Here is a 57671-nt window from a genome sequence, read left to right on the forward strand (position 1 = left end):
CAAGATGAACTAGAAATAGTTCATCTTTTTTTTGTTTAAATCTTTTACTAAATTGAACTAATAGAGTCTTCTATGAATATCGAAGTTAGTTTTCACCTACTTCGTTTTTTTATAGTTGGTTATTATAAAATAACGATATAATTGATTTTGATACAATACACGTTTATTTATAAATCAAAAATATAGAGAACAGTATACAAATGTCCGTTCCTATTCTTAAAATGATTCTTATACTTACTTAAATTAGGTATAATTAGTATATGTTTTGTGAGAAATTTAGACTTATAATCAGCAGTGAATGTATAATTAACGTATAGGAGACATGGATGAAATGAAACTAATTGGTATAGATTTAGACGGTACTCTTTTGAATTCTGACCAGAGCATTAGTCAAAAAAATGCAAGAACAATGCAACATTTACCTAAAGACTGTTTTCCATTCATTTGTTCTGGAAGAGAAGTAGAAGACATTAATAATATTCTCAAAAAATCTGGTTTAATGGTTCCAGCAGTAGGATTAAATGGTTCTGTTGGATTTGATGGAGAAAAAAAGATATTTGAGTCTTTTTTCGATAAAAAGGATGTAAAAAAAATTGATTCTGTCATATCGAAATTTCCAACTAAAATATATACGAATCTCGGAAGTTATGAATCGCAGAACTATAAAAATAAAATGAAAAAAATCTTTCACGAGGTAGGTAGTGAATTTTCTGTCAAGGAGTTGAACTATGAGCTTGAGTATGAAAAATCTATTTGTTCTATTCCTTATAATAATATTGAGGAAATTATAGAAAAGGATGATATCAGCATTTACAAATTTTTTATTTTTATTCCCAATCGTCAATTGAAAGCGAATATATTTAACCGTTTGAAAAAGATGCTAAATGTGACTGTTACTGAATCAGCACCTGTAAACATTGAAATCGTGCCTAAAAATGTATCGAAAGGCACGGTGTTTGATCGTTTGGAATCAATCTACAATTTAAAAAAACCTTTGAGAATCGCGATCGGGGATAGTTTAAATGACTTATCTATGTTTGAGAGTGCAGATATTAGTTTTGCAATGGGAAATAGTCATCAAGAGATCATGAAAAAAGCTGATTATATTACCGTTTCAAACGATAAAGACGGAGTATCTCAAGCTTTTGAAAGAATTCTTACCATATAAACTAATTTAGGGAGTATAGAATATAAATATTTAGGATTGTGACAAAAATCATGTCACAATCTTTTTTCGAATAAACTCATTTTTTGAAGCCAGCCATTTATCGTAATTTCTTTGCATAATACGAACAAATTTTCGGTTATTGATGAAAAAAAACATTGAAAATGGTATGATAAAAGAAAAAGAGGAGGGAATTTTTAATGGTGAAATTTATCCATGCGGCAGATTTACATATGGATCGGTCATTTGAAGGACTGACAACTCTAGATAAAACTGTACAGGAAAAACTATTGAAGACGAATCTGACCGTTTTATCAAATATCATTGAACAGGCAATAATAAATAACGTTGATTTTGTTTTACTTGCAGGAGATAATTTTCATCAAAATCGTCCTTCATTAAAAATACAGAAACATTTTTCAGAACAGATGAAACGGTTAGAAAAGAACCATATACCTGTATTTATAATATTCGGAAATCATGATTTCTATCAAAAAGAGCGGTATTGGTTCTCCTTTCCTAAAAATGTCTATTTATTTACATCCGAAACGGTAGAGACAAAAAAAATAACGATAAAAAGTGGCGAAACTGTCTCTCTCAGTGGATTCAGTTATCGACAACCCTGGATTCAAAAAGACAAAGTGATGGAATTTCCTTCTAGAGAACTCACAGATTACCATATTGGTTTGTATCACGGGGAACCTGGTACCTCGCAAAAAGGGAACTATGCCCCATTCCAACCTTCAAAAATGCAAGAAAAAGGATACGATTATTGGGCTTTGGGGCATATCCATGTGCCAACAGTTTTAAATGAAAAGCAAACCATCGTTTATCCAGGTGCGCCTCAAGGACACACTAAAAAAGAACAAACTTCTACGTCCATTCTACTTGTTGAATTAAGTAAAGGAAGTTGTCAAATACATCCGATTAAAGTAGCAGAGGTCTATTGGAAGACAAAGGAAATATCATTGAGGCAAGCGAAAACGACAAAAGAGGTCATTGTTCATATTCGTCAGCAACTTTCAAAAGTAGAAGATGGGTTTAGTTTAATTGAGATAAAATTAAAAGATTATGACCATCTCAATACAGATGTTCTAGAGAGAATACAATCAGGAGAGTTATTAGATTATCTGTTAGAGGAATTTTCAGATAGGATAAGGGATTTATTTATTTGGCGTATTTCTCTCATGGAGGATACTTTTTATGCGAAGATTCCACTTGCTGCTTCTGCTAAATTGATGGAACAGCTATTTCAATACTATCAGACACCTCAAGATTTCCAACAAATTTTAAATGAAGTATATAGTCACCAAGAAGCGGCTAAAATATTGAGCGAACTGCCGGAATATCAAGAAGAAACACTTGAAAAAGCCAAGCAGCTACTTAATCAAGATTTTTTATTTGAGGAGGATCAGGAATGAAGATTTTAAGGATCGAGATTGCTGCTTTTGGAAAATGGCGTCAAAAAAGTTTTGATTTTTATTCAGGTAATCAGCTGATCTATGGGGGAAACGAAGCAGGAAAATCAACGATTTATCAATTTATCCAAGCCATCTTATTTGGATTCCCTTCAAAAGGCCGTAAAAAAAAGGATTATACACCAAAAGACGGCTCAGCCTATGGCGGCAAAATATGGCTTATACATCCTGTATACGGTGAGTTTGCTGTCGAGCGCTATAAACAGCAAAATCGTGGAAAATCGAAGGTATGGCTGGGGAACCAAGTTGGAAGTGATGAATTACTAGAAAAACTGATTGCACCTTTGACGAAAGAGTTATTCCAGCAGGTATTTACTTTCCAGCAAGAACAGTTGATGGAACTAGATCACTTGAGAGAAAAAGAGCTACATGATGCACTGATTTCTTTAGGGATTACGGGCAGTTCTCAAGTATTCCAAAAAAGACAAGAATATTATCAGAAAGCACAACAGTTATTCAAGAAAAAAGGCCAAAAACTGCTGATCAATCAAAAATTAAATGAATGGAAAGAGCTTCAAGAAAAAATCCATCTAAAACAAGAACAGGAAGCTTATTTTGGCAAGTTGATCCAACAAGAACAGGAATACGAGTCGCAACAGCAACAGTTACTGGAACAACTACATGAGGCGAATAAACAATTTGCACTAGCCAGACAGCAAGAACTCAATTTTTCTTTATATGAAGAATGGCAATCCCTCAAAAAAAACATCGCCACAGGTCTTCCTGATGAACAACTTCTTCTTGATCTGGAGTCTTTTTCCAAACGGTATCAGCAAACAAATGAGCGTTTAGAAGAATTAGAAGCAACTCTGGAAAAGCATAGCGGGATGGATCAGCAGTCAGCTAGATATTATTTTTATTTAGAGCAGGAGCAAGAACTAAAAGACCTCCAACAACTCCAGTTTACAACGGAACAATTAAGCGAAGAATGGCAAAGACTTCAAATAGAGACTAGAGAAACAAATTCAGAATTGAAGATCTTGGAACAAAGATGGCAGTGGCAGAAAAATCCGTTACCGGAAGAATTTTTATATGAAGAAGAGTGGAAGAATCTTCTGGCTAAAGAAAGAAGGATTGCTGATCTAGAAAGCCAGATTTCTGTGCGTCTCCAGATAGCTAAAGAACAGCAAAAAATGATCGAAGCAGAAGTGAATGAGTTGGAAGAGACTTATCCAGCATTATTACAAAATCAGTCAGAGATAGCACCAACCCCTTCATCTAAACCCTATATGCTAATTGCTGGCGGAGCAATAATCATTGCAGGTATATTTGTACCAATGCCCTTAAAAGTGATCTTTTTATTGATTGGTGCAGGCATGGTGGGCTATTTCTTCTACAAACAGCATCCAAAGGTCAAACCTAAAAATGATTTCTCAGAAATAAAAGGAATGTGGCAAGAAAAACTAGGTCAGCTTGATTTAGCTTTAGCCCAATTAGCAGAAGCAGAAGAAAAACAAAAGAGAATCGAAGAAGAAAAACAGATTCTTCAGCAAGAAGTATATCGTTTTGCTGATCATCGGCACTTAGGAAAGATGGATACACTCAAACTCATGAAAGAATATGGGCAAGAAGTCATAGATTATCAGAAATTGTATGGCGTATTTGTGCGGAAACATAAAAGAGAGCAGGAAATCCAAGAAAAACTACAACAGATCGATCAGAAATTTGAGTTTGTTAAAGAATGGCTACCCATACAAGATAAGACGATCTCAGAAAAAATGGCTATGCTTTCCCGTTTTATCCAAGAAATGGAACAGATGAAATTTGCCAGAAGCTATCAGCAAAATACTTTATTGAAGCAAGAAATCAATCAATTGAAAAAGAAACAAAAAGTATGGATACAAGAATACAGCGAACAATTGAGCCAAGCTGGATTATCTTATCCTTCGGAAGTACCTGTCTTTTTACAAAAAGCCAAACAAGCCGAACAGCAGATGAAAAGGTACAATGAACTGTCAGAAATGCTTCGTCCACTGTTTCCTGAAGAACTGACGAAAGAGAAATTATCTGTAAGACTGCGGCAACTGAAAGAAAAACAAGGCCAACTACAGCAAGAAGAAAAAGAAGCAAGTGAAAATCGGCAACGACTCCAACTTCAAGTAGAAGAGCTGCAAAGAGACGGCACATTGGACGAACTCTATCAACAAGCTAGCCGACAAAAAGCAAAATTGCAGGAATTGCTGGAGGAATGGGGCGCATTTGAAATCGCAGGGACATTCTTAGGCGATCTTTCAACAGAGATGAGTGAGAGACAATTACCTCAGTTGTTAAAAGCAGCGGGTGATTATTTAGGTATTTTAACAAAAGGAAATTATCAGAAGATATTACTGAAAAACGATACACTGACTTTAACAGACGGATATACAGACTTTCCAATCTATGAGTTGTCTACAGGTACGAAAGATCAGCTGATTATGGCGATGAGGTTTGCTTACCTCTCGTTAGAAGCCAATCGTTCGATATGCCCGATCATCATAGATGATGGCTGGCTTCATTATGATCATCAGCGAAAGTATCAATTAGCTGAACTTTTAGCTAAATTTGGAGAAAAGTATCAAATAATTTGTTTTTCTTCTGATAAAGAAATGGTAAGCTATTACCATGAGATGAACCAAACCGTAAAACAATTAGAAGGAGCAAATAATGAAAAAAATTCGTGATTTAGTAATCGATGAGCAGTTTGAGCAATTTGTCCTGATCAAAAGTGCAGATGTAAGAATCGCTAAAAACGGAAAAAAATTTATTGCTTTTACTTTCCAAGATACTTCAGGTACCATCGATGGCAAGTACTGGGATGCTTCGGAAGAGGAAATCAACAAATTTACAGCCGGCACAGTCGTTTTTCTAAACGGTAAAAGAGAGGTTTATCAAGGGAACCCGCAAGTAAAGATTCTTCACATGCGTTTAACAAGGATGGATGAGCCAGGGGAACCTAGTTTATACATGGAAAGAGCCCCTTTGAAGAAAGAAGAAATGGAAGAAGAAATCAATCAATTATTATTTGAAATCACAAATGCACATTGGAATCGGATCGTTCGCTATCTACTCAATAAATACCAAAAACAATTTTTTGAGTTTCCGGCAGCCAAAAGAAACCATCATGCATTTGCCAGTGGATTAGCTTATCATACTTTGACAATGCTTCACTTAGGAAAATCAATTGCCGATGAATATCCTGAGTTGAATCGACCATTATTATATGCGGGTATCATTTTGCATGATTTAGGAAAGGTGATCGAACTTTCCGGTCCTATGTCGACAGAATATACGCTTGCAGGGAATTTAATCGGTCATTTGGTATTGATTGACGAAGAAATAACTAAAGCCTGTCTTGCGCTGAAAATCAGCGAAGCTGACGAAGACGTTCTCGTATTACGACATATGGTTTTAGCACATCACGGCCTATTAGAATATGGTTCACCTGTACGTCCAAGAATAATGGAAGCAGAAATATTACATCAAATCGACAATATTGATGCTTCCATGCAGATGATGTTGACTTCGATTCGTCAAACAGAACCAGGAAAATACACAGATCGGATTTTCGGTATGGACAACCGAAGTTTCTATGTACCAAAAGATTTATAGCAAAAATTTATTTTTTTCATTCAAAACAAAAAAGCGAGACATAAGTCTTCGCTTTTTTTGTTTTCTTTTATTTTGATGAATCAGTTGTTTCTTCAGTTGAAGATTCTTTTGTTGAATCAGTTGATTTTGTGTCAGAGCTCTTTGTTGAAGATGTGGCTTCACTTGAGTCTTTCGTACTTGATGAAGTTGTTGTGAATGCACTCAACACATTTTCAAAGGCATCATCTTTGATTTTTACATTTGCATCTTTTAATTCTTCACCGATTACTTTAGTCGTGAATGTATTATCACTTAATTTTGTTTCAGTAGCGATTTCTTTTAATTGATCTTTGTATTTATCCATGTCGTTGCCTTTATTTTGGTTTTTCACCATTTTGACAACATAGTATTCTGTTGCATAAGAAGTAGTATTTGTTGCAGTAATAACGTCAGAGACTTCGCCGTCTTTCAATTTGAAAGCTGCTTCTTTTACTTCTGCAGGAATGGTTGTTGTCGTCGAGTCGAATTTGACTTTACCGCCATCTTCTTTTGTCTCTGAATCAGTCGATTTGTCTTTGGCTAATTTAGAGAAATCATCCCCATCGTCCGCTGATTTTTTTACATCTTTGGCTTCATCTTCACTTGATAATTTGATGATTTGTGCTTCTACTTCTGGATGGAAAGATTCCCAAGCAGTTTTCAAATCATCATCTGTAATATCTACATGAGCCTTCAAACCAGCTTCAAAAGCTAGATTATTACGGATATATTCTTTATAAGAATCTTTCGTATACCCAGCAGTTTCTAATTGTGATTCAAAAGTATCACCTAAAGATTTCGCTTGTTTGTCGTATTCTGCATCCACTTGTTTATCTGTTACTTTATCGCCGTATTTGTTATTGAATACTTTATAGATGATCATCCGTTGTACTAATGATTGGTTCGATGATTCGAGCTTTGCTTCATCGTAGAAATCAGATACAGTGATCGTTCCGCCTTTCATCGTTGCGATATCTTTATTGGTATCGCCTGAACAAGCCGCTAGAGTTAAAACAGCCAACGCACTAGTAGCTGCCAAAATAATTGATTTTTTTTTCATTAATGTTTGCACTCCTGTAATTAGTTATTATTTTTTATATATTAACTATACCATATCCCATGCCCTTTAAAAGCGTTCTCGTGATAGTTTCAAACAAAATTCAAAATTTCATCACATTCCTTGGAAATGTGCAATTATTCCTCTATTAGACAGTCGTATCTGTTGAGAAAATGATCATTATTGCATTTGATCAGGATACTCAGGCAGATCAGCTGTTAGTTTTTCTACTTGTTCATTGATTTGGGCGATACGTGGTTCGGCCTGGAATTTAAAATCTTCGATATCTTTGTTGATGGCTTCTTGGAAAGCGGGAATCACAGATTCAGCTGTTTCTTTTGTCTCGATCAATGCGCTTTTAAAATGATCCAAGCTGTTATTTAAATCGTTTGTCAGAGTGGTTGCTTCTTCCAGTTCTTCAATCAGTTTTTTTCTTGTTTCGTTCCCACTCCTAGGTGCAAATAACAGACCTCCGACAGTTCCAGCAGCAGCTCCGAATAACAGTCCTTTGAAAAAGTTTTTAATCATCGCTGTGCACCTGCTTTACGATTGTTTCTTGAATAGCTTTTAGTTCTTCTGGTCCATAACTGTCTTGATGGTTGCCAAAGTGGATAGAAAAATCGTCCTCTTTGCTATAGCGAGGAACTAAATGGATATGTGAATGAAAAACAGATTGATAAGCTAATTCACGGTTGTTATTCAAGATATTAAGACCTTTCATTTCTGGAAAAGCTTTTTCTAATGCTTGAGCAATCTTAGGCACACGTGAAAAAACTTCTCCTGCAAGTTCAGGATCATATTCAAAAATATCTGCTACATGACGTTTAGGGACAACTAACGTGTGTCCTTTCGTTGCTTGAGAAATGTCTAAAAAAGCATAGACTTTGTCGTCTTCATAAATTTTATAGCTTGGGATTTCTTGATTGATGATTTTGCAAAAAATACAGTTTTCCATAAAAAACATCCTTTCCATAAAGAATAAATACTTCAGCTTAACTTTACCATAAGTTAAAGCCATTGTAAGGAAAAAAACAAAATACCGTCATTTTCTTCGTGGTATAATAAATAAAAATAAATGGCGGAGGAAAAAGAATGAGTTTAATTATCGATCATGTCACAGGAGGGTATGGCCATCTCCCTGTGTTAAAAGACATCAGTTTCAACGTACAGCCTGGAGAGATAGTAGGATTGATCGGGCTGAACGGAGCAGGGAAAAGTACAACCATCAAGCACATTATCGGTCTGTTGGAACCTTCAAAGGGAACGATAGAAATCAATCATCTATCTTTAAAGAAAAATACAGAAGAATATCGTAAACAAATTGGGTATATTCCAGAGACGCCTTCTTTATATGAAGAATTGACTTTGAGGGAACATATCGAAGTCACTGCGATGGCCTATGATATACCTATGGATACAGCAATGAAAAGAGCTGAAAAGCTGTTGGAGACTTTCCGTTTGTCTAATCGCCTTGACTGGTTTCCGGCTAATTTTTCAAAAGGGATGAAGCAGAAAGTGATGATCTTATGCGCCTTTTTGATCGAGCCTTCTTTATATATCATTGATGAACCATTCTTAGGATTGGACCCACTAGCTATCAATGCGCTGCTTGAATTGATGGTAGAGATGAAAAAAGAAGGAGCCGGTATTTTGATGTCTACGCATATTTTAGCTACTGCAGAAAAATACTGTGACCGTTTTGTGGTCTTACATAACGGAGAGATACGAGCAGATGGGACCCTTGAGATGTTGAGAAAAGAATTTCATCTGCCGGATTCTTCTTTGGACGAAATCTATATCGCTTTAACAAAGGAGCAGGCACATGAGTAGTTTTTTTCAAAAACGTTTAGCAAGGCATCAAAAGAAAATGATGAAATATATGCGCTATGTGTTGAACGATCATTTTGTTTTAGTTTGTCTTTTCTTAATTGGTGGCGTGGGATTGTACTATTCTAGCTGGTTGAAAACCTTGCATCCGCCTTTTGCACTTGGGGGAATGATAATCTCTGTATTTTGGATGCTCTGTTTATTTGTAGGCAAGATGGCTACTTTTGCGGAGGCAGCAGATATTGTTTTTTTACTTCCGAAAGAAAAAGAAATGCAGACCTATTTGGAACGAGCTTTTCGCTATTCTTGCATTTTTCCGATGATCCTTTTGATATTGGCATGCGGATTTGCTATGCCATTAGTGGTGGTTAGTACTCAGCAAGTCTTTTCGATGTTTTTCGTCTATCTGATCATATTATGGAGTTTGAAATTCAGTCATCTGCAAATCAAGCGAGCAGAATTGTTTCGGCTAGATCAACAGGTCATTCGTTATTGGAAAACAGGTTGGTTACTTTCTTCTATGCTCATTTTGCTTCTTTCATTTTATTGGCTGGTCTGGGCAGGGGTAGCAGGTGCATTGGTACAGGCAAGTCTATATTATTGGTTTTTGTGGAAGCAACAGGAAAAAGGATTGGATTGGGAGAAAATGGTGCACGCAGAAGAACAAAGGTTGCATCAAATCTATCAATTTATTAATTTATTCACCGATGTTCCTGAAATTACGGCAAAGGTAAAAAGAAGACGCTACTTGGATCCTCTATTGACTCATATTAAGAGAGAATCAAAAAACACTTATCTTTACTTGTTTGCAAGAAGATTGGCAAGAGGTTCTGATTTTAGTGGTCTTTATTTCCGGTTAGTAATTATAGGTGGGCTATTGATTTTCGGAGTGATCGACTTTTATTTTAGTCTGATAATCGGTTCTTTATTTTTATATTTGATCGGTTTCCAATTGTTGCCTTTAGCGAGCCAGTTCCGCTATATGGTGCTCGTTCAGCTTTATCCGATCCATGAGAATCAGAAGAAGCAGGCGATCCAGTATCTGCTCACATGGGTATTAGTTATCGCATCGGTTATCTTTGGGTTGATTGCTGCAGTCGTATTGGATGGTCAGCAGCGATGGGTTCCGCTAGCGGCTTATTTGATTGTTACGGGTCTCTTTGTTAAACTATATGTACCAACTCGTTTGAAGAAGATGTCAGACTGAAAACAAAGCTGTGTAGGATAAAAATGAACTGAAAAATAGAGCGTTGACAGTAAGAATGCTGTTCGTTCTATTTTTTTTGAGAAAAGTCGGTTTTTTGAATGGCAAATAAATGAAAAAGAACGTATATGTGCTTGACGTGTAGTGATCAGGCGACTAGAATAATAAGTACTGCAAAACAAAGAGTAAGAGGACGGGAGAATGCATGATGGAGTTTCAGTTAGACCAAGAGTGGCGGTTACGTCCCATCAAAGGCGATACAGGAAAAACATACATAGGCATGCGTGATGAAGACAAAGTCTTTATTAAACGAAACACGACTCCGATGTTGGCTGCTCTTTCAAGGGAAGGAATTACACCAAAACTTGTTTGGACAAAACGAACGGGGAATGGCGATACCTTGACAGCACAAGAATGGCTAGAAGGCCGCTTGCTAACTCCTAATGAGATTGGTCAAAGAAATGACGTAATTGATGTTTTGTACCATTTACATCATTCAAATTCTCTTAAAACCATGCTGACCCGTATCGGCGGACGTGTTATGACGCCGGAGAAGATGTTGCAAAAATATGAAAAAGAATTACCAGAAGAACTCCAGAAAAATCAATTTCTGCAAATCGTCCATCGATTTCTTCGTGAGCAGATCCCGCCGATAGATAAGGAAAATCTATCAGTAGTGCATGGAGATGTAAATCATCGAAACTGGTTAGTATGTAAAAATTATTTATATCTTGTGGATTGGGATTCAATCATGTTTGCAGACCCTGCGGTAGATATTGCAACGATTTTAGGAAATTATGTGCCTCTATCCAGTTGGAATCAATGGCTGATCAGTTATGGCATACGTCCGACTGACGAAATGCTTGAAAAGTTTCACTGGTATGCGGCCATGAATTTGCTCCAAGAAATCACTAGATACTGCAAACGTGAAGATCATCGACGAATGAACGAAGAAATTTTACAATTAAAACGAATTTTCAGTGGCTGAGGTTTGGCCCAAACTCTGCGGAGATTTGGCCAGACCTTTTTAATTAGAGAAAGGAATGGAGATAAATAATGCGTGTCCGAAATCGTCCGGGAGCAGCGGAAATGTTAGCGGCTCACCCGAATTTTGTAATTAGTGATCCAACATTGTGGAAGGGAAAATGGAATGAATTGTTTGGAAACAATCATCCAATCCATATTGAGATTGGAATGGGGAAAGGCCAGTTCATCACTGGAATGGCAAAAGCCCATCCTGAAATCAATTATATTGGAGTAGAAATGCAAGTAAGTGTTGTTTCTATAGCATTAGACAAGTTGATCGAACAACCGCTTCCTAACCTGAAGCTTCTGCATGTGGATGGATCAGCATTGACAGAATATTTCGCTGACAGCGAAGTAGATCAGATCTATCTGAATTTTTCTGATCCATGGCCGAAAAAACGACATGAAAAACGGCGCTTGACATACAAAACTTTTCTTGCTGTAGATGAACAGATCCTCCGCCCAAATGGAGAAATCCACTTCAAAACAGATAATCAAGGATTGTTTGAGTATTCGCTGGCAAGTTTTTCTCAATATGGCATGATCCTCAAACAGGTATGGTTGGATTTGCATCAAAGTCAATTTGAAGGCAATATTATGACGGAGTATGAAGAAAAATTTTCTTCGAAAGGTCAACGTATTTATCGAGTAGAAGCTCGATTTCAAGATAAGACCAAAAAGAAAAGTCTGTGAATGAACTTTTTACTTTCATAAAAATATAAATCAAATCCCAGAAAACACATTACATCTGTCATGTGCATTTTCTGGGACTTTTTTGATTTAAGATATACCTATTTCCTCGGTTTTCAACAAGGTGGAATCAATTGGAATCGAGAGAATGAAAATAATCCTTTGTCGGTGATCTTCAATTCGGGTATGACAGATAAGGTTAAGAAAGAAAGTGTCAAAAAAGGATCAAAGGTTTTAGCTGCCCCTAGTTGATGTGTTTCAGCTATTAATTCATTCAGCTGTTCATTGACGAGCGAAAAAGGTTCCTGTGTCATGATGCCGCCTATCGGTAGAGGAAGACAAGCTATTTCCTTCTGTTTGTTGACAACAGTCATCCCGCCACCTTTTTGAATCAAAAGATTAGCAGCATACAGCATATCCTCATCATTTGTCCCCACGACAACTAGATTATGAGAGTCATGAGCAATCGTTGTCGCTATCGCCCCTTGTTTCAGCTGAAATCCTTTTACGATGCCTAACCCAATATTTCCGGTTTGATGGTGACGCTCGATCACCGCAATCTTTAATTGGTCTTTTTCGATTGAAGGAATGAATCGTTCGCCTTGTCGGTCCACTTTTTCTACCAAATCGTTCGTGACGAGACTATTCGGGATAATTTCGATCACATGGGCTTGCGAAGAAGGGAGAAGCAGCTCTAACGAACGAGGGTGCAATGGTTGAGCATTTAGGTTTGGTAGACAGCATGTATATGGATTTGAATGATCAGCAAATAAATGGTCTTCGAGTTGACCAGATTGGACGACCAATGTTCCCTTATAGAAAACTTCATGAATTGGCAGCTTGGTAAGATCGTCTGTTAAGAAGAAATCAGCTTGATACCCAGGAGCAATCGCACCTAGTGTTTTCAAATCAAAACATTCTGCTGCATTCAATGTTGCCATCTGGATTGCCTGTAACGGATCAATTCCCATTGAAATAGCTTGACGGACGATATGGTCAATTGATCCTTCTTTAACTAAATCATTGATGAGTTTATCATCGGTGACAAAGAAGCATCTTCTTGAATTATCAGGCGTGATCGCCGGTAGTAGCGAGGCCAGATCTTTTGCAACGGTCCCTTCTCGAACCATTAAATACATACCAAGATCCAAACGTTCTTTAGCCTCTTTTGCAGTTGTAGCTTCATGATCCGTCCGAATACCAGCTGCGGGATAAACATTTAATTCTTCCATGCTGATACCAGCTGCATGTCCGTCAATCTTTTTCTTATGCTGGTGCATCAATTGGATCTTTTCTAAGATATCTGCTTCATTATTTGCTACTGCTTGATAGTTCATGACTTCAGCTAAACCTAAAACTTCGGGATTTTGTAAAAAAGGTGCCAGATTTTTGGCATTTAGATTTGCACCATTTGTCTCAAATGGGGTGACAGGTACACAAGAAGGGAGCATAAAGAAAATATTCATAAGCGTTTGTCTTGCGTCTTCTATCATAAATTGAAGACCAGTACTCCCAGCGATGTTTCCTATTTCGTGGGGATCTGTTACTACAGTAGTGACTCCATGAAGCAAGGATACTTTTGAAAATTCACTTGGTGATAAAAGTGAGCTTTCAATATGCACATGGCCATCAATGAATCCTGGTACTAGATATTGCCCATTAGCATTATGTACGCTTTTTCCTTCATATTCACCAATCCCTACGATCATTCCTTCGTAAATCGCTACATCTTTTTCCATGATCTCTTTCGTAAAGACATTGACGATCTTAGCCTGTTTGATCACTAGATCAGCGGGCTTTTTTTTACTTGCTACTTCGATGTATCTCTTTAATGTTGATTCCAATGGAATGCCTCCCAAGATAAATTTTTATAAGTATAACATAAATTCGTTTTTTGCCAATGTTTTTTAATAAATTCATTTTATTTGAAACAAAAAGTTCAAAAAGACGTATATTTTTTGTGGAGGGGAGAATAATGGAAATAAAACGATTATCCGATCGAATGATAAGTGAAAGTTTCGCCAAACATGCCCAAGACGTATATGTCTTGCCAGCTTCAGAAGTATTTTACATCTATTTTCGCTATGGAAAAAAACGAACATTCTGGAAGGAAGTATCTTCGGCAGATGGCCAGCAATTGATTTCAAGATTTAAGTATTTGGGACAAATGGATATCGGAGAAAAAAGAAAAGCTCAATTAGGTGCATTGACCTATTCTTTAGAAAAACAGAAGGTTCGGTTACGACTGTCTTCTGTAGGAGATTACCTTCAACGAGAAAGCTTAGTGATTCGGCTATTATACGGTATTTCTGAAACACCTCATCGTTGCTTTAATTCTCTAGATTTTGAAACTATTTTGCAGAAAACCTTTAGACGTGGATTATATCTATTCAGCGGACCAGTCGGATCAGGCAAGACTTCATTGATGTATCGGTTAGCTTTGAAAGAAAAACGGCAAGTAATCACGATTGAAGATCCTGTAGAGATCGAAGAACCATTCTTTCTGCAATTGCAGATCAATCCCAAAATAGCACAGACTTATGACACACTTTTGAAGCTCGCATTACGGCATCGCCCTGATTTGTTGATCATTGGCGAAATAAGAGATGAATCAACTGCACATGCTGCGGTAAGAGCTGCACTAACGGGACATCGGGTATTCGCAACCGTACATGCACGCAATCTTGAAGGTACATTGATCAGAATCCATGAACTAACAAAGAAAAAAGAAGAGCTATCTGAATGTCTAGCTGGAGTCATTTATCAAGAACTTTTGGAAGATGCCGATCACCATCCTTCTGTCTTGTGGAGTTATCAATTTATGGAGGAAGAACCAGTAAAAAAATCATGGGAGGAAAGCTATGAAGAAGCTCAGAAAAAAACTTGGCAGTCAGAACTATTCTAAAGGACTGACAAGAAGCCAGCAAAACCAGTTTGCACAAACCATGGGAGAACTGCTTTTAACTGGTTTTAGTTTGCAAGAATCCCTTTATTTATTACTCACGATCCGTTCGTTCCAGCCTGCTATTTTGGCAAACATCCAACATCAGCTAAAGGAAGGACAACCGTTTAGTGAAGTACTTTCGCAAACAGGGTATGGAGCAGAACAACTGGTACAGATCGAATTAGCTGAACTTCACGGGAATCTGCCGGCAACTTTGTTGGAAATTGCCAAACAGTTTCGTCTGGTCGAAGGATTTCGCAATGATTTGAAAAAGCTGCTTGCCTATCCGATGCTATTGCTCACCTTTTTGCTAGGTATCTTATTTAGTATGCGTTTGCTCGTTTTACCTCAGCTTATTGGTTCAGGGATGGTTATGGAAGAGCATTGGGGGATTCAGCTGATACAAGTCTTTCACTGGTACGTTCTACTATTTATCCTCGTGGTTGCTTTATTGACTTTTCTAGTAAGGTATCGGCTGATGAAATTGTCTCCTATTGATCGGAGTGAATGGATCAGCAGACAATTGGTGATTGGGCCGATATATTCCTTGTATCAATCTGCTTATTTGTCGCTAGAGATTGGCAAACTTTTTCATGAAGGTTTCGAATTAAGGCAAATCATCGTTTGCTTGAAGGAGACGAAACAAGAAAGTCTCCTTCAACACCTTGCTTCCAAGATGATACAAGGATTGGAGGCCGGTATACCATTAGCTGATCAGTTCCAGAATTACCGTTTTCTATCTGAAGAATTCAGCAAGATTATTTTGCAGGGAGAGGCAAAGGGAAATTTAGGGAAAGAGCTGATATTTTACAGCGAATGGACAAGAAAACAGCTTTTCAAACGACTTCAGCACTGGCTGCATTTTATTCAGCCAATCATTTTTTTGGGCGTAGCGGTTTTGATTTTACTGGTTTATGCTGCTGTTTTATTACCTGTTTATGGAAGTATCGAGGAGGTCTTGCCATGAAAAAGAAAAGAACACCTTATTATAGCGGTTTTACATTAATCGAAATGCTGATCGTTTTACTGATCATCAGTGTACTAGTACTGTTGTTTGTCCCCAATTTGTCACGTTATAGGAATCATGTAGACCAAGAAAGTCGTGAAGCAATCATTCAGTTGGTAGACACACAAAAAGAGCTCTACGCGCTTCAAAACAATGGAAGAATCCCTACCGTGGAGGAATTATTGAATGAAGGCTATATCAAACGAGAACATGCAGACATCTACCAGCGGCCTTGAAGGTAAAACATTAGCATCAGGATATACGTTGGTTGAGTCACTATTACTGATTTTATTGCTTACCACAATCCTTTCTTTTCCAGTTCTCGCATTTTCTGCATGGAAGAATGAATTGGCAGTCTATCAATTTTTCAGCCAGTTTGAAAAACGAATCTATACCACTCAAAAAATCGCTATTGTGAACCAAATCCAAACAGGTTTTTATTGGAACAATGACGAAAATCAGATCATTTTTCGTATGTCCCAACCCGATGAAGCGAGCTGGAAAGTATTAGATATTCCTGATGAGATTACCTTGAAACGCCATGCTTCCATCACTTTTGCTGCTGGAACAGGAAATGAAAGTTCACTAAAAGCGTATCAATTTTATTGGGAAGAAAAAGGGCAAACGATTACGTATCAATTCCAGATGGGGAGTGGACGCTATACAAAAAGAATTGAATAGAAAAGGGTTTATTTTATTAGAGTCCCTTACAGCGCTGATGATTGCTTCCGTCTGTGTGTACTTAGTGAGTTTTGGTCAGCTTTTTTTACTTCAGGCAGAAAAGAACAGCGGGGAGGAAATGCTACTTATTCGAATGGTTTACGAAGATACCAAGACACAGCGGATATATCACAAAAGACCAGAGCGAAGTGAAGAAATGATTATGTACGATATCCAAATTGTCGAAAATAATGGAGTAATCGAAAAAGTGCTTGTCAATATGGAGAAAGAAGCGATCAATATTGAAAAAACAAGAAATCCCGGCATTTACGCTGATTGAATGTCTAATCGGACTAATGATAGTAAGCAGTATATTGCTGTCATTCAATCTTTTGATCCAGCAAACCATCCAAGTAAGTGACTTTCTGCAGCGTAAAGATCAAAAAGAGTGGCTGATATTTTTAGCACAATTAGAAGAGGAACTTAACAGCAGTCACAATGTTTCCGTGAAAAATCAGCAATTGCATTACACTGTAGAGGATAAACAGTACATCATCGAAAGATATCAGACGATGATACGTAAAAGAAGAACTTCCGGCGGACATCAACCTATGTTAACAAGTATCACTGAGCTTCAATTATTGGAAAAAGAACACACAATTTCTTTTTATGTACACTTTGAAAATGGAGAAGATGGATATGCCATATGGACAAAAAATGATCAATAGAAAATGTTGTAAGGGCTCTATTTTATTTTCTGTGTTGCTTTTATTTCTTTTATGTACATTTTTATTGACGGCAGCATTAGAAAGCTATCGTTTGTCAATGGATCTGAATATACGAATAAAAAATTATTATATAGCAAAAATAATGAAACAGATGGCTCTATCGGAACAGTCTATACTTGCTGAGAAGTCGGAAGGGATTTTTTACTACACAACGGGATCTGTAACATATCAATGGGTACAACAGTCTCTATTCTTGGAGGTAGAAGTCTCGCCGTTTATCTTTCGATTCATAGAAGAAGTAAAAAATGATACAGATACTGGTACAGAATGAGGAATTGTTCGTGAAAACGCCCTCTTTTCTGTTATAACACTGTTTTTAATAAAAAAATGTTTGCCGTTTCACAAATAAAAAACAGTGAAAACGATTGAAATTTTGTCAATTGTTCGATAGAATTAAACAGGTGAAAAAATTGTTATAATATATCTAGAAATGAGGTGCACCATGTTACCAGAAAAAATGGAACAAGGGTTCAATCAGAACCTGGAAGCTATTCAGCTTTTACAGAATGCATTGGGAACTTCCTTTTTAGAAGCCTATGTCGAAAATGCAGAAAATCTAATAGATGATTATCAAGTACGTGTGGTGGATGGAGTGCCGACAAAAGAGACAGCACAACGGATCACAGCTCTTTATGAAGAGTTGAAAAAACTTTCTTTCGAGCCAGAAGAATGGCGCAGATTGTCTCAACTGCTTTTATTGAAGGGCAACCAGACAGAACATCTGCAGGCGAACCATCAACTCACTCCTGATAGTATCGGTTTTTTATTTGTTTTTCTTATTGAACAACTATACACAAATAAAAAGGAACCAGTTAAGATTCTGGATATTGCGGCAGGAATGGGCAACTTGTTATTAACAGTTCTTTTAAACCTATCGAATGCGGGGTATCAAACAGAAGGATTTGGTGTGGATATTGATGATACATTGTTGGCTGTGGCAGCTTCTACAAGTGATTTGACACAAGCAAATGTTCAATACTTCCATCAAGACGGGTTGCAGGATTTATTAATCGATCCTGTCGATTTTGCAATCAGCGATTTGCCGATCGGTTATTATCCGAATGACGAAAAAGCAAAAGAATTTTTAACAAGTACCGAAGAAGGCCACAGTTATGCACATCATTTATTGCTGGAGCAATCAATGAAATACGTGAAGCCGGATGGTTTTGGTTTGTTTTTGATGCCAAGCGGTTTTTTAGAAACGGATCAAAGCGAAGAAATCAAAAAATGGTTTAAAGAAGAAGGCTATCTTCAAGGAATGATTCAATTGCCAGATGAGTTGTTCCGCAACAAACAATCACAAAAAAGTATTTTGATCTTACAGAAAAAAGGACCACAAGCAAAACAAGTAAAAGAAGTACTGCTTGTGAAACTTGCTTCACTAAAAGAACCAGAGAAGGTGACGGAATTTTTCAACGAGTTTAAAAACTGGAAATCATCTGCTCTGTAATCATTCAACGAGAAGGAGAGTCATATGTCTAAAACAATTGCAATCAATGCTGGGAGTTCAAGTTTGAAGTGGCAATTATATCAAATGCCAGAAGAAACCGTAGTTGCGAAAGGGATCGTCGAACGTATCGGTTTACAAGATTCTATTTTTACGATCAAGTACGGCGATAGTCAAAAATTCGAACAAATCATGGATATCGAAAACCACGAAGTAGCAGTAAAAATGCTGTTAGATCAGTTGATTGAACTGCAAATTTTAAGTTCTTATGATGAAATCACCGGTGTAGGGCACCGTGTTGTTCACGGAGGAGAAACTTATGGGGATTCAGTAGTGATCGATGAGGGAGTAATGGACCGCATTGCTGAATTAGCAGAATTTGCTCCTTTGCATAACCCTGCTAACCTGATGGGAATCAAAGCCTTTAAAAAGATTTTACCTGACATTTTGAGCGTAGCTGTATTCGATACATCTTTTCACTCAACAATGCCAAAGCAAAATTATTTATACAGCTTGCCAGTGTCTTATTACGAAGATTTCAAAGTAAGAAAATATGGCTTCCATGGCACAAGCCATCGTTATGTATCGGAACGTGCAGCAAAATTATTGAACAAACCGATTGAAGAGCTAAAAATCATTACTTGCCACTTAGGAAACGGAGTATCAATCACAGCTGTAAATGGTGGTAAATCCATGGATACTTCTATGGGATTCACGCCATTAGCTGGTGTGACAATGGGTACGCGTTCAGGCGATATCGATCCAGCTGTTCTTCCATACTTAATGGAAAAATTAGAGATTGATATTGATGAAATGATCAATGTTTTGAATAAAAAATCTGGTTTGCTAGGCCTAACAGGATTGTCTAGCGATATGCGTGATCTTGAAAAAAACTATGAAAAAGAACACATTCGTTTAGCTTATGATATCTTCGTGGATCGCATCCGAAAATATATCGGCGGATACGTGACAACGATGAATGGTGTCGATGCAATCGTCTTTACTGCTGGTATCGGCGAAAATGACGGACATGTACGCAATGAAATCATTAAAGGTATGTCTTGGTTTGGCTGTGAAATCGATCCAGCGTTGAATGAATTGCATGGTGAAGAAGTAGATATCTCTACAAAAGAATCAAAAGTAAGAGTATTAGTGATTCCAACAGATGAAGAACTAATGATTGCCCGTGACGTGGAGCGTTTGCGCGGCTAAAAATACACGCGTGTTCTCTTTAGAAAATGGATAATTTTATATCCGTTTTCTAAGAGGACATGCTTTTTTATTTTTTACACAGAAGGATCTGAATATAAAGAAGTGAGTGAATCTAAGTATTCTTTGAATCGTGAGAGGAAAGACGCTCAATAAGCGAATTTATTTTTTGAAGAACAAAAAAAGCTGTGTCCAGACAAGTGATCTTCAAAAGTTTTACTTTTGAGATCCCCTCTGAAACACAGCTTTTCATCAATTAGTCTTTTTTAGGAGGCAATTGGTTTTCTAAATCAGTTCGAACAACAAGCACATCGCAAGCCGCGTTTCTAATAACGTATTCAGAAACAGAACCAATAAATAAACGTTCTACAGCATTCAATCCTGTAGCTCCTAACATAATCAAGTCTACTTGATTATCTTCTGGGATTTCTTTCGCAATCAGTTGTTTTGGTGAGCCATATTCTACGACAGAGGTTACATTATTCAAGCCAGCTTTCTTTGCGTTGCTTTCATAATCTGCCAATGTTTGCTTTGCCATTTCAGTAGCTTGTTCTGCCAACATTCCATCAAATGATGAAACGGTTTGGAAAGAACGTGTGTCAATGACATGTGCTAATAGAAGTTCTCCGTTATTTCGGATAGCTACATTGACCGCCTTTTTAAAAGCTAATTCAGCTTCATCAGAACCATCCACGGCAACCATGATTTTTTTGTATTGTTGTAACATAAGCATTCACTCCTCAAGTCAATCGTGTTGTACTCTTTTATTGTAGAACACTTTGTGGAAAAAGAGAATTATTTACTGCTTTGGTTCAGCAATTTTTTTTGCAAAGCGGATACTGAAGGTGGCAGAAACGAGAATCACGATCAATAAAAAGATCAAAGCGATGAAGCGTTGATTGAAAAAAGCGGCTAAAATACCCATAACGCCTAAAACAGCATACGCAGCTCCATAAAATTGTAGGAATCCTTGATTTTTGTCATTTTTCTTGATCAATACAAAAAAGATATCCTGTTTATTAAATAAATAATAGCTAACGAATAATAATAGTAAAGTGGCGATAATCATCAAAATCCTAATCATGAACAAATCCTCCAAAATAAGCAACAAATAGAAAAAGCAATTTGCCAAGAGCAAATTGCTTTATTCTTTAAAAGATGGTAATCTCCGTTAATGCCGTTATTTGTCCTGTAGTATTGATCCCGCGAATTCAAGCAGGTGGGTCCCATGGTCGTAGCTTCGAACTACCAAATGATAAGGCATGTTACCAGCAGTGACACAAGACGGGTCCCAAGATATCAATAAAAATGTTCGGTCAACACACAAAGAGGACAATTCGAACATCACAGATTTCCCATCTCTATAGTAGCATATGAATTTAAAAAGAGCAATGAGAGAGCTCGCAGAAATAGAACCGTTTTCTTGTTTAATTTTTTGGGGGATGTTTTTTCCACTCTTTTATGCGGTAATACTGTTGACCTAGCGCCTGTTCATATTTTCCTGTATCCTTTGGCTGGTAATATTGAGCATTTTTTAGCCTATCTGGTAAATATTGCTGATCGACCCAAGCATGATCGAAATGATGAGGATACTGATAACCCACACCGCGGTTGAGGGATTTCGCACCTTTGTAATGGCTATCTCTCAAGTGGTCGGGAACATCTCCAGCTTTACCCTCTCGAATATCAGCAAGTGCTGCATCTAATGCCATATAGGCAGAATTGGATTTGGGCGACAAGCAAAGATCAACGACGACATCTGCTAGCGGGATACGTGCCTCAGGTAACCCTAATCGTTCAGCAGCTAATACAGCGTTTACTGTACGCGCAGCAGCAGCAGGATTGCCTAAACCTATATCTTCATAACCGATAACCATCAGGCGACGACAAATACTTGCCAGATCACCTGCTTCAACTAGACGGGCGAGATAATGAAGGGCAGCATCCACATCACTTCCGCGAATCGATTTTTGAAACGCTGAAATAACGTCATAATGAGCATCTCCATTTTTGTCATGGGTAAGAGCTTTTCTTTGGACACATTCTTCGATAATCGACAGAGTAAGATGAATCTTTCCTTCTTTATCTGGAGGAGTCGATCGTGCAGCCAGTTCCAATCCATTCAATGCACTGCGCAAATCGCCATTCGTTGCACGCGAAAGGTGAAGAAGAGCCTCTTCATCTAACTGAATTGCTTGTTGACCAAGACCGCGTTCCTTATCCTTTAAGGCATGTTCCACTGCCAACTGGATGTCTTGCTCTGTTAATGGCTTGACTTCAAAAATCTGTGTGCGGCTGCGGATCGCTGGATTGATAGTAATATAAGGATTTTCAGTAGTCGCTCCGATCAAGATGATTCGGCCACTTTCTAAATGAGGAAGCAGAAAATCCTGTTTTGTTTTATCTAATCGGTGTACTTCATCCAATAAGAGGATCACAGTACCACTCATTTTAGCTTCTTCCGCTACAACCTGCAGATCTTTTTTTGAATCTGTAGCAGCGTTCAGCATGCGAAATGCATAATTAGTAGAACCGGCAATCGCACTTGCGATACTCGTTTTTCCAGTACCAGGAGGCCCATATAAAATCATGGAAGAGAGCATGCGAGCATCGACCATGCGGCGTATGATTTTTCCTTCACCGACTAGATGCTGCTGACCAACGACTTCATCGATCGTTCGAGGTCGCATGCGATAAGCCAATGGCTGTTGCATAGGATTTTCCTCCTTCTTGTTTTTACGTTCCTTAATTATAACATATTTAGTAATATAGCTAGAAAGAACAGCCTTCTGTTGTTTTGTTTTCATAGCTTATCCAACTAATATTGTGTATGATAAAGTAGGTGAGAAAAATGACGGATAAACAAAAGATAGATGAATTTTTTTGGAATAAAACGACGCCGGAAGTAGCGCGGGATTTATTGGGGATGTATTTGGAGCATGACACACCAGAAGGAAGATTAGCTGGATATATTGTAGACGCGGAAGCATACCTAGGTCCAGAAGACGAGGCCGCCCATAGCTATGGTTTAAGAAGAACACCACGTGTGCGGGCAATGTATGAAAAACCAGGTACGATCTACCTTTACACGATGCATACTCATCGGATTTTGAACATCATCACTCAGCCAGAAGGGATTCCTCAAGGAGTAATGATACGTGCAATCGAACCAGCTGCAATGATTGAACAAATGAGTAAAAATCGTGGTGGAAAAACTGGTCCAGATATCAGCAACGGTCCTGGAAAATTAGTGGAAGCATTAGCAATTCCTCAAGAACTCTACGGTCAGTCTATAGCAGATAGTTCATTACGTTTAGTTTTTGAGAAAAAGAAGATACCAAAAAAAATCGATGCTTTGCCTAGGATCGGTATCCCGAACAAAGGGGAATGGACAGAAAAGCCGTTGCGTTTTGTTGTGTCTGGCAATCCATATATCTCTTTACAAAGAAAAAACCAAATCGAGGAAGATTGGGGTTGGAGGAAAGAAAATGAAAAAGAAGGATCTATTAACATACTTAGATGAAATAATCGAAAAACAAGTGACGGACTATGATGTGGCTTTAGATTGGGATACAAAAAATCATACGATCGAAATCGTTGTTCGTTTGTTTGCGGAAAATAAAGCACAATTTGAGATTGATGATGCAGAAGGGATTGTTTCGCAAGAACCAATTATCGAATTTGAAGATGGCGTACTCCTTTTTAATCCTCAGAAATCTGTTTTTGATGAACAAAATTATCTAGCAGCAATCCCCTATGAAGGAAAAAAAGGGTTGGCAAAATCAGTAGCTGATTCTTTAGTGGAATATTTGAATGAAGTATTAGCACAAGGGCAAAGTGATTTGCTTGATTTTTTAGATGAAGATGATGACGAAGCTGTATTCGAACTCCATTGGGATAATCAGAAACTAGCAGAGTTAGTAGAAGCAAAACAGCAAAATGAAACAGAGACTTATTTACCGTACCCAAGTTATTAAGGAGTGACAGACATGAAATGGAATGAAGTAAAAGTAGAAACCGAAAGTGAAGCAGTCGAAGCGGTCGCTAATATTTTGATGGAGGCAGGAGCGAGTGGTGTTGCGATTGAAGACTCTTTAGATGTTGAACATTTTCAATCGGATCAATATGGTGAAATTTTAGATAAAAATGATTTTACATCGTTGAAAGAAGGCGCGCTAGTCATGGCTTATTTTCCAGAAACGACTTTTTTACCGGAAATCTTGCCTTTTATCAAAGATCGTATCACGCAATTGCCTGAGTTTGGTCTAGCGATTGGAAAAAACAAAGTAACTGTTAGCGAAGTAGAGGAAAGCAATTGGGCAACAGCATGGAAGAAATATTATCATCCGGTGCGTATTACGCGAATGCTGACGGTTGCGCCAAGCTGGGAAAACTATCAGACAGAAGATCCTCTAGAAAAAATCATCACATTAGATCCAGGTATGGCGTTTGGAACAGGCACCCATCCGACGACTTCTTTGACATTGACAGCACTAGAAACAGTATTGCGTGGTGGCGAAACATTGCTAGATGTTGGAACTGGTTCGGGTGTACTAAGTATTGCAGCAAAATATCTTGGTGCGAAAGATGTCTATGCCTTTGATTTAGACGAAGTAGCCGTTCGTTCAGCGAAAGAAAATATGGATATGAATGAAGTAGCCAAAGATGTCCGCGTATCAGCTAATGATCTTTTGAAAGGAATCGAGATTGAAAGTGATGTAATCGTTGCGAACATTTTAGCAGATATCATCTTATTGATGATCCCGGATGCTTGGCGTTTACTAAAACAAACAGGGACATTGATCGTTTCAGGAATCATTGAAGAGAAGAAGCAAATGGTTCTAGATGCTATGATAGAACAAGGATTCATCGTGGATCAAGTTTTCCAACAAAAAGACTGGTATGCAATTATTTTGAAAAAACCAGAGGTGGAATAGATGCAGCGATATTTTTTGAAAGAATCGTATGAACCAAAAGACCATTTTATTTTAAAAGGGGAAACCTATCATCACATTGTACGGGTTATGAGAATGGAACCGAAAGATGAAGTTTTTTTGGCATTCAATGATCAGATAGCCGTTGTTGCAGAAATCACAAAAATCACCGAAGATGCTGTTTATCTGAAAGAAATTAAAAAAGAAGAAAACCAAAAGGAATTGCCAAGTTCGATAACCATAGCGAGCGGCTATCCTAAAGGAGAAAAGTTGGATTGGATTATTCAGAAATCCACTGAATTAGGCGCACAAGCTTTTCTTGGGTTTCCGGCATCAGCCTCTGTGGTTAAATGGGATGCAAAGAAACGCATGAAGCGACAACAAAGGCTTGAAAAGATTGCCCAAGAGGCAGCAGAACAATCCCATCGGCAAATCGTGCCCTCAGTAGAGTTACTGGAAACGAAACGTGACTTATTTGAACGGCTAGATGATTATGACGTGGTCTTGGTTGCTTATGAGGAATCAGCAAAGCAAGGCGAAAAATCAAATGTAGCCAAAATTCTTAGTGAAACAAAACCGGGCAGTCGAATCTTAGCTGTCTTTGGACCAGAAGGCGGCTTATCCCACGAGGAAATCGATTATTTCGTAGAACACAAAGGGATACTATGTGGATTAGGACCAAGAATCCTTCGTACAGAAACAGCGCCTCTTTATTTATTAAGTGCTGCTAGCTATCAATGGGAGTTAATGGATCCCTCTCATAGCTAACGTTTTTCAACAATAAAAGAGTATCGACGGAAAGAATTGAAAAAATAGGGAACAATTTGTATAATAGAAACAATTATTTGTACAATGAATACGAAAAATTGTTTGAAAAAGCTTTTTAAAAGCGAACATTTCCGTAAAAAAATGTATAACTTCACGGATTTTGGGGCAACTATCAAACAGATATTTGTCCCGATTCCTGTTTTACCGAAAAAGAAAGGGGGATCGATTCCTGTGCCAAAAGAAGAAATTTTAACGGGTCCCGGTGTCATAAAGCTCGTTAGTCAATATATGGGGCCCGAACATGTAGCATTTGTTGAGAAAGCATGCGAATATGCGACTGCTGCACATGACGGACAGTTTAGAAAATCAGGAGAACCCTACATTATCCATCCTATCCAAGTCGCAGGTATATTAGCAGATTTAAAAATGGACCCCCACACAGTGGCTACTGGCTTCTTGCATGATGTTGTTGAAGATACAGAAGTCACCTTAGAAGATCTGAGAGAAGAATTTGGCGATGATGTCGCTATGTTAGTAGACGGAGTAACCAAATTAGGGAAAATAAAATACAAATCCCACGAAGAGCAGCTAGCAGAAAACCATCGAAAGATGCTACTGGCAATGGCTCAAGATTTACGCGTTATCATGGTCAAATTAGCTGATAGACTACATAACATGCGTACGTTGAAACATCTGCGGGAAGATAAGCAAAGAAGGATTGCTCAAGAAACTTTAGAAATCTATGCACCTCTTGCACATCGTTTAGGTATCAGCCGAATCAAATGGGAATTAGAAGATACAGCACTTCGTTATCTTAATCCAAAACAGTATTACCGTATCGTTCATTTGATGCAGACGAAGCGAGAAGAACGTGAAAAATACGTGAATGGTACTGTTGAGGATATTCGAGTAGCAACAGAAGAGCTGGGGATTTTTGCAGAGATCTATGGACGGCCAAAACATATTTATTCGATCTATCGTAAAATGAAAGACCAGAAAAAGCAGTTCAACGAAATCTATGACTTGCTAGCTATTCGAGTAATCGTAGACTCAATCAAGGATTGTTATGCTGTATTAGGTGCGATCCACACAAAATGGAAACCAATGCCTGGCAGATTCAAGGACTATATTGCCATGCCAAAAGCTAATATGTACCAATCTTTGCATACTACAGTGATTGGTCCGGCAGGAAATCCAGTAGAAATCCAAATCCGTACACAGGAAATGCATGAAATTGCTGAATTTGGGGTGGCTGCGCACTGGGCGTATAAAGAAGGAAAAAATGAAAAAGTAGAACCAGATGGTATGACGAAACAATTAAGCTGGTTCCATGAGATACTTGAACTCCAAGATGAAAGCTATGATGCCTCTGAATTTATGGAAGGTGTAAAAGGAGATATCTTTAGTGATAAAGTCTATGTCTTCACGCCCAAAGGAGACGTTACTGAGCTGCCAAAAGGATCTGGACCACTAGACTTTGCATACAGTATCCATACAGATATCGGTAATAAAACCACTGGTGCAAAAGTAAATGGCAAAATGGTGCAACTTGATTACAAATTAAAAAACGGGGATATCATAGAAATCATGACTTCTCCAAATTCATTTGGTCCAAGTCGTGACTGGTTGAAATTGGTGGCAACTAGCAAAGCAAGAAATAAGATCAAGCGTTTCTTCAAAGCACAAGATCGGGAAGAAAATGTGATCAAAGGTCACGAGTCTGTGGTCAAGTGTATTACAGATTTAGGGTTTACACCTAAAGATATTTTGACAAAAAACAAACTTCAAGAAGCACTTGATCGTTTTAACTATCAATCAGAAGATGATTTATATGCAGCTGTAGGATATGGGGAAGTCAGTCCTTTGACGATGGCCAATCGTCTGACAGAAAAAGAACGGAAAGAACAAAAAATCGAGCAGCAAAAGCAAGAAGCAGAAGAAATCATGAATCAGCCGAAAAAAGAACCTGAGAAAATGAAAGTACGTCATGAAGGTGGCGTTGTCATTCAAGGGGTAGAAAACTTACTGATTCGTATCAGCCGATGCTGTAATCCGATTCCTGGTGATGATATCGTTGGCTACATCACTAAAGGCAGAGGGATATCCATCCATCGTCGAGATTGTCCGAATGTTCAGCCTGATAAACCAAATGTAGCAGAACGTTTGATTGAAGTCGAATGGGAAGATACATCGAATACACGAAAAGAGTATGATGCAGACTTGGAAATCTACGGCTATAACCGTTCAGGCTTATTGAATGATGTACTTCAAACAGTCAATGCGCTGACGAAAAATCTCAACAGCGTCGAAGCTCGGACGAATAAAGATAAAATGGCGACAATCCATTTGACGGTTGGTATCCAGAATTTGTCCCACCTAAAAAGTATCGTGGATAAAATCAAAGCAGTACCTGATGTCTACAGTGTACGCCGGACGAATGGATAGGAGGGCCAGATATGAGAGCAGTCATTCAACGGGTGAGTCAAGCGGCAGTGTCAGTTGATCAGCAAGAGATTGGAAAAATTGGCTGTGGCCTACTCGTTTTACTAGGTATCCATGAAACAGATACGCCAAAAGATGTGGAATATCTAGTAAAAAAAATCGCACAAATGCGTATTTTTGAAGATGATCAAGGAAAAATGAATATTAGTGTAGAAGACGTAGGAGGACAAATTTTAAGTGTCTCTCAATTCACACTATTTGCGGATACGAAAAAAGGAAATCGACCAAGTTTTGTGGAAGCCGCACGACCAGAAATAGCTATTCCTTTATACGAATCGTTCAATGAAGGAATCAGAAGTCGCGGCATCACAGTCGCTACCGGACAATTCGGAGCAGATATGTCGATTTCTCTCGTCAATGATGGACCTGTAACGATTATTATTGATTCTAAAAACAAATAAAGTCAGTTGGTTTTCATCAATAAGAAATATAAATCAAGTCGTTTAAGTTAGACTGAAAAACTCTAACTTAAGCGACTTTTTTCTCGTCTACAAAAAGCGCTTCTTTTGTCAGCAGTCAGAAAAAAAGTTAAGCTTAAATTATACAAGTTATTTTTAGGAGGTTGCTGAAGATGAAAGAAGTACCAGTAGTAGATGTCAAAATCACGGATCTAAAAAGATTGTATCAAAAGGGATACAACATGTTGGAGGAGTTACGTCATGAAGCAGACGCTCCCGTTGTCAAAGCAAAGATTTTCAATAAAGAAGCTATTGTGATCTACGGATCGTTAGCGGCAAAAATATTTTATGACCCAAGAAATTTCAAACGAAAAGGTGCTATGCCAAAATTAGTGTTGAAGACACTTTTTGGTCAAGGTGGAGTACAGACTTTGGATGGAGCTGCCCATCATCATCGGAAAAATATTTTTATGGATCTGATGACCCCCGAAAGAATGGAAGATTATCATCGTATCTTAGATAAGAACCTGACGCAAGCACTTGAAACACAGCATGGTCAATTTGAATTATTTGATTTAAGCAAGATGGTTTTCTTTACATCGATTTGTGAGTGGGCAGGTATCAATTTATCTTTGCTTTCTAAGGATGAAGTCGAAAAATTAGCAGAATATCAAATCTCCATGATCAGCGGAACGTTTACTTCTCCGATTGATCACATAAAAGGTGTCGAAAATCGCAAGAAATCAGAGAAATGGGCGCAAAGTTTGATTGAGGAAGCTCGGAAAAATCCTGTGGCTGGAAAAGAAAATGTGGCATTGTATGCATTTGCCAATGCCACAGATCTAGACGGACAGCTTTTGCCTCTGGAAGTAGCAGCTGTTGAATTATTGAATATCATCCGTCCGACAGTTGCTTTGACTGTATGGGCGGCGTTGATGGGACACGCGCTTTTCAGCAGACCTGATTTGTACCAACAATTGAAAAACGACTTTTCTACGTTGCAAGATCCGTTCATTCAAGAAATGAGACGCTATTATCCGTTCTTTCCGATGTTACCTGCGATTTCTCTGAAAGAAGTAGAAGTCGATGGTTATCGTATACCAGAAGATAGTTGGGTCATTCTAGATTTATATGGAACAGATCATGATGAACGAACGGTTGAAGCACCAGATTCCTTTATGATCAAACGATATTTAGGAAAAGCAAAAGATATTTCATATAAAGAAGAATATGAGATGATTGCACAAGGTGGAGGAGATTTTCGACAAATGCATCGCTGCGCAGGAGAATGGATCACTCTCCACAGCCTACGTGTGTTTTCCGATCAGTTAGTAAACAAGTTTGAATTCTCTGTACCTGAACAAGACTGGACGATCCCATTCAATCAGTTTCCGACTTATCCAAACAGCCGAGCGCTACTTTATAAGAATTAGATTAGTATAAACTTATCGAAAAAAGGAAGATCAGCACTGTTTGATCTTCCTTTTTTCATACTACTATAAGTGGATAAGGTCAATTGCTCAAAATCCGTGAAATGCTTCATCAATGGTTTGATAATCCTCACTGGATAAATGCAAATCTAAAGATTGGACATTGTCAGAGACTTGCTCTGGACGTTTAGCTCCGGGTATGACTACAGACACTCTCGGATTCTTCATATACCAGGCTAGAACAAGTTGCGCAGGGGTAGCTTGGTATCTTTTAGCAATGGGGCGAAGTATGTCGACAGCGGCTAAAATTTCTTTGAAACGTTCTCCTTGAAAATCCGGATTGCTTTTTCGAGGATCTCCTTCGCTGAATTGTTTTTCCTGACCACGTTCATATTTTCCTGTCAGTAAACCGGAAGCAAGAGGAAAATAGGGGACAAAGCTGATTTTGTTTTTTTCAAGATAAGGAAATAATTCTTTTTCAGCCTGCCGATGGATCAAACTGTATTTATCTTCTACTACATCGACATATCCATCTGTATTCGCTTCTTTCAATTGTTCTAACGTGAAGTTCGATACACCAACTGCTCGGATTTTTCCTGCTTCTTTCAATTCATGCAATGCAGCAACTGCTTCATTTTTTGGGGTGCTTTTATCCGGAAAGTGGATATAAAAAATGTCGATGTAATCAGTTTGCAGACGTTTCAGTGCGTCTTCCACCGATTGTTTGAGAAACTCGGGTGAATTGTCAAATGTTCGTCCTTTATTTGGCACATGAGCAGCTTTTGTAGCAATGACGATACGTGAACGATCATATTCTTTTTCCTTCAATACCTCACCGATCAGTTCTTCAGAACGGCCGTTTCCATAAGCATAGGCGGTATCGATCAAATTGATTCCGCTATTCAAAGCTGTACGAACCACTTGTTTTCCTGTTTCGTCTTCCAAACCGTCAAAAAGATTGTGTCCCCCAACGGCATTTGCTCCTAGTCCAAGCTGTTCTGCGTAGACTTGTGAATGTCCGATTCTTATTTCTGCCATAGCTGATTCCTCCTTTTTTTCTAGTCTAAAACAAAAGAACAAAAAGCTGAACTAAAACGTTTTTGTGAGGGAAAATAGTCAGATAACTCTTGACTTTGAGATTGGTTTTTAGTAGGTTATAAGTAATATCGAAATGTCAATGAAAGAGCGAGTAAGTTTTTGAAACTTTACAAGAGAGGATCATCGAGGCTGAAAATGATCCAAAGTTTCATTAGCCCAAAGACACTCTGGAGATGGACGAGTGAAAAGCCGTCCCGCGTACGAGCGTTATTCGTAAGAGGAAAGAGAAATCTTTCAAAATTAGGTGGTACCGTGTATGAATTTCATTCACCCTTGTTCATGATGAACAAGGGTGATTTTTTTATTTACATAGCTAAGAAAGGGAGAGAAAACTATGAGTTTCCAAAGACCAAAAGGAACAAATGATATTTTGCCAGGCGAATCAGAAAAATGGCAGTTTGTCGAAGAAACAGCACGTTTATTGTTCAGAGATTATCAGTATAATGAAATGCGTACACCGATTTTTGAACATTATGAAGTGATATCCCGCAGTGTAGGTGATACGACGGATATCGTTTCAAAAGAGATGTATGATTTTTATGACAAAGGGGAACGTCATGTGACGCTTCGACCAGAAGGTACAGCGCCAATCGTTCGTTCTTTTGTTGAGCATAAATTATTCGGTCCAGAGTATGCAAAACCGTTCAAAACTTTTTATATGGGACCAATGTTTCGCTACGAACGTCCGCAAAAAGGACGGTTACGTCAATTCCATCAGATCGGAGTAGAAGCATTTGGATCAGAGAATCCTGCAACAGATGTGGAGAGCATGGTGATGGCACTCGATTTCTTCAAACAGTTGGGAATCACGCAAATCCGTCTAGTCATCAATTCATTGGGTGATAAAGACACACGTCAAGCCTATCGTCAAGCATTAATCGATTATCTTTTACCTTTTGAAGCAGAGTTGAGTGAAGACTCTAAACGCCGTCTTCACGAAAATCCATTGCGTGTGTTGGATAGTAAGGACAAACGAGATCAAAAATTTGTAGCAGATGCGCCATCTATCTTAGATTATTTAAGCGAACCTGCTCAAAAACATTTTGATACCGTTGTTTCCATGCTGGATGCATTGGCTGTTCCTTATGAAATCGACAGTAACATGGTTCGCGGATTAGATTACTATACGCATACGATTTTTGAAATCATGAGTGACGCACCGAAAATGGGGGCACAAGCAACGATTTGCGCAGGCGGACGTTATGACAATCTAGTGGAAGAACTGGGTGGTCCTTCAACACCTGGCTTTGGATTTGCAATGGGTATCGAGCGATTACTCTTGACTATGGAGGCAGAGGAAGTAGTTATCCCTGCATTTAATGAGTTAGATGCTTATGTGGTCGCACTCGGAGACGAAACAAATATCGAAGCATTGAAAGTGGTCCAAGCGATTCGAAACTTCGGTTTTTCAGCTGACCGCGACTTCATGAACCGTAAAGCAAAAGCACAATTTAAGACAGCAGATAAAGCGAATGCCAAATTAGTATTGGTGATCGGTGAAGATGAGCTTGCTAGCCAAACGATCAATGTCAAAGCAATGGCAAGCCGAAAAGAAAAAAGTTTTCCATTAGAAGAAATATATGAGCATTTTGATGAAGTCTATGATGAAATGACTTTATTCGAGTAGGAGGAAAAAAGAAATGGCACAAAGAACGATTTATTGCGGATTAGTTTCCGAACAACAATTAGAACAAACAGTTACATTAAAAGGATGGGTACAAAAAAGACGAGACCTTGGGGGAGTAATCTTTATCGATCTACGTGATCGCGAAGGAATCGTTCAAATCGTCTTCAATCCTGAAATCAACAAAGAAGCATGGGAAATCGCAGATAAATGCCGCAGTGAATACGTGATCGAAGTAACTGGGGTAGTCAGAAGACGCGGTGAAAATGCAGTAAATCCTAAAATGGCCACTGGTGAATTTGAAGTGATTGCAAGTGAAATCGTGATTTTGAATCAAGCAAAAACACCGCCATTTCAAATTGAAGATGATCAAGCAATCAGTGACGAAATACGTTTGAAATATCGTTATTTGGATCTGCGACGTCCCAAAATGACTAAAAACATCAAATTGAGAAATGCGACAACAAAAGCGATTCGTCATTATTTAGACGATAATGACTTTCTAGATATTGAAACACCTTACCTAGGAAAATCTACACCAGAAGGCGCAAGAGACTACTTAGTTCCTTCACGTGTCCATGCTGGACATTTCTATGCGTTGCCGCAATCTCCTCAACTGTTCAAACAATTGCTGATGAATGCTGGGTTCGACCGTTATTATCAAATCGTTCGTTGTTTCCGTGACGAAGATTTACGTGGAGATCGTCAGCCTGAATTTACGCAAGTAGATATTGAAACAACGTTCCTAACAGCAGAAGAAATCCAAACCTACACAGAGGGATTGATTGCGAAGGTAATGAAAGAAGTTCGCGGCATCGAAGTCGCATTGCCATTTCCCCGTATGACCTATGATGAAGCAATGGCTCGCTACGGCAGCGACAAACCGGATACACGTTTTGAAATGGAATTGATCGATCTAAGCGAAACAGTCAAAGAAGTAGAATTCAAAGTCTTCCAAATGGCTCTTGAAAACGGCGGAGTCGTGAAAGCATTGAATGCGAAGGGCGCTGCAGATCGCTACTCACGAAAAGATATGGATCAGTTAGGACAATATGTAGGGCAATTCGGAGCTAAGGGACTTGCATGGCTGAAAGTGGAAGAAGACGGTCTGAAAGGCCCGATTGCTAAATTCATGGGAGAAGCAACAGAAGCAATCATCAAAGCAACAGATGCAGAACCAGGTGACTTGCTGATGTTTGGCGCAGATAAAAGTGAAATCGTCGCTGCTGCATTAGGGGCTATCCGAACACGTTTAGGAAAAGAATTAGGACTAATCGATGAATCCAAATTCAATTTTTTATGGGTAACTGATTGGCCTCAATTTGAATTTTCAGAAGAAGAAGGTCGATATGTCTCTGCTCACCATCCATTCACGATGCCAAAAGCAGAAGATATCCCATTACTGGCTGAAGACCCTGCAAAAGTCTATGCAGAAGCTTATGATATCGTCTTGAACGGTTATGAACTAGGTGGAGGTTCTATCCGGATCCATACTCGGGAACTTCAAGAAAAAGTGTTGAAAACTTTAGGCTTTACAAAAGAACAAATGGAAGAACAATTTGGTTTCTTGCTAACAGCTTTAGATTACGGATTCCCTCCACATGGCGGCATTGCATTAGGATTGGATCGTTTTGCAATGTTATTAGCAGGGGAAGACAATATTCGTGAAGTCATTGCCTTTCCTAAAAACGGAAAAGCAGCCGATGTGATGAGTGATGCACCAAGTATGGTTTCACCTTTACAATTGTTCGAATTGAATATTGATGTAACCAATATAGAAGAATAGCCGATAAAAAGGCAAAAAGGATTTGTCGAATCTGCTTCTTTTGGCAACCTTGATTTAATTGAAAAACACTTTATAATGAAGCCATAACATATAAAGCGGGGCTTTTCCATGAAAAAAACATTCGAAAATTGGGCTTACCATGATTACACGACCAAACTTTCGGTATCAATCGTTTATGCGTTGATCGCATCTGTCGCATTGAATTTCTTTTATCAACCAGGACATATTTATTCAAGTGGTATTACTGGCCTGGCTCAGATTTTGACGACTTTGTCAAAATCACTCATAGGGTTCGAGGTGCCGGTATCAACCACTTTGTATTTACTGAATATACCTTTGTTCGTCTTGGCGTGGTTCAAAATCGGGAAGAAGTTTACAATTTTCACTTTTATCACAGTCACTTTGACCTCCCTTTGTATCCATATTTTACCGGAAACAGTCTTATCTACCGATCCAATCATTTGTGCGTTGTTTGGTGGGGCTGTGATGGGACTAGGGATTGGGCTAGCGTTGAGAAATGGCCTATCATCGGGTGGTCTAGATATCGTGAGTATCACGATTCGTAAAAAAACAGGAAAGTCGATTGGTTCTATCTCGATCTACTTCAATGCATTGATCGTTTTTGTTGCTGGGATTCTATTTGGCTGGCAATATATGTTTTACAGTACGTTGTCTATTTTCGTCAGTGGAAAAGTAACTGATGTCGTTTATACTAAACAAAAGAAAATGCAGGTAATGATCGTAACGAAACATCCAGAAAAAGTAGTGAATGAAATCCAAAACTGTATGCGTAGAGGAATCACGATCATCAATGAAGCAGAAGGTGCTTATAAACATGATAAGCAGACAGTATTGATGACGATCGTTACACGTTACGAACTGCCTCTACTCAGAGAAGCGATGAAAGCTTCTGATCCGCAAGCTTTTGTAAGTATCGCGGAAAATGTCCAGATACTTGGGCGTTTCTACGAGGATGGCATTTAGATCGAGTTTGACAAAAATTCATGAAATACTACTGTAGACAGACATTCGTTTGTCTGCAGTTTTTTTTCTACCAAAGGACGGATCAGCAAATAGAAATTACTTTTTTATTTGAAATTTTCTTAAAGTTGAAAAAAAGCATGTTTATTTTTTAAAATTTATGGGATGATAGAAAAAAATAGTAGAGAAAGGACACGATTCTACTTGCTATTTTCACTTAATACCCGTATATTACGAATGAAAAAAGTTTATGAAAAGTTGGAATATTGAATGGAAAAACAAAAAAGGTTAAAAAACAGCCGCTACATCACTGGGTTTGATGGGCTCCGTTCATTAGCTGTGGTTGGTGTTATCTTCTATCACCTTCTGCCAACTAGTATGAAAGGCGGCTATTTGGGCGTTCCGATTTTTTTCGTCGTATCTGGTTATCTGATCACGGATCTGCTAAGGCAGGAATGGGAACAAAATGGAAAAATCAATATTTGGCAATTTTATGTCAGAAGAATGAAGAGACTCTATCCGGCACTCGTTTTTATGCTTGTTACAGCTTCGGCTTATATCACCTTGTTCCAGCGAGGATTGTTGAATAATCTTCGAGGAGTTGTCGTCAGCAGCTTACTGTATGTCAACAATTGGTGGCAAATCAATAACGGTTTATCTTATTTCGACCGATTTGCTAATGAATCACCGTTTACACATATCTGGTCTTTAGCGGTAGAAGGTCAAAACTATTTGGTTTGGCCAATCTTGTTTGTATTGTTGATGGTATTTGTTCGTAAAAGAAAATGGATCTTTTATACCGTGTTAGGTACATCTTTCCTCTCTGCGATCTTGATGATGATTTTGTATACACCTGGGGGCGATCCAACCCGTGTTTATTATGGAACGGACACCCGGCTGTTTTCTATATGGTTGGGAAGTGCGCTCGCTTTTGTTTGGCCAAGTACTCGTTTGAAGAAAAACATTCCGAAACAAGCAAAAAGTATCCTGAATATCGCTGGAGGAATCTCACTGCTGGCACTGATTCTTTGCTTCTTCTTTTTAGATGATCATTACAATTTCATCTATTATGGAGGGATGCTTCTAGTGAGTCTGTTATGCGTAGTACTAGTTGCAGTGACAGCACATCCTGGAGCAAGCTTGAATCGTTGGCTGACAAATCCAGTATTTACTTGGATTGGCAAACGAAGCTACGGGATTTATCTGTATCAGTTTCCAGTTATGATTTTTTATGAAGCAAAAGTGACTGATATTGCTGATCATGTTCTGTTCCATACTTTAGTGGAAATCACATTGATTTTAATCATCAGTGAACTTTCTTATCGATATGTGGAGCGTCCGCTAGCACGTTTTGACTATGGTCGTACATTCCAAGTGATGAAAGGATGGTTCAGCAAACCGATCATCAGTAAGAGCAAACCATGGGTCGTTCCAGGCACATTACTTGTAGCAATTGCATTCGTTGGTTTCGTTACGGCACCGAAAAATGCTGTAACGGCCGATCAAAAACAATTGCAGGCAAAGATCGCTGAAAGTAAAAAATTAGCAGAAGAAACCAGAAACAATTCAGAAAATACTACTAGTTCAGTGGACCAAGCGATTCTTGATAAGTACGAGTTGTCTAAGGCCCAAGGAAACAAGGCACAAAAATTAGAGCTAACGGCATTTGGTGATTCAGTTATGCTAGATGCTGCAACTGATCTACAAGAGCTTTATCCAAAAGTAGTGGTAGATGGCGATGTGGGGCGACAATTATACGCCAGTGTACCGTATATTGAAAAATTAAAGGAACAAGATTTATTGAAAGACACTGTTCTAATTGGATTAGGAACGAATGGCTCATTCTCTGAAGCTCAGTTTGATAGCGTGATGGATGCAATCGGTGATCGAAAAGTATACTGGGTCAATGTCCGAGTACCGACGAAACGTTGGCAAAATGACGTGAATGCGATGCTTGAACAGATGACGAAAAAATACGACAATATGACGCTGATTGATTGGTATAGCTACAGTAATGACCATAGTGACTGGTTTTATGATGATCAAGTCCATCCAAATCCTGAAGGGATGACACATTACATTCACTTAGTCAGCGAAGCCTTGCTAGGAGGAAGTTCAAGTACGAACAGCAGCGAGACAAACGTATCAGAATAATAGCTACAAAAAACTTCAGGCAAAAACAGTTGTTTTTGCCTGAAGTTTTTTTATCGTGTTTTTAACAGTCATCTATTTTCAGGAAGCAAAACGGTTGAGTGTGTCTTCAAATAATGTTCTTTTTGTTTTCGGGTGAGTTTTTTGAATGCAGCTTCTGCTTTTGTTGCTTCGCTTCTTGAAGAAAATACTTCTGCATGGATCATCTTAACAGGTCTTCTTTTTTGAAGACGTGTATATTTAGCGCCAGTACCATTGTTATGTTCCCCTAGTCTCCTAGAAAGGTCTGTTGTGTACCCACCGTAAAATGTCTGATCTTTACAGAATAATACGTAAAAATAATGTTTATTTGCCATAGAGCATCTCACGAATCTCTGCTGTGTATTCCCCGTCTGCATCGTAAGTGATCAAAGGCGGAGCGACTTTGAATCCATCTAATTTACCTTCTTTGATTCCTTCAACTAACAAAATATTTGCCTCTTTTCCAGCTTTTGGGTAAACAAATTGGATCCGTTTAGGTGCAATCCGATGATTTTGCATAATTTGGATGATCTCTAAGAATCGTTCAGGTCGATGGACCATAGCGAAACGCCCATTTGTTTTTAGTAACTTACTTGAATTATCGATCACTTCTTCTAATGTTGTATGGATCTCATGACGGGCGATTGCTAGGTGTTTATTAGGGTTCGTTTTATTTGTTGGCAGCCCTTTGAAATAAGGTGGATTGCAGACGACTAAGTCACAAGAATTATGCCGAACGACGGATAAGCTGTCTTTCAGATCGATGGTGTGGACTGTCATCTGTTCATCTAGATGGTTCAGCGCGATGCTGCGTCTTGCCATGTCTGCTAGGCGAGGCTGAAGTTCGATAGCATCAATAGCTGCTTGAGTTCGTTTGCTTAAAAACAGACCAACTGCACCATTACCTGCGCAAAGGTCAACAATCTGTCCTTTTTTAGGCACACGAGAGAAATGAGCAAGTAGCACAGCATCTAAAGAAAAAGAAAATACTTGGGAACTTTGGATAATTTTGATATCTTCTGCGTATAATTGGTCGATTCGTTCGTCTTCGTGAAGCATGGATTCCCTCCAAAATGAAAAAAATAGTCGTTTGTATTATACTATTTTTATTAAAAAGAACCAAGGTGGCTTGTCAAACCTCTGTTTTTTATGCATACTATGACCATAAGAAGGGAAAGGAAGAGACTATGTTTTATCGATTTATGCGAGGGGTAGTTCGAGTACTATTAGCTTTAGTCAATGGAAATGCCCGTTATGAGAATAAAGAAGTATTACCGCAAGATGAGAATTACATACTAGTTGCCCCCCATCGTACTTGGTGGGACCCATTATATCTAGCGGTAGCTGCAGCACCGAAGGAATTCAGCTTTATGGCAAAAGAAGAACTGTTCAAAAATCCGGTTCTGCGATTTATATTAACTCGATCCAATGCTTTTCCAGTTAAAAGAGAGAATCCAGGACCAAGTGTCATTAAAACACCTGTAAAGATTTTAAAATCGACAAATTTGAGTTTAATCATGTTCCCCAGTGGGACAAGGCATGCTACAGAACTTAAAGGCGGGATGGCGTTGATTTCCAGAATGTCTAAAGCGAAAATCGTGCCAGCCGTATACCAAGGTCCGCTGACACTTGGGGATTTGTTCAAGCGTAAGAGAGTGACAGTGCGTTTCGGTGAACCAATCGACCTATCAGATATCAAGAAAACGGATAAAGAAGGAATGGCGGAGATCGAACGACGAACACAAGCGGCTTTTGATAAATTGGACAAAGAAGTGAACCCAGATTTCAAATATGAAATCAAAAAAAAATAAAGTGATAAGTTTAGGAGTGGGCGGTCTTTTTGAATCTCCTGTTCTGTTCAGACTTTTCGATGAAAAACGAGGGAGAGACGTCAAGTCTGCCCTCTTTTTGCTTTCCAACGTGCAAAATAGAAGACGGGTGTCATGTAATGGATCAAAGTGTTATAATGATTAGAAGGACATTTTTTGGGGTGATTGGATGCGTTTTTTACATACAGCCGATTGGCATATCGGAAAAAAACTACAAGGTTATGACTTGATTGAAGACCAACGTCATGTATTATCTTCTATACTGAATATCGCGAAAGAAGAAAAAGTAGAGGCAATCGTGATTGCAGGAGACTTATATGATAGGAGTGTGCCGGCTGTCGATGCCGTAGCATTATACAATGAATTGATGGTTGATTGGAATTTAAAGGAAAGAATCCCAATTTTTGCTATATCAGGAAATCACGATAGCAGTACGCGACTTTCAGCTGGTACGCCATGGTTCAGTTATTCGAACTATTTTTTGCGAACGCAGCTAGCAGAAGCTTTCGAACCAGTCGAGTTTAACAACATACAATTTTTCTTTCTTCCTTACTTTGAACCAATTGCAGCCAGATTATATTTTGAAGATGACAGTATCCGCACGATCCAGCAAGCGGTAGCAAAAGTGATAGATAAAATGGAAGAGCTGTTCGATTCAGGGAAAAAACACGTATTGATTAGCCATTTTTTTGTAATGGGAAGTGTAAAATCTGATTCGGAAACGAAAATCGAAGTAGGGGGTCTGGATTCGATCCCAGGCGAACTGCTTGCACCGTTTGATTATGTAGCACTAGGACATTTGCATAATCAAGCTGCTTTAAGGCAAGATAATGCTCGCTACAGTGGCTCGCCGTTGAAATTTTCTCTATCTGAGATCAACCAGAAAAAAGGCGTATGGATCGTTGATCTGGCAACAGACCTAGAGTTGAATTTTAGGGAGATCGAACCACTGCATGATATTGAAGAAATAACAGCAAGTTTTAAAGAATTGTTGGATCCTGCCTTCTATCAGTCCGTCAATCGGGAGAATTATATCCATATCTATCTCACGGACAGAACGATCATCCCGAATATGATGAACCAGCTTCGGCAAATATATCCACGTATTTTGGGGATTGAACGGGCAAACGGCCGAGCAGAACAAACAAAGCGCAAACGAAAAGTACTAGAAATGAAAGATCCTCAAAAATTAGCAGAAACATTTTTTAGTGAAATGACGGAAGAACAGCTAACGGCAAACCAAGAAAAATGGCTCGGAGAAACGTTGCAAGAAATCATGGAAATGGAATGATCAAGAATGAAACCGAAAAAATTAAAACTTAAAAATTTTGGTCCTTTTATCAATGAGACCGTTGATTTTTCGCGATTGACAGAAGCACCGCTTTTTTTGATCAGCGGGAAGACTGGAGCAGGAAAAACGACGATTTTTGATGGGATCACTTTCGCACTTTTTGGTGAAACTTCCGGAAGACTTCGTTCTGGAAAAGAGATGCGTTCCTTGTTTGCTACACCAGAAGAAGAAACAAGCGTGACTTTTTCTTTTGAACATCAGCAGATGAACTATGAAATCGAACGAAAACCAGAACAAGTTTTAGCGAAACGAAAAGGAAACGGAACAAAAAAACAGGCAGCTAAAGTAACGTTGACCATTTTTGATGGGAAAGGAAAAGAAATAAAACAAATCACAAAACGTACAGAAGCAGACCAGTTGATCAGAGAACTGATGAATCTCGATGCGAAACAGTTTTCCCAAATCGTTTTACTGCCCCAAGGAGAATTCCGTAATTTTTTGGTTTCATCAAGCAGTGAGAAAGAGACTGTTTTACGTCATTTGTTCGGTACTCAGCTTTTCCAACAGTTTAATGAGCGATTAAAGGAAAAAGCAAAGCAACAGCAACAAAAACTAGATCATTTAGAGCAAGAACTTCATCTTTTGCAAAAAAGATTTGTTTTAGTCAAAGAAGAGGAAGCAGCAGCAGGGTTTGAAGCCGTTCTTTCCCAATGGACAAACCATCAGGCCATACTAGAAAAACAAATCACTGAAGAAAAAGAAGTTTTAGCAGACTATCAGGAGAAACAGAAACAATTAGAAAATTCCTACTATCGTTTTGAAACCTTGAAAAAAAGCTATGAAGAAAAAGCGACATTACTAAATAAGCAAAAGAAATTAGCCGCTCAAAAAGACGAAATAGAGGAAAAGAAACGATGGATTGGGTATTATGAATTTACACAACGCTTAATTGAACCAATCCAGCACCTGAAAGAAATAAAAGCTGAAAAAATAGAACTGTCACAAAAAAGCAGTGAACAAACAAAGAAACTAGCGATGACTACGCAGCATTATGAAGAGTGGCAAAAAAATGAAACAGACCGCATACATCGGCAAACAAAAATCAAAGAAGCTGCTCAACAATTGCAAAACAAACAGATGATGGTACCGATTGTCGAAGCCTTGCGTAGTAAAAAACAAGAAGCAGAACAATTAAAACATTCATTAGATAAAGAAGAAACGAACGCCGAGAAGTTGCATCAAAAACAGGCTATTTATCAGGAAAGAACTCGAATTATTCAAGAAATCTTATTGGATCAGGAAAAACTGCAGGAAGATCGTCTTGCTTTTGGACAGTTAAAACATCTAGATGAAAAACAGCAGGAAATAGAACAACAAAAAACAAAAAGCATCGAATCACTCGAACAGATAAGAGAAGAGCTCAAAAAAGCAGCCGAAGAAACAACAAAAAATAATCAGCGATTGAAACAACAGATAGAACAAGCAGAACAGCTGAAAAGCCAATGGGCAAAGCAGCAAATTGCTCGTCTTCAGCTTTTTTTGCGTCCGGGGGAACCATGTCTGGTTTGTGGGTCGACAGAACATCCCGTACAACAATCAAAACATGAACAGCCAAATAAAGAAGATATCTTGAAAGTAGAGCAACAACTGGCAGAAGCTGAGTCAGCTGTAGAAAGAACCCAGCAAATCATTGCCAAAAATGAAGCATATGAAAATAATCTTCAACAGCAATTATCTGATTTAGAACAAAAAATCATGGAAACGAATATACAACTAGCTGGACAAGAAAAACACTTACAACAGGCTTTGCAACAGGCATTTCCTGCGATAACAGAACAAAAAACAACAATTGCTCTTACAGTAATCGAACAATCTTTAGATAAACGAAAAAGCAAGATAGCCAATGCAAGAGCAGAGCTGGAAGAAATAAGCCAACAAGTAGAAAAGCTTGAGCAGCAATTAGCTGACTACAAGCAGCAACAGACAGCAAAAAATAATCAGCTTCAACAACTGCAAGGCGAAATCAAAAGTTTAGAAAAACAATTACAAGATACGGATAGCAACTGTTTAGAAGAAGAGATACGACAACTTGAAAAACAGTTAGAAGAAGACTCAAACCAACTCGCTGCTGAGCAGAAAGCAGGAATGCAATTGTTACAAGATCTGCATATGCTTCGGACACAACTTGATCTTCAACAGGAACAAATAGAAAAAATAGATGAAAAAATAGAAAAAGAACAGCAAAGAATAGCTGAAAAGCTGGAAAGCCAATCGTATTTTTCAACAACTGAGGAAGTCTGTGCATTCGCACAACAGCAAGCACAATACGAAGAGAACCAGCGCATAATCACTACTTATCATGAAGCACAATTAGTGACAGCTGACCGACTACGTCAATTAGAAAATATCCAGCTGACGGAGATAGTTCCAGATACAAAAGAGATCAGCCAGCAATTGGAAGAGATAAGAGAGATGATCGAAACAAAGCAAGAAAAGATATACAGTTTACAAGAACAAAAAATCAATAACCAGAAAATCTACGATGAATGTCTTTCGATTTATCACACAAGCCAGACGCAATTAGATGAACTTACGCAATTACAGCAGCTTTCGCAAACATTCAACGGAGAAAATCCTAAGAAGACTAGTTTAGAACGGTATGTGCTTCAAGTTTATCTACAAGAAGTGTTACAAGTAGCAAATGATCATCTCCAACGTTTAACGAAAAATCGTTATCAGTTTGAACTAGCGGATACGATCGGCAGTTATCGAGGGAAAACCGGATTAGAAATCAATATCTATGATGATCAGGCAGGCATGTCTCGAAGCGCGCATACGCTGTCTGGCGGTGAAAGTTTTATTGCAGCACTTTCTTTAGCATTAGCCCTTGCGGATGTGATTCAGACACAAGCTGGTGGGGTAGCAATCGATGCATTGTTTATTGATGAAGGTTTTGGGTCATTAGATGAAGAAGCTTTGGAAATGGCGATGGAAGCTTTAGAAACGATTGAAAGTGAAGGAAGAATGATCGGGATCATTAGCCATGTAAGAGAATTGAAAGAACGAGTATTACAGCAAATAAGAATTGATACAGAAGGTAGCGGACAAAGCAAAATACGCTATCAACTTGGATAAAAAGGGAGATTGGTAACTATGAAATGGAGTATTCCGGAAAAAGTCATTGCACGTGGGCGTCAATACTTGCAAGAAGGCCGAGTGTTATCGGTTGTCCCTGACCAAGAAGAAAACGTGTGGCATGCAGAAGTCTTGGGCAGTGAATTGTATATGGTTGATTTGGATGGGACAGCAAAAGAGATAGATTACTGCCAATGTCCATATTGGGAGGAACATAAATATTGTAAGCATACAGTTGCTGTGGAACTTTACTTACGGTCGAAAAATCTATCTCGTATCATGAAAAAAGACCAGCCGATGTTAGAACCGGTAAAAACAACAAGTGAAGGAGAAATCATTGCAAAAGGTTTTTCTCGTCTAAAAATACAAAAAAATCCTCAAGCGGTACAACCCTTGATTATTGAATACCAAGTAGAAACGATTGAGACAAATCAGTATCATCCAGAGCTTTCTATTTTGGCGCTTTACTTACGTATCGGTTCTTTGGCATCGCCGAAAAAAACATATATCGTAAAAAACATCTATGATTTTTTACAGGCTTACACAGAAAAAGAAACCTACACAGTCAATAAGCAGTATCAGTTTCGTCTAGATAAACGGGCTTTTCAAAAAGAAGATCAAAAAATACTCGCTCATCTTGCAGGAAGTGCCCAAACGCATCAATTATTAGGCACGAATGGCTTGCAAGTCAAAGGGAAACTAGACAAAAGATACCTGCTTCTCCCAGTAGAACAAGCCCGCTTCCTACTAGAACAGATGAATCAGACGACACGTTTGCATCTGCAGATAAATGAACAAAACGATCAAGGAATCCAATTTTCCGATCAAAACAAGCCTTTATCATTCAAAGTGGAAAAACAGGGAGAAGACTATTTATTGCAAGCATTGAATGATTTTGATTTTTTCTTTATGCATTATCAGTGGGGGCTTATCCAGGGAGTATTCTATTCTCTAACGAAGCATCAACAAACAGTTTATCAAACTTGGAAACAATTGATTCGCCGATTGGAGAAACCAGAAGTAGTATTCAAGAAAAAAGAACTACCGGCCTTGTTTAAAGAAATCATTCCTCTTCTTTCGGAGATCGGAGACGTAGTGGTTGCCTCTGAAGTAGAAAAGGAAGTAGCAGATATTCCAGTCGAATTTATTTTCTTTTTTCGAAAAGCAAAAGGAAAAATCCAAGCTCGAGTCGATTTCGTCTATGGCGAAGTCATCTATTCGACCGATCCAAAACATGAGGTCTCGGCCAATCAGGACTTTCAGGTGCTGCGTGACAGAGCTGAAGAAAAACGAGTCCTTGATTTATTCAGGATGTATCGCTACCAGAAAAATGAAACTGGCTATGAGCGTCCATTGCCAAGCGGGGAGGAACTATATGCCTTTTTCCGTACAGAACTATCTGTCTTCCGTCAGTTTGGTGAAGTCAGACTTGGCAGAAAGTTGCGGGAGTTGTATTTAGATGCGCATAAACATCAACCGCAAATCGAAGTAACCGAGACTGGTTCATGGCTTGATATTCGGTTCGACGTATCGGGGATAGAAGAGCAAGAGATTGATCATGTACTGCAAAGCTTGTTGCGAAACGATGCTTTTTATACATTGGAAAATGGACAGGTTCTTTCTTTTGATTCAGAGGAATTCCAACAAACAAGCCAAGTATTGCAACAATTACGGGAGTCAATACGTTCAGAAGAAGGGACGATCCATGTACCTAAGAATCAAGGACTGATCATTCAAAATCAATTGGAAAAAAGCAATGCTACTTTTAGCGAATCGTTTCAAACGATGGTCCAAGATCTCATTCATCCAGAAGGGTATCAGGCGCAACTTCCCAAAGGATTGAATGCAAAGATGAGAGAGTATCAGAAGCAAGGATTCCGATGGTTGAAGATGTTAGGCCATTATCAGTTTGGCGGTATCTTAGCCGATGAAATGGGACTTGGGAAAACACTGCAGACGATTGCCTTTTTACTTTCGGAAAAAGAAGAACGGGAAAGCTTTTCTGCTTTGATCGTAGCGCCGGCCAGCTTAATCTACAACTGGCAGGCAGAGGTAAAGAAATTTGCTCCTTCTTTGAGTATCCAAGTAATCAATGGGAATAAAAAAGAACGGGAAGAATTGCTGGTTAAAGACACAGATATTCGAGTGACCTCTTATGCCAGTTTGAGACAGGATTTAGCTGATTACCAGTCACAAAAAATTGATTATTTGATCCTTGATGAGGCGCAAATGGTCAAAAATAGTAGTACGAAAACTGCTCAAGCATTGAGAGAATTAGCTGTGCCTCAGCGATTTGCATTAAGTGGGACACCAATCGAGAATAATTTAGAAGAATTGTGGTCATTGTTTGCAACAATCATGCCAGGATTTTTCCCAACCAAAACAAAATTCAGAGAACTTGCCGCAGAAGAAATTGCGCAAATGATCCGACCGTTCATTTTACGGCGAGATAAACAAACTGTGTTGAAAGACTTACCAGAAAAAACAGAAATGAATCTATATTCTGCACTGACAGAAGAACAAAAGACCGTTTATTTAGCTTACTTGCGTCAAATGCGTGAAGAAATCTCGTCAATGGATTCTGAAGCATTCAAGAAAAACCGGATCGGGATACTAGCAGGTCTGACAAGGTTGCGTCAAATTTGTTGCGATCCTCGTCTGTTTATTGAAGATTACCAAGGCGGTTCTGGCAAACTCGAACAAGTAAAAGATCTATTAGTCGCTGCCAAAGAGAACAAACGCAGAGTTCTGCTGTTTTCTCAATTTACAGGTATGCTTACTATCTTACAAGAAGAGTTAGCCGAGCTGGGGATCTCAACATTTTATTTAAGAGGCAGTACAAAACCGCAAGATCGATTAAGTATGGTAGATGCATTTAATGCAGGCGAAAAAGATGTTTTCCTGATTTCTTTAAAGGCTGGGGGAACGGGACTGAATTTGACAGGAGCAGATACGGTCATCTTGTACGACCTTTGGTGGAACCCTGCAATTGAAGAACAAGCTGCTGGCCGTGCGCATCGAATCGGACAGAAAAATGTGGTAGAAGTGTGGCGTATGATTTCTGAAGGAACGATTGAAGAACGAATGGATTCGCTCCAACAAGAAAAACGCGAACTGTTCCAAAAAGTGATCCAAGGAAATGAAGAACAGCTGACAAAACTGACTGAAGAAGATATCCGCATGATCTTAAGTGTAGGAGAGATTGAGAAGTAAGAGATTCGAAACAATCGTTCAGTAATGGATAAGAAGATCTTTCAAAAAAAGCAGGTGTTTAGTTGATTTAAGAAATAGCAAGGAAGCTGGGTTTCCGTTTTAACCCGATTTCCTTGCTATTATTTTTTGTTTTTATTTATAGGCGTTAAGCAAAGATTGTCTTCATTGTTTCTAACAGCTGATCAAAAGAAGAAATTTCGATATCGCAAATAGGGGTCTGGTCGATTTTGCGTTCTCGATGGTTGAACCAAAGTGCTTGCCAGTCGGCACTTTTTGCACCTAAAACATCATTGTCATAATTGTCGCCAACATATAGAGTCTCTCCTGGAAGCATATGAAATTCTTTCTCAGCAAGCTGAAAAATCTCTTTTTCTGGCTTTTGGAAACCTGTTGCTTGAGAAACCAGCATGTTGTGGGAAGGAATCCAATTGTTCAATTGAAGTTGTTTTAATTTTTTTGTCTGATGGTCAGTCGGTCCATTTGTGATAATTCCTAATGGGACATTTTTTTCCTTCAAGAAGTCAAGTGTTTTTTTGACCTCCTCATGCAAACAGATATTATCAAGTTCTTCCTCGTAAATTTTTTGAAATAGGAGACCTTCTTCTTCTGTGATGTGAGGGTAGTCTAAATCTTTTAGTGATTGGCTGATTCGATGTGCTCGCATATATTCTAGCGTCCACTCTCCTGCCATTACTTTTGGAAAGTTTTCATCACTATGATGACGGAATCGGATATATAGTGGATGCATATCTTCATCTGAAACAAGCGGCACGACTCTTTTTACCGCATTTCGAAATGGCTGCTGCTGATCATACATTGTATCATCAACATCAAACACAACTGATTTAATCAAAATTTTACACGCCTTTCGGTTTTCATTGATTTTTTCACAAATCCTTGACTATTGTAACAGAAAAAATCATCTAAAAAAGCTGATAAATAAAGGTTTTTCTTACTATATTTCTGTTTCCTTGACAGAATAAGGTTTTTAGATTTCAGTTTTTTTCACTAAAAATCATGAAACACGTCAATAGGTTTGATGAACAAATTAATCATTATTGTGTAACTCGGTTGGTTTATTTTAATGCAATCTCTGAGGAATTTTCGAAAGGTTTATTTTTTTAATACAGTCTCAGTATAACTATTCAAACATAAAATAACGTTATTTAGTTTATTTGTTTATAGTAAATTTTATCTAGTAATCATTGCTTTAAAATATTGCGCTTATATAACAGAGAAAATAAGCGTTATAATAAAGAACAATATTATCTAAAATGACAAGAAACATTACTATCAAAGAAATAAAAAACATAAAAAATCTTAAGAAATCGGTTTCATTTGTGTTTTTAGATAAAATAATAGTACAGTTTTGTTTGCTGTTTCATTGTCTTCTAAAATTTGAATTAGATTTGAAAACTCTAATTTTTAAATGATGAAAAAAGCAAGAACGCTGGTTTTACTGTATATTAACCTTAGATAACTTTCATTTTTTTAAAAAAATTATGAAAAAAAGGTAGCTATTTAAAAGTTGATTATGTATAATAGAAACAGATGGGAGATTATTATGATCTTCTGTTACAAAAAAGTGATTCTTATCACGAAAAGGAGTGGTGCACGTTGTTAACATTATATACTTCCCCAAGTTGTACTTCCTGCAGAAAGGCTCGTGCGTGGTTGCAAGAACATCAGATTCCATTTGTTGAACGTAATATTTTTTCAGAACCATTGAACAGTTCTGAATTAAAAGCGATTTTACAAATGACAGAAGACGGAACAGAAGAAATCATCTCGACACGTTCCAAAGTATTCCAAAAACTGAACATGGATTTAGATGATCTGCCGTTACAAGAACTATTGGAACTTGTGCAAAACAATCCTGGATTGCTTCGCCGTCCAATCATGATTGATGATAAACGTCTACAAGTTGGTTTTAATGAAGACGAGATTCGTCGATTCCTGCCGCGCGATGTACGACAATTAGAATTGCGTCAAGCACAATTGATGGCTGGATTATAGAAGATAAAATGAAACTTGGAAAAACTATTACGAGGATAGTTTTTCCAAGTTTTTTTGTTTTTATAAATAGCGTTCTTTATTGTGGGCACAAAAAAGGGTGTGAGAGTGATCATGGTATGAAAAACAGAAGTGATTGATTAGCTAAAAAGTCGGCTATATAGTATTCATCTCCCAAAAATGTTATAGTTAAATAAGATAGCTTGAACGATTGGAAAAATCTGCTGGTTTTATTAAATTCACTTAACAGCGGGATTTTTTTTCTTTACATTTAAGCTGATTTCGCTACAATGAATCTATATTGAACATTGCGGCAAAGTGAGGTGTAGCAAAATGGAAATGGAACATATTAATGAAAATACGATCCGTGTACTGATAGGTCATGAAGATTTAGAAGAACGGGGCGTTTCATTTTTGGATTTACTTGGCAATCACAAAGAAATCGAAAATTTCTTTTATAGTATTCTGGAAGAAGTTGATATCGAAGAGGAGTTCCGAGGAAGCGAAGCTGTCACTTTCCAAGTTTTGCCAAAAGGAGACGGATTAGAACTGTTTATCAGTAAAAACCTGCCAGATGAAGAAGTTTCTCAATCAGAAGATTCTGCTGTGGATTCAGAAGACGTGAGCGAATTTCTCCGTCAGCAAATTATTGGGAGCGATCCGGAAGAAGAATTATCTGGAAGCGCCCTAGAAGAACAGGAAAGACAAGCAATTTTTGCTTTTGAAGATTTTGAGCAAGTGATCCAGCTGGCAACAGATGTTGAACTAGAGTCTGCTTGGACTGATTTGTACTTATTCGAAGAGCGTTATTACCTAGTCGTTCATTTCTGGATGGAGAATCTCAACCAAGCGGATGTAGAGAATCAGATTGCTCGAATTTTGGAGTTTGCAGAAAAGAGCGATCGTACACCAGAAACATTGAATGAATATGGAAAGTGTCTGATGGCGCGTAATGCTATCGAGCGTACGAAATTTTATTTTGTATAAATCATCATTATAGTAAGAGCCATATCGATCATATATCGATATGGCTCTTTTTCGTGTAAATAAATTGTTAGACGTAAATAAGTTCAGAGGGAGAAAAATGCTGCTTGCGATGAATGAATATCATGAATGCTGTTCTGCTAAATATGCAGAAAAAGAGAAAACGTATTATTGTCGTAGTTGTCGGAAAAGAGTGGTTTTGAAAAGGGGAAAGAAAAAATGTGCTCATTTTGCCCATCGAAAAACTGACAACTGTTCGGTTTTTAGTGAGGGGGAATCAGAAGAACACTTGCAGTTAAAGGAATATTTCATGGATTGGCTGGGACAGTCAGCAGAACCTGCATTTTTGGAAGCCTATTTGCCAAGATTGAGGCAGAGACCAGATATTTTATTGGCTAATCTAGCATTAGAAATCCAATGTTCTAGATTGTCTCATCAGAGATTTGTTGAAAGAACCAAAAGTTATTTGAACAACGGTTACCAAGTATGGTGGATACTTGGTCATTCTTTTCTTGGACAGCGGCAATTTTCATTGATAGAAAAAAGTTGCTGCTATTATAATAGAAAAAGGGGGGTACATTGCTGGAAAGCTGACCTTAAGAACCAAAAACTTTATTTATATCATCATATTACAGAGACTGTATCAGGTCACATTTCTTTTTTCAGTAGCTGCTGGACTTTTTCTGGTAATGATCTTAAAAAAATATTTACTAATAATGAGATCAAAATAAATCAGATGAAGAAAACAGACAAGTTAAGCGAGGATGGGAAGAAGTGGCTGGCGCGCCAGCTGATTTACAAACAAAAAAATACAGTATCCATACAAGAACAGTGCTACTTGCGTCACAAGCACCTTTTGTATCTATCACCGTGGATCTATCAAAACAGTCGGTTTTTCTTTTATTTACGAGAACAGGTTTTTCTTTATCGAATGTTGTACGAAGAATCCTTAAAACAACAGAAAGTACCTGATTTCAGCTCATGGTTTTGCCAAGTAAAAGAATATAAAATGCAGTGGCTTTTCCCTATGATTGAGGAAGAGATGGTCTATCGGCAATTTTTTGATGAATGCACACATTTATCCTCTTGGAAAATATAGTAAGTATAAAAATAGAACAGGAATCGGTTTTCTATGTAAAACAAGTTTCAGTTGTGCTAAAATTGATAGAAGCAGACACATAGATTAGTAGAAAAATCAGACGCTGTAACATGTGGATGTTAGACGAGGATCTATTTTGATAGACCGAGACAAAAGGATATAAAAAGGAGTGGATTTCATGGAAGTAAAGCAGTTGCCAAAACGCGAAGAATTGCCTGAAAATTTAACTTGGGACTTGACCAAGATCTTTTCAAGCGACCAAGAATTTGATGAGAAATATCTAGAATTATCAGAAAAGTTAAAAAAATCTGAAAAATACAAAGGAACACTTGATCAAGGCGCTTCTCAATTTCTTGATGCGATTGAATTTGTGTTGAGTGTTTATCGCCAAACTGAAATCATTTATGTCTATGCGCACCTTAAAAACGATCAAGATACTGGGAATACAGAATATCAAGCGCTTTATGCAAGAGCAAGTAGTTTGTTTTCAAAGGTTAGTGAAGCTGTTTCCTGGTTTGAACCAGAAATATTGCAGTTATCAGATGAACGGATTTGGCAATATTTCAAAGAAGAACCGAAGTTAGAAGTCTATCGTCACTATATCCAGCAAATAGTAGATAATCGTGCCCATGTTTTATCTGCCGATCAGGAATCGCTTCTTGCAGGAGCAGGTGAAATCTTTGAGGCTTCAAGTGATACATTTGCTGTTTTGAATAATGCAGATTTAGTTTTCCCAACGATCGAAGGAGAGAATGGTGAAAAAGTCCAATTATCTCATGGCGTGTATGGTCAGTTGCTAGAAAGCACGGATCGAAGTGTTCGCGAAGCCGCATTTAAAGGGTTGTACAGTGTTTATGAACAATTTAGAAATACGTTTGCTTCTACTTTAAGTACGCATATAAAAGGACATAATTTTAAAGCAAAAGTTCGTAATTACAGCTCTGCCAGAGAAGCATCTTTGAGCAATAATCATATTCCTGAAAGTGTATACGACACTTTGGTAGCCGTGGTAAACAAGCATTTGCCTTTGCTGCATCGATATATGGAATTACGGAAACGTTTATTAGAAGTGGAAAAACTGCACATGTACGATCTTTATACACCGGTCTTAGGAGAAGCTCCAATCACCTTTACGTATGAAGAAGCAAAAGAGAAAGCTTTGGAAGCACTGAAGCCAATGGGTGAAGAGTACATGACTATTGTAGAAAAAGCATTCTCTGAACGTTGGATCGATGTTGTCGAAAATAAAGGAAAACGAAGTGGTGCCTATTCTTCGGGAAGCTATGACACAAATCCATATATTTTATTGAATTGGCATGATACATTGGATCAGCTGTTTACGCTTGTCCACGAAATGGGACATAGTGTCCACAGTTATTTCACACGGTCGAACCAACCTTATGTATACGGTGACTACTCCATCTTTTTAGCAGAAATTGCTTCGACAACGAACGAAAATATCCTAACAGAATATTTATTGGAAACAGAAAAAGACCCTCGTGTCCGGGCTTATGTGCTCAACCATTACTTGGATGGATTTAAAGGAACAATTTTCCGCCAGACACAATTTGCTGAATTCGAGCACTTCATGCATACGGAAGATGAAAAAGGTGTGCCATTGACTAGTGAATATCTAAGTGATAGTTATGGTAAATTGAATGCAAAATATTATGGTCCGGCAGTCGAAGAAGATCCAGAAATCAAATTTGAATGGTCACGGATCCCGCATTTTTACTATAATTACTATGTCTTCCAATACTCGACTGGTTTTTCTGCTGCTTCAGCGTTGGCGAAAAGAATACTCAGTCAGGAACCAGATGCGCTAGAGAACTATTTGGCTTATCTAAAAGCTGGTAACAGTGATTATCCTGTTGAAGTGATGAAAAAAGCAGGAGTAGATATGACACAGGCTGCGTATATCGAAGATGCAATGTCGATGTTTGAACAACGACTAAACGAATTAGAAGAATTGATTGATCGTTTATAAGATTTTTGATTTTTTCGAATAGAAACAAAAAAAATACGTCGGCTCTCTTGTAAGGGAGTCGACGCATTTTTTTAATTAGAAAGCAAGTGTAAATGGCTAGTTCGTGAATGGAACTGAGAATCATTTGTATGTAAATGTTCACCATTAAAAACTTGATACGAGTTATCTGTTGTTTTACACAGCTCTTTGATTCTCCAAAGGCTGCTGGTGCCTTCTACTTCTACTAAAACACCAAAATCACGATCGCAAGCGTAATTGTAAACGACTGCGGAAGGATGTTTCGTGATGCCCATTTCCCGAGCAATTTTTTGATCGGAAAAGAATACTTCTTTAACAAAGTCAGATTGCCGATCTTCTTTAAACATATTCAAATCGCCGCCAATCTCTTCAAATATCGATTCAGCAAGTGCACGAGAATATGGTATGTTATTGCAGCCGACTGCTTCTTGCAGTTTGATCAAAAAACGGCGGCCTTTTTTCTTTCCTTGGAATTGAGCCGCTTTGCAGTCTAATGCGGCAGAATAAGTCGTTGAGAATAAGTGGTTGCGTTTCTCAAGATTGTTTTGAGAAATTCCTTTTTGTTGCATGACATCCCCAATTGTCTGCAAATTGACCAAAGGAAGAAAGCGAAATTGCATCTTTTCTTTTGATGGTGTTCCGTACTCTTCTTCAATAAATTGTAATAACTGTTGCTCCATTTCGAAACAATATTCCCCTAAAGGATTAACAAATAAATAGATTTCGATCATATGAATCTCCCCCAAAATAGATTCTATACAACTAGTGACTAGATTCTTTCACATCCTATAACTTAACAGAAAAAAGTAAAAAAATGAACTCAAGTGCCTTGTGAAAATGAAAGGTTTCTAATTTTTAGCCTCAAGCATACGTTGGATCTTGTTCTTAGCAGGACGATAAGGCAAAGAAAAACGTTTTAAAAAATTTATAAAAGCAATTTTTCCTGCAGATGCATCCCCTACCTCTAGTTCTAGTTCAAAATCATGAAGATTGTCTCCCCAGCTTTCATCGATAGCTAAAAGTCCTTCTTCAATAGGGAACTCAGCCCGTTTTGTTGTAAGCTTTCCTGTTTGGATCAATGAAGCAGGATCGATATTCAAATCAGAAAGTTTTTGAAAAACTGCGCCCGAGCGAGGCAAACGTTTTTGAAAGATGAATGCTTCTGCTTCTTCTGTTACAAAGGTATCCGTCGTTTCGAGACGTCCTTCCTCAGCAGGTGTTTTTAATGTATATTCAGCTTGATGACCAACGAAACGGATTCGTAGGCCACAATTTTGTTTCTTCAGCTGTTCATCAACGGTATCGAAGTAAATATTAGTCTGTACACGGAAATCTTTATCTGTTAATTGATAGTGAGCGATGAATATCTCGTACTCTTGCTTTGTCAGCATAGATTTATATTCGATTTCAAGCATTTGCGTCATTTGATCGACTCCTTTTTGTCTATTCTGCCTAATTTTCTTTTTTTGGTCAATGCATAAATCAAGAGTACGAAAAAACTTTGCATATATGGTAGAATAAACAATGAATGTTAATGAAGTAGAGGTATCAGCTATGGAACGAGATTGGGAAGCATTTTTAGTACCATATGAACAAACTGTATCAGAATTGAAAGTGAAACTGCGGGGAATCCGTAAACAGTTTCGTGAACAAAATCGTCATGTTCCAATTGAATTTGTCACTGGGAGAGTCAAACCAGTTGACAGCATCGTAACAAAGTCACAGTTACGTCATATTCCGATGGGACGCTTAGAAGAAGAAATGTCTGATATTGCCGGCTTAAGGATCATGTGTCAGTTTGTAGAAGATATCCATCAAGTTGTTGAGATTATCCGTAAAAGAAAAGACATGAAAGTTCTTCAAGAACGGGATTACATCACTAATAAGAAAGCAAGTGGCTACCGTTCGTATCATCTGGTGATCGAGTATCCTGTACAGTTGATCAGTGGTGAGAAGAAAATTTTGGCGGAAATCCAAATACGGACCCTTGCGATGAATTTCTGGGCAACGATCGAGCATTCACTGAATTATAAATATCAAGGCGTTTTTCCAGAAGAAATGAGCGAACGACTTCAGCGTGCGGCAGAAGCTGCGTATCAGCTGGATGAAGAGATGTCTAGTATCCGTGAAGAAATCCAAGAAGCACAGCGATTGTTCTCCCATGGAAGAGGAAAATCAGATGATGTCTACTATCGAACGCTTTTGAAGAAAGAAAGTGAAAGAGAGGAGGCAGGGGATGAAAGTAGCGATCGTTCACAATAAAGAAGCAAAGACCATAGAAGTGGCTGAGCGCTTGAACACACTATTAGAACAAGCTGGGATCCAGCGAGATGATCATGAACCAGAGTTGGTCATCTCAATTGGTGGAGATGGCACATTATTATCGGCATTTCATCACTACAGTCATTGTCTGAATGACGTGCGTTTCTTAGGCGTGCATACAGGTCATTTAGGGTTTTATACTGATTGGCGAGATTACGAGCTGGAAGAACTAGTAGACAGCTTGCGAACAAATCGGGAACAAAGTGTCAGCTATCCCTTGTTGGATGTTCGGATCAGTTATTTGGATGAAACGCCTGATCAGCATTTTTTAGCACTAAATGAATCAACGATTAAACGGGCCAATCGTACGATGGTAGCCGATGTATACATTAAAAATGAATTGTTTGAAAGTTTCAGAGGAGATGGATTGACGATTTCTACACCCACTGGTTCGACTGCCTATAATAAAAGTGTCGGCGGTGCAGTGATCCATCCTAGTATCAATGCCTTTCAATTGGCTGAGATTGCTTCGCTGAATAATCGAGTGTTTCGTACTTTGGGTTCTCCGATAGTGATTGCCCATGATGAGTGGTTGGAAATAAAATTGGAAAATACAGAAGATTATCTTGTAACGGTTGATCAATTGAATGTCGCAAAAGCCGATATCCGTTCTATTTATTATCGAATAGCAGAAGAACGGATCCATTTTGCTTCTTATCGACATATGCATTTTTGGCATCGCGTGAAAGATGCCTTTATTGGTGAGGATTAATATGCAGTTTACATGGGATTATGAGAAAGATCATTCTCAGCAGGTAAAATATTTTTTAAAAGAAAAAGGGATCTCAAAAGGTCTGTTAGCGAAAATAAAATTTCAAGGCGGTCAAATCAAAGTCAATGATCAAGTAGAAAATGTCTTGTTTTCTCTAGCCAAGGATGATAAGGTAACCATTGTGATTCCTGCTGAAGGAGAACATGAAACCGTACTTTTGGACGAAACGCCGATCGATATCGTGTATGAAGATGAACATGTTCTGGTAGTAAACAAACCAGCAGGCGTTTCGTCCATTCCTGCCCAATACCATCCAAATGGGACAATGGCAAATCGTGTAAAAGCTTATTACAAAAAACAAGGGTACGAAAACCAAGTAATTCATGTAGTTACACGACTAGACCGTGATACGTCTGGCTTGATGCTTTTTGCCAAGCATGGGTTTGCGCACGCAAAATTAGACACGCAACTTCGTGAAAAGAAGTTTGTAAAAAAATATCAAGCATTAGTCAGTGGAATGCTTTCCAATTTATCGGCACATGGACATATCGATTTGCCGATTGCCCGAGATTATTCTTCGCTACTGAAGCGAATGGTCTCTAATGAAGGACGTTCTGCACAGACGGAGTACTGGATAGAGAAGCGACTAACAGAAATCGCGTTAGTTGATATCCAGCTGCATACAGGAAGGACACATCAAATAAGAGTTCATTTTTCCGCCATTGGCTGTGCACTGCTCGGTGATGATATGTATAGCGGACGAATGGATCTGGGAATAAAAAGACAAGCCCTTCATTGTTATGATCTGCGTTTTTACCACCCATTTACAGAAGAGCTGCTAGAGTTCAAGCAGCCTTTAGCCGCAGACATGGAGGCAGTTGTGAGACGGTTTGAAGAATAAGGCGAGGTGAGATTGGTTTGGATGAAAATCAAGAATTAGAGGAAAGATTTGCCCAGTTGACTCAAGATTTAAGGGAAAATAATATTCAGGCATTCAGAAACAGTTTTTTAGAGATGCATATCTATGAGCAGGGGCAATTCTACCAATCTCTTACAGAAGAGAACAGGCAGCTGATCTATTCCTATCTGTCGCCTAAAGAATTAGCGGATATGTTCGATGTGATTGAAGAAGATAACGAACATATGAAAGAATATCTGGATGAGATGCGTCCTAGCTATGCAGCAGATATGCTTTCTGAGATGTATACAGATAATGCTGTCGATTTGCTTAATACGTTAGATAAAAAGCAAATTGCTAAATATTTAAG

General features: G+C 38.3%; 53 protein-coding genes and 1 other RNA gene (1 of these 54 running past the window's edge). 40 read left to right on the forward strand and 14 right to left on the reverse strand.

Going from position 1 to position 57671, the window contains the following annotated elements; translation table 11 throughout:
* Window positions 1–322: 322 nt before the first annotated feature.
* The 4 genes from AB3I00_RS10640 to AB3I00_RS10655 all read left to right on the forward strand — a co-directional run bounded on the left by AB3I00_RS10640 (window position 323) and on the right by AB3I00_RS10655 (window position 6231).
* Window positions 323–1168, forward strand: coding sequence for a Cof-type HAD-IIB family hydrolase (locus AB3I00_RS10640; RefSeq protein ID WP_368025188.1), 846 nt, complete (start codon window positions 323–325; stop codon window positions 1166–1168).
* 197 nt (window positions 1169–1365) lie between these two features.
* Window positions 1366–2586: an exonuclease SbcCD subunit D gene (locus tag AB3I00_RS10645; RefSeq protein WP_368025190.1), complete on the forward strand. Its 1221-nt coding sequence runs from the start codon at window positions 1366–1368 to the stop codon at window positions 2584–2586.
* The gene (locus AB3I00_RS10650) at window positions 2583–5303 is read left to right on the forward strand and encodes an AAA family ATPase (protein ID WP_368025191.1); all 2721 of its coding nucleotides are present in this window, start codon (window positions 2583–2585) and stop codon (window positions 5301–5303) included. The genes AB3I00_RS10645 and AB3I00_RS10650 overlap by 4 nt, the downstream gene beginning before the upstream one ends.
* On the forward strand, window positions 5287–6231 hold the full coding sequence (locus tag AB3I00_RS10655) for a 3'-5' exoribonuclease YhaM family protein (protein WP_002291331.1): 945 nt from the start codon (window positions 5287–5289) through the stop codon (window positions 6229–6231). Before AB3I00_RS10650 ends, AB3I00_RS10655 begins: the two co-directional genes overlap by 17 nt.
* 67 nt (window positions 6232–6298) lie before the next feature.
* Here AB3I00_RS10655 and AB3I00_RS10660 read toward each other — a convergent pair whose 3' ends face one another.
* From AB3I00_RS10660 to AB3I00_RS10670, 3 genes are all read right to left on the reverse strand, one after another.
* On the reverse strand, window positions 6299–7309 hold the full coding sequence (locus AB3I00_RS10660; protein WP_002291335.1) for a peptidylprolyl isomerase: 1011 nt from the start codon (window positions 7307–7309) through the stop codon (window positions 6299–6301).
* 177 nt (window positions 7310–7486) lie between these two features.
* Entirely contained in the window at window positions 7487–7834 is a 348-nt protein-coding gene (locus AB3I00_RS10665; RefSeq protein ID WP_123838223.1) for a YtxH domain-containing protein, read from the reverse strand.
* Entirely contained in the window at window positions 7827–8261 is a 435-nt protein-coding gene (locus tag AB3I00_RS10670; RefSeq protein WP_002291337.1) for an HIT family protein, read from the reverse strand. Before AB3I00_RS10670 ends, AB3I00_RS10665 begins: the two co-directional genes overlap by 8 nt.
* A gap of 137 nt (window positions 8262–8398) precedes the next feature.
* Between AB3I00_RS10670 and AB3I00_RS10675 the strand changes: the two genes are divergently transcribed.
* From AB3I00_RS10675 to trmB, 4 genes are all read left to right on the forward strand, one after another.
* Window positions 8399–9136: an ABC transporter ATP-binding protein gene (locus AB3I00_RS10675; RefSeq protein ID WP_002291338.1), complete on the forward strand. Its 738-nt coding sequence runs from the start codon at window positions 8399–8401 to the stop codon at window positions 9134–9136.
* Entirely contained in the window at window positions 9129–10340 is a 1212-nt protein-coding gene (locus tag AB3I00_RS10680; protein WP_002341133.1) for an ABC transporter permease, read from the forward strand. Before AB3I00_RS10675 ends, AB3I00_RS10680 begins: the two co-directional genes overlap by 8 nt.
* A gap of 202 nt (window positions 10341–10542) precedes the next feature.
* On the forward strand, window positions 10543–11325 hold the full coding sequence (locus AB3I00_RS10685) for a phosphotransferase family protein (protein ID WP_002291341.1): 783 nt from the start codon (window positions 10543–10545) through the stop codon (window positions 11323–11325).
* A gap of 68 nt (window positions 11326–11393) precedes the next feature.
* Entirely contained in the window at window positions 11394–12056 is a 663-nt protein-coding gene (gene trmB / locus AB3I00_RS10690; RefSeq protein WP_104764747.1) for a tRNA (guanosine(46)-N7)-methyltransferase TrmB, read from the forward strand.
* A 113-nt stretch (window positions 12057–12169) separates the two neighbouring features.
* Here the strand turns inward: trmB and ade are convergent, their stop codons facing one another.
* On the reverse strand, window positions 12170–13897 hold the full coding sequence (gene ade / locus AB3I00_RS10695; RefSeq protein WP_368025193.1) for an adenine deaminase: 1728 nt from the start codon (window positions 13895–13897) through the stop codon (window positions 12170–12172).
* A gap of 131 nt (window positions 13898–14028) precedes the next feature.
* On the opposite strand from ade, the gene comGA reads away from it, so the two are divergent.
* The 9 genes from comGA (at window position 14029) to AB3I00_RS10740 (ending at window position 20110) form a co-directional block, all read left to right on the forward strand.
* On the forward strand, window positions 14029–14958 hold the full coding sequence (gene comGA / locus AB3I00_RS10700) for a competence type IV pilus ATPase ComGA (protein WP_368025194.1): 930 nt from the start codon (window positions 14029–14031) through the stop codon (window positions 14956–14958).
* Window positions 14915–15964: a competence type IV pilus assembly protein ComGB gene (comGB, locus tag AB3I00_RS10705; protein ID WP_002291347.1), complete on the forward strand. Its 1050-nt coding sequence runs from the start codon at window positions 14915–14917 to the stop codon at window positions 15962–15964. Before comGA ends, comGB begins: the two co-directional genes overlap by 44 nt.
* Entirely contained in the window at window positions 15961–16239 is a 279-nt protein-coding gene (gene comGC, locus AB3I00_RS10710; protein ID WP_002309938.1) for a competence type IV pilus major pilin ComGC, read from the forward strand. The genes comGB and comGC overlap by 4 nt, the downstream gene beginning before the upstream one ends.
* A complete protein-coding gene (gene comGD / locus AB3I00_RS10715) occupies window positions 16214–16684 on the forward strand; it encodes a competence type IV pilus minor pilin ComGD (protein WP_368025241.1) in 471 nt (156 codons plus the stop codon). The genes comGC and comGD overlap by 26 nt, the downstream gene beginning before the upstream one ends.
* Window positions 16656–17003: a hypothetical protein gene (locus AB3I00_RS10720; protein ID WP_002315634.1), complete on the forward strand. Its 348-nt coding sequence runs from the start codon at window positions 16656–16658 to the stop codon at window positions 17001–17003. Before comGD ends, AB3I00_RS10720 begins: the two co-directional genes overlap by 29 nt.
* Window positions 16966–17391 carry a competence type IV pilus minor pilin ComGF gene (gene comGF, locus AB3I00_RS10725; protein ID WP_002328904.1) on the forward strand — a complete coding sequence of 142 codons (426 nt, stop codon included), beginning with the start codon at window positions 16966–16968 and terminating at the stop codon, window positions 17389–17391. Before AB3I00_RS10720 ends, comGF begins: the two co-directional genes overlap by 38 nt.
* Entirely contained in the window at window positions 17363–17722 is a 360-nt protein-coding gene (gene comGG, locus AB3I00_RS10730) for a competence type IV pilus minor pilin ComGG (protein WP_002291353.1), read from the forward strand. The genes comGF and comGG overlap by 29 nt, the downstream gene beginning before the upstream one ends.
* A gap of 171 nt (window positions 17723–17893) precedes the next feature.
* Window positions 17894–18901, forward strand: coding sequence for a class I SAM-dependent methyltransferase (locus tag AB3I00_RS10735; RefSeq protein WP_002291354.1), 1008 nt, complete (start codon window positions 17894–17896; stop codon window positions 18899–18901).
* Window positions 18902–18925: 24 nt separating this feature from the next.
* Window positions 18926–20110, forward strand: coding sequence for an acetate/propionate family kinase (locus tag AB3I00_RS10740; protein ID WP_002291355.1), 1185 nt, complete (start codon window positions 18926–18928; stop codon window positions 20108–20110).
* Between the two features lie 253 nt (window positions 20111–20363).
* On the opposite strand, the gene AB3I00_RS10745 is transcribed toward AB3I00_RS10740, so the two are convergent.
* From AB3I00_RS10745 to AB3I00_RS10760, 4 genes are all read right to left on the reverse strand, one after another.
* The gene (locus AB3I00_RS10745; protein ID WP_002291356.1) at window positions 20364–20834 is read right to left on the reverse strand and encodes a universal stress protein; all 471 of its coding nucleotides are present in this window, start codon (window positions 20832–20834) and stop codon (window positions 20364–20366) included.
* A gap of 72 nt (window positions 20835–20906) precedes the next feature.
* Window positions 20907–21191, reverse strand: a complete 285-nt coding sequence (locus AB3I00_RS10750) for a hypothetical protein (RefSeq protein ID WP_002291361.1) — start codon at window positions 21189–21191, stop codon at window positions 20907–20909.
* A gap of 77 nt (window positions 21192–21268) precedes the next feature.
* A non-coding RNA gene (ssrS, locus tag AB3I00_RS10755) (6S RNA) lies at window positions 21269–21463 on the reverse strand.
* A 71-nt stretch (window positions 21464–21534) separates the two neighbouring features.
* Window positions 21535–22821: a replication-associated recombination protein A gene (locus AB3I00_RS10760; protein ID WP_002315640.1), complete on the reverse strand. Its 1287-nt coding sequence runs from the start codon at window positions 22819–22821 to the stop codon at window positions 21535–21537.
* Window positions 22822–22958: 137 nt separating this feature from the next.
* Here AB3I00_RS10760 and AB3I00_RS10765 point away from each other — a divergent pair, with 137 nt between their 5' ends.
* The 7 genes from AB3I00_RS10765 (at window position 22959) to AB3I00_RS10795 (ending at window position 30142) form a co-directional block, all read left to right on the forward strand.
* Complete coding sequence (locus tag AB3I00_RS10765; protein WP_024634688.1) at window positions 22959–23630, forward strand: DNA-3-methyladenine glycosylase; 672 nt, start codon at window positions 22959–22961, stop codon at window positions 23628–23630.
* On the forward strand, window positions 23596–24084 hold the full coding sequence (locus AB3I00_RS10770; RefSeq protein ID WP_002291366.1) for a DUF3013 family protein: 489 nt from the start codon (window positions 23596–23598) through the stop codon (window positions 24082–24084). The genes AB3I00_RS10765 and AB3I00_RS10770 overlap by 35 nt, the downstream gene beginning before the upstream one ends.
* A 12-nt stretch (window positions 24085–24096) precedes the next feature.
* A complete protein-coding gene (gene prmA / locus AB3I00_RS10775) occupies window positions 24097–25044 on the forward strand; it encodes a 50S ribosomal protein L11 methyltransferase (protein ID WP_368025197.1) in 948 nt (315 codons plus the stop codon).
* The gene (locus AB3I00_RS10780) at window positions 25045–25809 is read left to right on the forward strand and encodes a 16S rRNA (uracil(1498)-N(3))-methyltransferase (protein WP_002373058.1); all 765 of its coding nucleotides are present in this window, start codon (window positions 25045–25047) and stop codon (window positions 25807–25809) included.
* A 231-nt stretch (window positions 25810–26040) separates the two neighbouring features.
* Window positions 26041–28254, forward strand: a complete 2214-nt coding sequence (locus AB3I00_RS10785) for a bifunctional (p)ppGpp synthetase/guanosine-3',5'-bis(diphosphate) 3'-pyrophosphohydrolase (RefSeq protein WP_002315645.1) — start codon at window positions 26041–26043, stop codon at window positions 28252–28254.
* 11 nt (window positions 28255–28265) lie between these two features.
* Complete coding sequence (gene dtd, locus AB3I00_RS10790) at window positions 28266–28712, forward strand: D-aminoacyl-tRNA deacylase (RefSeq protein WP_002291377.1); 447 nt, start codon at window positions 28266–28268, stop codon at window positions 28710–28712.
* Between the two features lie 170 nt (window positions 28713–28882).
* Complete coding sequence (locus AB3I00_RS10795) at window positions 28883–30142, forward strand: cytochrome P450 (protein WP_368025198.1); 1260 nt, start codon at window positions 28883–28885, stop codon at window positions 30140–30142.
* An 87-nt stretch (window positions 30143–30229) separates the two neighbouring features.
* Here AB3I00_RS10795 and AB3I00_RS10800 read toward each other — a convergent pair whose 3' ends face one another.
* Window positions 30230–31177 carry an aldo/keto reductase gene (locus AB3I00_RS10800; RefSeq protein ID WP_002315646.1) on the reverse strand — a complete coding sequence of 316 codons (948 nt, stop codon included), beginning with the start codon at window positions 31175–31177 and terminating at the stop codon, window positions 30230–30232.
* A 394-nt stretch (window positions 31178–31571) separates the two neighbouring features.
* On the opposite strand from AB3I00_RS10800, the gene hisS reads away from it, so the two are divergent.
* From hisS to AB3I00_RS10820, 4 genes are all read left to right on the forward strand, one after another.
* The gene (gene hisS, locus AB3I00_RS10805) at window positions 31572–32864 is read left to right on the forward strand and encodes a histidine--tRNA ligase (protein ID WP_002291383.1); all 1293 of its coding nucleotides are present in this window, start codon (window positions 31572–31574) and stop codon (window positions 32862–32864) included.
* Between the two features lie 13 nt (window positions 32865–32877).
* Window positions 32878–34647: an aspartate--tRNA ligase gene (aspS, locus tag AB3I00_RS10810; protein ID WP_002315647.1), complete on the forward strand. Its 1770-nt coding sequence runs from the start codon at window positions 32878–32880 to the stop codon at window positions 34645–34647.
* Between the two features lie 108 nt (window positions 34648–34755).
* Complete coding sequence (locus AB3I00_RS10815) at window positions 34756–35631, forward strand: YitT family protein (protein ID WP_002291388.1); 876 nt, start codon at window positions 34756–34758, stop codon at window positions 35629–35631.
* A 267-nt stretch (window positions 35632–35898) separates the two neighbouring features.
* Complete coding sequence (locus tag AB3I00_RS10820) at window positions 35899–37782, forward strand: acyltransferase family protein (RefSeq protein ID WP_002314148.1); 1884 nt, start codon at window positions 35899–35901, stop codon at window positions 37780–37782.
* 68 nt (window positions 37783–37850) lie between these two features.
* Here the strand turns inward: AB3I00_RS10820 and AB3I00_RS10825 are convergent, their stop codons facing one another.
* Together AB3I00_RS10825 and AB3I00_RS10830 are read right to left on the reverse strand one after the other, a co-directional pair.
* Entirely contained in the window at window positions 37851–38135 is a 285-nt protein-coding gene (locus tag AB3I00_RS10825; RefSeq protein WP_002309959.1) for a GIY-YIG nuclease family protein, read from the reverse strand.
* Window positions 38125–38859, reverse strand: a complete 735-nt coding sequence (locus tag AB3I00_RS10830) for a tRNA1(Val) (adenine(37)-N6)-methyltransferase (RefSeq protein WP_002373071.1) — start codon at window positions 38857–38859, stop codon at window positions 38125–38127. The genes AB3I00_RS10825 and AB3I00_RS10830 overlap by 11 nt, the downstream gene beginning before the upstream one ends.
* A gap of 128 nt (window positions 38860–38987) precedes the next feature.
* Here AB3I00_RS10830 and AB3I00_RS10835 point away from each other — a divergent pair, with 128 nt between their 5' ends.
* The 4 genes from AB3I00_RS10835 (at window position 38988) to AB3I00_RS10850 (ending at window position 47268) form a co-directional block, all read left to right on the forward strand.
* Window positions 38988–39611, forward strand: coding sequence for a 1-acyl-sn-glycerol-3-phosphate acyltransferase (locus AB3I00_RS10835; RefSeq protein WP_002309961.1), 624 nt, complete (start codon window positions 38988–38990; stop codon window positions 39609–39611).
* A 187-nt stretch (window positions 39612–39798) separates the two neighbouring features.
* A complete protein-coding gene (locus tag AB3I00_RS10840) occupies window positions 39799–40920 on the forward strand; it encodes an exonuclease SbcCD subunit D (protein ID WP_024635139.1) in 1122 nt (373 codons plus the stop codon).
* A 6-nt stretch (window positions 40921–40926) separates the two neighbouring features.
* The gene (locus AB3I00_RS10845) at window positions 40927–44055 is read left to right on the forward strand and encodes an AAA family ATPase (RefSeq protein ID WP_368025199.1); all 3129 of its coding nucleotides are present in this window, start codon (window positions 40927–40929) and stop codon (window positions 44053–44055) included.
* Window positions 44056–44073: 18 nt separating this feature from the next.
* A complete protein-coding gene (locus AB3I00_RS10850; protein WP_086286472.1) occupies window positions 44074–47268 on the forward strand; it encodes a DEAD/DEAH box helicase in 3195 nt (1064 codons plus the stop codon).
* A gap of 145 nt (window positions 47269–47413) precedes the next feature.
* Here the strand turns inward: AB3I00_RS10850 and AB3I00_RS10855 are convergent, their stop codons facing one another.
* Entirely contained in the window at window positions 47414–48121 is a 708-nt protein-coding gene (locus tag AB3I00_RS10855; RefSeq protein WP_002309968.1) for an HAD family hydrolase, read from the reverse strand.
* A 764-nt stretch (window positions 48122–48885) separates the two neighbouring features.
* On the opposite strand from AB3I00_RS10855, the gene spxA reads away from it, so the two are divergent.
* From spxA to pepF, 4 genes are all read left to right on the forward strand, one after another.
* On the forward strand, window positions 48886–49284 hold the full coding sequence (spxA, locus tag AB3I00_RS10860; RefSeq protein WP_002296384.1) for a transcriptional regulator SpxA: 399 nt from the start codon (window positions 48886–48888) through the stop codon (window positions 49282–49284).
* A gap of 330 nt (window positions 49285–49614) precedes the next feature.
* Window positions 49615–50268: an adaptor protein MecA gene (locus tag AB3I00_RS10865; RefSeq protein WP_002315653.1), complete on the forward strand. Its 654-nt coding sequence runs from the start codon at window positions 49615–49617 to the stop codon at window positions 50266–50268.
* Window positions 50269–50365: 97 nt separating this feature from the next.
* A complete protein-coding gene (locus tag AB3I00_RS10870) occupies window positions 50366–51364 on the forward strand; it encodes a competence protein CoiA (RefSeq protein WP_024635135.1) in 999 nt (332 codons plus the stop codon).
* Window positions 51365–51542: 178 nt separating this feature from the next.
* The gene (pepF, locus tag AB3I00_RS10875; RefSeq protein WP_368025202.1) at window positions 51543–53351 is read left to right on the forward strand and encodes an oligoendopeptidase F; all 1809 of its coding nucleotides are present in this window, start codon (window positions 51543–51545) and stop codon (window positions 53349–53351) included.
* A gap of 71 nt (window positions 53352–53422) precedes the next feature.
* Here pepF and AB3I00_RS10880 read toward each other — a convergent pair whose 3' ends face one another.
* Together AB3I00_RS10880 and AB3I00_RS10885 are read right to left on the reverse strand one after the other, a co-directional pair.
* Complete coding sequence (locus AB3I00_RS10880) at window positions 53423–54100, reverse strand: ClpXP adapter SpxH family protein (protein ID WP_002315656.1); 678 nt, start codon at window positions 54098–54100, stop codon at window positions 53423–53425.
* 117 nt (window positions 54101–54217) lie between these two features.
* On the reverse strand, window positions 54218–54793 hold the full coding sequence (locus tag AB3I00_RS10885; protein ID WP_002315657.1) for a CYTH domain-containing protein: 576 nt from the start codon (window positions 54791–54793) through the stop codon (window positions 54218–54220).
* 130 nt (window positions 54794–54923) lie between these two features.
* On the opposite strand from AB3I00_RS10885, the gene AB3I00_RS10890 reads away from it, so the two are divergent.
* The 4 genes in view from AB3I00_RS10890 to mgtE are tightly spaced (at most 17 nt apart) and all read left to right on the forward strand, a layout consistent with a single transcriptional unit that may run on beyond the window.
* Entirely contained in the window at window positions 54924–55631 is a 708-nt protein-coding gene (locus AB3I00_RS10890) for a GTP pyrophosphokinase family protein (protein ID WP_368025242.1), read from the forward strand.
* Window positions 55606–56403, forward strand: coding sequence for an NAD kinase (locus AB3I00_RS10895; protein ID WP_002315658.1), 798 nt, complete (start codon window positions 55606–55608; stop codon window positions 56401–56403). The genes AB3I00_RS10890 and AB3I00_RS10895 overlap by 26 nt, the downstream gene beginning before the upstream one ends.
* A gap of 1 nt (window position 56404) precedes the next feature.
* Window positions 56405–57304 carry an RluA family pseudouridine synthase gene (locus AB3I00_RS10900; protein ID WP_002315659.1) on the forward strand — a complete coding sequence of 300 codons (900 nt, stop codon included), beginning with the start codon at window positions 56405–56407 and terminating at the stop codon, window positions 57302–57304.
* A gap of 17 nt (window positions 57305–57321) precedes the next feature.
* Window positions 57322–57671: the beginning of a magnesium transporter gene (gene mgtE, locus AB3I00_RS10905; protein WP_002315660.1), read on the forward strand. The gene runs 1012 nt beyond the window's last position; only the first 350 of its 1362 coding nucleotides appear in the window; the start codon lies at window positions 57322–57324; the stop codon falls past the right edge of the window.

It is taken from the genome of Enterococcus sp. C76 (assembly GCF_040886985.1).
Taxonomy (GTDB): Bacteria; Bacillota; Bacilli; order Lactobacillales; family Enterococcaceae; genus Enterococcus_B; species Enterococcus_B lactis.

Coding starts and splice junctions, on each gene's coding strand:
- dtd (WP_002291377.1), top strand. CDS start 28,266: ATGAGAGCAGTCATTCAACGGGTGAGTCAAGCGGCAGTGTCAGTTGAT.
- AB3I00_RS10650 (WP_368025191.1), top strand. CDS start 2,583: ATGAAGATTTTAAGGATCGAGATTGCTGCTTTTGGAAAATGGCGTCAA.
- AB3I00_RS10780 (WP_002373058.1), top strand. CDS start 25,045: ATGCAGCGATATTTTTTGAAAGAATCGTATGAACCAAAAGACCATTTT.
- AB3I00_RS10850 (WP_086286472.1), top strand. CDS start 44,074: ATGAAATGGAGTATTCCGGAAAAAGTCATTGCACGTGGGCGTCAATAC.
- AB3I00_RS10800 (WP_002315646.1), bottom strand. CDS start 31,177: ATGGCAGAAATAAGAATCGGACATTCACAAGTCTACGCAGAACAGCTT.
- comGB (WP_002291347.1), top strand. CDS start 14,915: ATGAAGAAGCTCAGAAAAAAACTTGGCAGTCAGAACTATTCTAAAGGA.
- comGA (WP_368025194.1), top strand. CDS start 14,029: ATGGAAATAAAACGATTATCCGATCGAATGATAAGTGAAAGTTTCGCC.
- AB3I00_RS10895 (WP_002315658.1), top strand. CDS start 55,606: ATGAAAGTAGCGATCGTTCACAATAAAGAAGCAAAGACCATAGAAGTG.
- aspS (WP_002315647.1), top strand. CDS start 32,878: ATGGCACAAAGAACGATTTATTGCGGATTAGTTTCCGAACAACAATTA.
- AB3I00_RS10835 (WP_002309961.1), top strand. CDS start 38,988: ATGTTTTATCGATTTATGCGAGGGGTAGTTCGAGTACTATTAGCTTTA.
- AB3I00_RS10845 (WP_368025199.1), top strand. CDS start 40,927: ATGAAACCGAAAAAATTAAAACTTAAAAATTTTGGTCCTTTTATCAAT.
- AB3I00_RS10740 (WP_002291355.1), top strand. CDS start 18,926: ATGTCTAAAACAATTGCAATCAATGCTGGGAGTTCAAGTTTGAAGTGG.
- AB3I00_RS10680 (WP_002341133.1), top strand. CDS start 9,129: ATGAGTAGTTTTTTTCAAAAACGTTTAGCAAGGCATCAAAAGAAAATG.
- pepF (WP_368025202.1), top strand. CDS start 51,543: ATGGAAGTAAAGCAGTTGCCAAAACGCGAAGAATTGCCTGAAAATTTA.
- AB3I00_RS10660 (WP_002291335.1), bottom strand. CDS start 7,309: ATGAAAAAAAAATCAATTATTTTGGCAGCTACTAGTGCGTTGGCTGTT.
- AB3I00_RS10760 (WP_002315640.1), bottom strand. CDS start 22,821: ATGCAACAGCCATTGGCTTATCGCATGCGACCTCGAACGATCGATGAA.
- AB3I00_RS10640 (WP_368025188.1), top strand. CDS start 323: ATGGATGAAATGAAACTAATTGGTATAGATTTAGACGGTACTCTTTTG.
- trmB (WP_104764747.1), top strand. CDS start 11,394: ATGCGTGTCCGAAATCGTCCGGGAGCAGCGGAAATGTTAGCGGCTCAC.
- AB3I00_RS10865 (WP_002315653.1), top strand. CDS start 49,615: ATGGAAATGGAACATATTAATGAAAATACGATCCGTGTACTGATAGGT.
- AB3I00_RS10675 (WP_002291338.1), top strand. CDS start 8,399: ATGAGTTTAATTATCGATCATGTCACAGGAGGGTATGGCCATCTCCCT.
- AB3I00_RS10820 (WP_002314148.1), top strand. CDS start 35,899: ATGGAAAAACAAAAAAGGTTAAAAAACAGCCGCTACATCACTGGGTTT.
- AB3I00_RS10665 (WP_123838223.1), bottom strand. CDS start 7,834: ATGATTAAAAACTTTTTCAAAGGACTGTTATTCGGAGCTGCTGCTGGA.
- hisS (WP_002291383.1), top strand. CDS start 31,572: ATGAGTTTCCAAAGACCAAAAGGAACAAATGATATTTTGCCAGGCGAA.
- AB3I00_RS10885 (WP_002315657.1), bottom strand. CDS start 54,793: ATGACGCAAATGCTTGAAATCGAATATAAATCTATGCTGACAAAGCAA.
- AB3I00_RS10735 (WP_002291354.1), top strand. CDS start 17,894: ATGTTACCAGAAAAAATGGAACAAGGGTTCAATCAGAACCTGGAAGCT.
- AB3I00_RS10670 (WP_002291337.1), bottom strand. CDS start 8,261: ATGGAAAACTGTATTTTTTGCAAAATCATCAATCAAGAAATCCCAAGC.
- AB3I00_RS10815 (WP_002291388.1), top strand. CDS start 34,756: ATGAAAAAAACATTCGAAAATTGGGCTTACCATGATTACACGACCAAA.
- AB3I00_RS10900 (WP_002315659.1), top strand. CDS start 56,405: ATGCAGTTTACATGGGATTATGAGAAAGATCATTCTCAGCAGGTAAAA.
- comGC (WP_002309938.1), top strand. CDS start 15,961: ATGAAAAAGAAAAGAACACCTTATTATAGCGGTTTTACATTAATCGAA.
- AB3I00_RS10870 (WP_024635135.1), top strand. CDS start 50,366: ATGCTGCTTGCGATGAATGAATATCATGAATGCTGTTCTGCTAAATAT.
- AB3I00_RS10795 (WP_368025198.1), top strand. CDS start 28,883: ATGAAAGAAGTACCAGTAGTAGATGTCAAAATCACGGATCTAAAAAGA.
- AB3I00_RS10685 (WP_002291341.1), top strand. CDS start 10,543: ATGATGGAGTTTCAGTTAGACCAAGAGTGGCGGTTACGTCCCATCAAA.
- AB3I00_RS10840 (WP_024635139.1), top strand. CDS start 39,799: ATGCGTTTTTTACATACAGCCGATTGGCATATCGGAAAAAAACTACAA.
- comGD (WP_368025241.1), top strand. CDS start 16,214: ATGCAGACATCTACCAGCGGCCTTGAAGGTAAAACATTAGCATCAGGA.
- AB3I00_RS10770 (WP_002291366.1), top strand. CDS start 23,596: ATGAAAAAGAAGGATCTATTAACATACTTAGATGAAATAATCGAAAAA.
- AB3I00_RS10655 (WP_002291331.1), top strand. CDS start 5,287: ATGAAAAAAATTCGTGATTTAGTAATCGATGAGCAGTTTGAGCAATTT.
- AB3I00_RS10645 (WP_368025190.1), top strand. CDS start 1,366: ATGGTGAAATTTATCCATGCGGCAGATTTACATATGGATCGGTCATTT.
- AB3I00_RS10830 (WP_002373071.1), bottom strand. CDS start 38,859: ATGCTTCACGAAGACGAACGAATCGACCAATTATACGCAGAAGATATC.
- comGG (WP_002291353.1), top strand. CDS start 17,363: ATGCCATATGGACAAAAAATGATCAATAGAAAATGTTGTAAGGGCTCT.
- AB3I00_RS10750 (WP_002291361.1), bottom strand. CDS start 21,191: ATGATTAGGATTTTGATGATTATCGCCACTTTACTATTATTATTCGTT.
- AB3I00_RS10880 (WP_002315656.1), bottom strand. CDS start 54,100: ATGATCGAAATCTATTTATTTGTTAATCCTTTAGGGGAATATTGTTTC.
- AB3I00_RS10765 (WP_024634688.1), top strand. CDS start 22,959: ATGACGGATAAACAAAAGATAGATGAATTTTTTTGGAATAAAACGACG.
- prmA (WP_368025197.1), top strand. CDS start 24,097: ATGAAATGGAATGAAGTAAAAGTAGAAACCGAAAGTGAAGCAGTCGAA.
- AB3I00_RS10890 (WP_368025242.1), top strand. CDS start 54,924: ATGGAACGAGATTGGGAAGCATTTTTAGTACCATATGAACAAACTGTA.
- AB3I00_RS10825 (WP_002309959.1), bottom strand. CDS start 38,135: ATGGCAAATAAACATTATTTTTACGTATTATTCTGTAAAGATCAGACA.
- AB3I00_RS10745 (WP_002291356.1), bottom strand. CDS start 20,834: ATGTTACAACAATACAAAAAAATCATGGTTGCCGTGGATGGTTCTGAT.